Source organism: Streptomyces sp. NPDC101225, assembly GCF_044767585.1.
Classification (GTDB): domain Bacteria; phylum Actinomycetota; class Actinomycetes; order Streptomycetales; family Streptomycetaceae; genus Streptomyces.
In genome coordinates this window covers 1-56,539 of the sequence record NZ_JBIWOE010000018.1, presented here as the reverse complement: position 1 = coordinate 56,539, position 56,539 = coordinate 1, and the positions used below count along the sequence as shown (strand labels likewise).

Genomic DNA, 56,539 nt, shown 5'->3' with positions numbered 1-56,539 from the left:
ACCGGCACCGTGGAAGGTGGTGCGGGTGTACCGGGTGCGCGCGTCCCCTGCGTAGCCGTTCCAGGTGGCGTGGGCCGCCCGCGCCTCGGCCATCGGGGTGCGGGGGGCCCGGTCCCACTCGGTGAGGCGGACGGTGACGCCGCCGTCGGTCCCGTCGTACTCGACGAGACGGGGAGGGTCGGCGGCGTCCCCCTCCCGGGCGGACTCCCGGTACCGGCTCGGGAGGAAGAGCACGGCGTCCATCGCGGCCTCGCGGTGGGCTCTCCAGTCGGCGGGCGCGGCGGTGGGCGTCGGGGTCGCCTCGCGGGCCGGGGCCTCGGTGAGGGTGGCGGTGCGCTCCGTGGCGCCGTCGTCGCCGGGCGCGGTGGCGGAGGAGGCGGCGATCCAGGTGCCGCCGACGAGCAGCGCGGCGAGGGCCGCGAACAGGACGGGACGCCGAAGGCGGCGGGAGCGTTCCGGCGCGGGTGCGGGGAGGGCCGTGGTGGGGGACTGGGCCAGCGGGCCGGGGGGCGCGGCGGGGGCGCCGGGGGCGCCGGGGGCGCAGACACCGGCGGATCCGGGGAACGGGTCAGGAGCTCCGGCGGACGCGGACTCGGGGAACGGGTCACGGGCTCCGGCGGATTCGGATCCGGGGAGCGGGTCAGGGGCTCCGGCGGACGCGGACCCGGGGAACGGGTCAGGGGCTCCGGCGGACGCGGACCCGGGGAACGGGTCAGAGGCTCCGGCGGACGCGGACCCGGGGAACGGGTCAGAGGCTCCGGCGGAGCCGGACTCGTCGAACGCGTCCGGACGCCCGGCGGCGGACGCGGATCCGGGGAACGGGTCAGGAGCTCCGGCGGACGCGGACTCGCTTAACTCTCCGGGATCCTGAGGCTCCGGCACACCGGCCCCGACCGCCGGGACCGGCCACCCCTCGGCCACCGCCTCCAGCACGGCCGCCGTCTCCTGCGCGCCGGGCCGGCGCTCCGGGTCCCTCACCAGCAGGCGGGATATCAACGGGCCCAGCGGCCCCGCCCGTTTCGGCTCCGGCGGATCGGCGGCGATGACCGCGGCGAGCGTGGACTCCACCGTCGTACGCCGGAAGGGCGAGGTGCCCTCCACGGACGCGTACAGCAGGACGCCCAGGGACCACAGGTCGGAGGCGGGCCCCGCGCCCCGCCCCGACATCCGCTCGGGCGCGACGAACTCCAGCGAACCGACGAACTCCCCGGTCATGGTGAGGGATTCCTCGCCCTGGACATGGGCGATGCCGAAGTCGGTGAGGACGACGCGGCCGTGCTCGCCGAGCAGCACGTTGGCGGGCTTCACGTCCCGGTGCACGATGCCGACGGAGTGCGCGGCGCGCAGGGCGCCCAGGACGGCGAGACCGATACGGGCGGCCTCCGCGGCCTCGACCGTGCCGCGCCGCAGCACCTCGTGCAGCGACTCTCCGCGGACCAGCTCCATGACGATCCACGGCAGTCCGCCCTCCTCCACCACGTCGTGGATGGAGACGGCGGCGGGATGGTCGACGCGGGCGGCGGTGCGGGCCTCGCGGTAGAGGCGGTGGGCGGCCCGCCGGTGCTGCTCGTCGTCCGGATCGCCCGGCAGCCGCGGCTGTTTGACGGCGACCTCGCGCTGCACGCGTTCGTCGTACGCCCGCCAGACCGTGCCCATGCCGCCGGAGCCGATGCGCTCGGTCAGCCGGTAGCGCCCGCCGACCTGCCGGCCGCCGCGCGCACGTTCGCCGCCTTCGCTCATGCCTCATGAGTACCGTGCGGAACGGAGCCTTGTCGACGCGGGTCCGGCCGGCTCCCGCGGCCCCCGGCGGCTACGGCTTGTCGATCGTGATGTTGGCCAGCACCGTCTTCGCCACCTCACGCCCGCGGGCCGTGAAGTCGCCCTTGCCCGGGTAGCTGACGGTCACCTTGTACATGTCGCCGGACTTGGTCCGGTAGTACCAGATCTGCAGTTCGCGCGGGCGCGGGTTCTGGCTGTCGTCGGTGGTGTAGGCGACGGTGTTCTCGGCCGCGGGCCTGCCGTCGTGCGTGATGTTGCCGTTCGTCCTCGTCCTCGCGCCGGAGGGCATGTCGAGGTCGTACTCGCCGTCGCTCCTGAAGTGCTCGTTGTCGGCGTACATCTGGGCGGCGGCGGAGTTCTTGATGTCGCCCGCACGGTCGTCGCTCTTCCTCGCCAGGTTCACGCCGATCCACAGGGCGCCGCTCCGGTCGGTGTAGGTGACCCAGTTCTTGTCGGAGTCGTCCTTGCCCGGACGGCCCACCTCGTAGTCCGCGGGCACTCCGACGGTCACGCCCAGCGTGGGGTTCGCCTGCTTCTTCCAGCCGTCGGGCAGCGGTCCCGCGAACGGGTCCGCGAGCACCAGGTACGCCGCCAGCGCCGCCACGACGACGCCCGCGCCGATGCCGAGCAGCGTCTTGCGCCCGGGCCGGATCCCCCGGCCGGCGGTCCGCACCGGTTGCAGGGGCGCGGTGGGCGCGGTGGGCGCGGGCTGCGGCGGGTTCGCGGCCCGCGTCAGCAGGGCCCTGACCTGGGCGGCGCCCGGCCGGCTCGCCGGGTCCTTCCGGAGCAGGCCCGTGATCGCCTCGGCCAGCGGCCCGGACGCCGAAGCGGGCGGCGCCGGCGTGGCGTTGAGGACCGACTGGAGCGTGGCCGGCGTGTTGCTGCGGCGGAACGGCGACACGCCCTCGGTGGCCGCGTAGAGCACCACGCCCAGCGACCAGAGGTCGGCGGCCGGGCCGGGGCGCTGGCCCAGCACCCGCTCGGGGGCGATGTACTCGGGCGAGCCGACGAAGCCGCCGGTGTCCGTCAGATTCGTCTCGCCCTCGATCTGCGCGATGCCGAAGTCGGTGAGGACGACGCGGTCGTAGCGGCCGAGGAGGACGTTGTCGGGCTTGACGTCGCGGTGCAGGATGCCCGCCTCGTGCGCGGCCTCCAGCGCGCCGAGCACCTCCAGGCCGATCCTGGCGGCCTCGCGCGCGTCGAGCGTGCCCTCCTGCAGGGCGCTGCCGAGCGAGCGGCCCCGCACCAGTTCCATGACGATCCACGGCCGGCCGTCCACGACCGCCACGTCATGGACGTCGACGACGGCGGGGTGGTCCAGGCGGGCCGCGGCACGCGCCTCGCGGCGCATCCGCTCGAAGGCGTTGGCGCGTTCACGGTCGGGAAGGTGATCAGGAACACGGGGCTCCTTGACCGCCACCTCGCGGTCGACCGTCTCGTCCTTGGCACGCCACACCGTGCCCATGCCGCCGTGGCCGAGCTTGGCCAGCAGCCGGTAGCGGCCCGCGATGAGGCGGCCGGTGCCCGGGTCGGGCGGCGATGCCACCTGGGTGGGCACCGCGTACGGGTTCGGCTCCTGCGGCGGTTGCAGAACAAAACTCGTCGTCGCGTCGGACTCCCGGCCCGCGCCCCCGTTGCTGCTCATGGAACCATCCATATCGCGTCAGGCGCCCCCGTAGCCACCGGGAACGTCCTCCGGTCACAGACCCGTGACGCGCCCTGCCGCATATCTCCCTTTCAGCACGCATTCAGGAACGCATTCAGGAACGCATTCAGGAACGCACTCGGGAACGTATTCAGGTACGTACGAACGTGTCGATCGCGACGTCGAAGTACTCCTTGGCCTCCCGCACCTTGCCGACGGGCGCCGACACCCACACGTCGTACATCCGCCCGCCCTCCTCCCAGCACAGGTCGTAGGTGTGCCGGGCACCCTCCGCCGTGCTGAAACCGTTCCAGGTGAACTCCCAGAGGGCGGCCGGATGTCCGCGGTGCGTGGTCGCGGTGACCCGGCCGTCGTGGTAGCCGGGGTTGGTGTCCGGGCCCCGGGCGGCGGAGCGCCGCATCACCGCGAGCGGACCGCCGGGGTCGGGTTCGGCGGGCTTGATGCCGAGGCGAAACGTCTCTCCCGGCGACATGTAGAAGACACGCTCCCCCTGCGGCTCGCGCGTGAAGCCCTCCGGTACGGCGAGGGAGAAACCGGCCGGGTCGTCGGCGACGCGGTAGCCGGACGGGGCGGAGGGATGGCGGCTCACGGTCGTACGGGCCGAGGGGGTCGCGCCCGGGGCGCCGGAGGACGGTGTTCCGCCCGAGCCGCCGGCCGAGGGGGATGTGGGACGGCCGGGAGAGGCCGACGCGCTGACCGACGTACCGGGGCCCGAACTCGCCGGTGTACCGCCCCCCGCACCGCCGCGGTGCATCAGCAGCGCCGCCGCCGACACCCCCGCCCCGGCCATCGCGGCGACGAGCAGCGCGGCCACGAGCATGCCGCGCGTGGAGTGCCGGGACTGCTCCGCCGTGGCCGCCGGCGGCACCGGTGCCTGTGCCGGTGCCGCCGGCCGCGGGCGGGGCACGTCCCGCTGGGTCGGGGCGTGGTCGGGCGCCGGGACGCGGCCCGTGGAGCGGTACGCGCGCAGCATCCGTTCCGCCTGGTCCGCGTCCAGCCGCCGGTCCGGATCGCGCTCCAGCAGGCCCCGTACGACGGGCAGGAGCGGCGTCGCCTGCGGCGGTGGCCGTATCTCGTCGAACACCACCGCGTGCAGGATGCCGCCCAGCGAGTCGCGCCTGAACGGCGATTCGCCGCTCAGCACGGTGCACAGCAGCGCGCCGACCGACCAGAGGTCGGACTCCGGGCCGGTGCGCGCCCCGGACATCCGTTCCGGCGCGGTGTACTCGGGCGAGCCGACGAAGGAGCCCGTCTCGGTGAGCGTGGTGGCCCCCGCGACCTGCGCGATGCCGAAGTCGGTGAGGACGACGCGCCGGGAGCCGGACTCCAGCAGGACGTTGGCGGGTTTGATGTCGCGGTGCAGGACACCGGCCGCGTGCGCCGTGCGCAGCGCGCTCAGCAGGCCGATGCCGATCCGGGCGGCCTCGGCGGCGTCGACCGGTCCGTGCGCGGAGACCCGGTCGGCCAGCGTGCCGCCGTCGATCAACTCCATGACCAGGTAAGGCCGTTCGTCGTGCACCACGACGTCGTGCACCACGATGATGTGCGGATGGCGCAGCTGGGCCACCGCGCGGGCCTCGCGCAGCGTGCGCTCGCGCTGCCGCCGGCTCTCCTCGGCGGAGAGTGTCTCGTCGAGGTCGAGCGGGATCTCCTTGACCGCCACCTGCCGGCCGAGCAGCTCGTCGGTCGCCCGCCACACCACGCCCATGCCGCCGCGCCCGAGTCTCGCCTCGAGCCGGTAGCGGCCCGCGATGACACGGACGTTCTCCCCCTCGGTCCCCATACGCCCCATCATGCCCCACCGGACGGATCGGCTCCGGGGCGGTGACCGGCCAACTCCGGCTACCGCGAGGTCTTTTCCTGCCAGCCCTGCAGGATGGCGGCGAACTGCTCGCTCGTCTTGGCCCAGTCCTTCGCCGGCGTGCTCATGTAGATCGCGTACTCGGTGTTGTCGCGCGAGAAGTACGTCTCTTCGATGGCCCGCCGCGGCCCGTAGCCGTTGGGCGAGTCCTTCCGCAGCGCCGTCCAGGTGTACTCCCACACCGAGCCGTCACGGTCGCGGTAGATGTTCTTCTGCAGCTGGAGACGGGTGAAGTTGACCAGGCGGCCGTCGAGCTGCTGGTCCAGGTCGAGCTGGTGCGAGTAGGCGTCCTTGAAGTCCGGCGAGGTGTCGAGGGCGATCCGGACGAAGTGCCTGCCGTCGTCGGGCGAGTAGTCGACCTGGCGCAGGTCGCCCTGGACGCCCACGACCGAGCGCTTCCAGCCCTTGGGCAGCCAGATGCTGAAGCCCCAGGGGTCGTCGTACTGCTGCCAGGAGGCGGGCACCCCGCCGACCGGTCCGTCGTCGGCGCTCTTCGACGGGGCCGGGCTCCGCGACGCGGAGGGGGTGCCGACGGTCTGCCGCCCGTCCTCCCACTTCTGCCAGGCGACGGCCACGCCGCCGCCGACGATCGCGGCGAGCGCGACCGTGAGCAGGATGGTGCGCAGCCGGCGGCGCTTCGGCCGGGCAGCGGCGCCCGCCTGCGGGCCGCTCGCCCCGAGCATCGTGGGCACCGTCGAGAGCGGATACGGCGTCGGGGAGCCCGGCTGCACACCAGTGTCGGCCGCCGTCTCGTGGCGAGGGCCCACCTGCTGCGTCGGCACGTACGCCTGGGCCGCGTTCGCGCGCCGGCCCTCCGCCACCTCGGCGAGCATCTGCTCGGCCTCGACCGCACCCGGCCGGGCCGCCGGGTCCTTGTGCAGCAGCGCGGCCATGACGGGCCCGAGCGGGCCGGCGAACTGCGGCGCGGCGGCGTCCTCCTCGACGACCGCCTGCATCGTGGACAGCGGCGAGGTGCGCCGGAACGGCGACCTGCCCTCCACCGCCGTGTAGAGCGTCGCGCCGAGCGCCCACAGATCGGAGGCGGGGCCCGGGTCGTGGCCGCGGACGCGCTCGGGGGCGAGGTAGTCGACCGAGCCGACGACCTCGCCGGTGCGCGTGATGGTGGAGTCGCCCTCTATCTGGGCGATGCCGAAGTCGGTGAGCAGGACGCGGCCGTCGTGCCCGATGAGGACGTTGCCGGGCTTCACGTCGCGGTGCAGCACCCCGGCGGAGTGCGCGGCGCGCAGCGCCCGCAGCACCCACATCCCGATCCGCGCGGCCTCCGCGGGCTCGATCCGCCCGCGCTCCTTGACCGCGTCGGCCAGCGAGTACCCCTCGACCAGCTCCATCACGATCCACGGCCGGCCGTCGTGCTCCAGCACGTCGTGCACGGTGACCACGGCCGAGTGGTTGATGCGCGCGGCGGCGCGCGCCTCCGCCCGCGTACGCGCGAGCAGCCGCTCCTGATCGCTCTCGGAGACGTAGAGCGCGGCGGTCAACTCCTTGATCGCGACGGCCCGGTGCAGCACCTCGTCGTGCGCGCGCCACACGCGGCCCATACCACCGCTGCCGATCGAGTCGGCGAGCCGGTAGCGGCCCGCGACAAGCTGGCCCTGCATCTGATTCACGTTGCCCCGCAATGCTCTTGACAGGGTCAGACTAAGGACCGGGTCGCCCGCACGGAACCAGGGGGGTGCCAAGGAGACCGCACTGTGACGGTTGTCGCTTCTGCGCGTATGACGCAACCATCCGGGCTCTTCACAGAGCCTTCACGGATGAGTTCAGCCAGTCACCTGGTACGTGGTCGACGCCTGCTCGTACAGCTTCGTCACCTCGTCCCGCTGGGACTCGGGCCCGCGTACCTGCACGATGTGGTACCGCCCGTCGATGAGCATCGCGAGGTTGCGCACATACAGCTCGTGTCCGCCGTCGGTCCAGGTGAACTGCCCCTCGGCCATGGTCCGCGTGCCCACGGTGACGGTGCGCAGCCCGGTGGCGGTGGCCCAGCTGGAGCTGCGGTACGGCTGCAACTCGTGCTCGGTGTCCCGCTGGTAGGCCATCGGGTCCTTGCCGTAGGTGACGGCGCCGTCCCGCCCCTTGACCACGATGAGCTCGAAGTCGCCGTGTGCGTAGACGACTTGGTTCCACGCGTTCTTCGGGGTCCGCGACCAGCCCTTGGCCACCGCGATACGGAAGCCCTCCGGGTCCGTGCGCAGGGTGAAGCCACCCGGAAGGTCGGGACCCGTGGTCCGGCTCTCCGTCGCACCGGCCGACCCGGAGCCGCCGGGGCTCTCCTCGGCCGAGGGCGAGGTCTGGTCGGGCCGCGGCTGACTGCTCGCGCCCTGCTCGGACCGGGTGGGAGCGGGGCCGACGTCCCCGGCGCTGCCGGTGCGGTCGCCGGCCGCGCCGTTCTCACCGGCCTTCGGCATGAAGAGCACGGCGTACGCGATCGCCGCGGCCAGCAGGAGCAGGATCAGCACGAGCAGCGTGCGGCCCAGTCTGCGCGGTGACTTGACGTCCTGCTTGGCGCGCTTGTGCCGGCCGTGCGGACTGGTCGCGGGGAGCCCGGCGCGCCGCCTGCGCACCAGCTCGCCCCGCCGCCGCACGACGGGCAGCCGGCTGGTGTCGGTCGGCGGCGCCGCTATGACGTGTACGCCGGCGTCGGGTTCGGGCGCGGACCGCACGAGCGAGCGCAGCCAGCCGCGCAGCTCCTCGAAGTCCAGCCGTTCGGTGGGGTCCTGGCGCAGCAGCGACTCGACGACCGGCCTGAGCGGCCCGCACTCCTCGGCGAAGGCGGGCGGCTCGGCACACACCATCTGCACCAGTTCGGCCGTCGACTCCTCGGGGTACGGCGCATGTCCCTGTACGGCCCTGAAGAGCAGCGCGCCCAGCGCCCACAGGTCGGTCGCGGGTCCGACGGGCGGCGTCAGCTGCCAGTTCTCGTGCACCGGCCCGGCCTGCTCGGGTGCCCAGCGCTCGGTGACCGGTCCGACGACGGCCATCCGCGCCTGCCGCGCCCGCTCGGCGGCGAGCGGGGTGGCGGGACCGCGGGAGGTGGGGCTGCCGGCCACCAGGTCGTCCCACCGGCTCGGGGGCGCCGTGCCGGGCGGCAACGGGGCCGGGGCCGCCCCGGGCGGAGCGGACGGGTCGGGGCCGGCGGGACCCGGAACTCCCGCCGGGGGCGCGGTGTCCAGACCGGGCGCGGGGGCTCCGGGCGCGGTGGCGCCGTAGGCGCCGCCGGCCTGGGTGGCACCGGCCTGGGTGGCACCGTCGTCGAGGGGCGCGCCACCGAACTCCGCGCCACCGGACGCCGCGCCGCCGGTCTCCGTGCCACCGGGCGGAAGTGCCGTACGCCCGCCCTGGCCGCTCGTGAGGCCGGCCGCTCCGTTGGCGCCGGGGCGCGGGGCGGCGCCGTGCCAGGGGGCGCCGCCCACGCCGTAGGGGTCGGCTATCTGGCCCGGAGGCGCGGATGCCGCCTCGCCCGAAGTGTGTGTCTGTGCCGAGCCGTTGGCCTGCGGGGCGGGGCCGCCCTCCGGTGCGGAACGGGCCCCCGGCAGCGCCGCCCGCCGGCCCTGCTGCGCCTGCTGCACCCGGGCGGCGGCCCGGGCGCCCGCCCGGTACGCGGCGATCGCGCCCGCCCGCGCGGCCCGGACGTCACCGCCGCTTTCGAGGGCCTTGGGCGCGAAGGCGCCGCTCGTCCCGGCCTCTTGAGCCGCGTCCGCACCGGCCGGGGCCAGTCCCCCGGCCGCCCGTGCCGCGATCGCCGCCCGGCGAGCGGCCTCGGGATCACCGCCGGAACCGCCCTGAGCACTCGGCGGGACCCTGCCGCCCGGCAGTTCCAGGCCGCCGCGCGCAGGGGTCCCGGCGGGACCGGCGGAGGGTCCGGGACCCGCACCGAATCCGTCGTTCCCGTCACTCTCCGGAGCCGGCACCGGGTCGTACCCGCACAGTGCCTCCTCCGCCGCGCCGACCGCGAGCCCGGTCAGCATCACCCGGCCGTCGTCGCAGACGAGCACCGTCCTGGCCGTGATGTTCCGGTGCACCCAGCCGTGGGCGTGCAGCACGCGCAGCGCCATGAGGACGTCGGAGGCCACCTCGGCCGCGCGATACGGCGTCAGCGGCTTCTCGGCGAGCAGCGCCGCCAGCGGACGGGCCTCCACCAGCTCGCTGACGATCCACAGCGAACCGCCCTCGGCGAACACGTCGAAGACCTGGTCGAGGCGTGGATGGTCGGGAATCGAGGCCGCCGCCTGGGCGGCCTCCACCGCGCGCCGCACGGTCGGATCGGTGGGCCGCCGCGTCCCGGCACGCGCCGCGGACCGGGCGCCTCGCTCCCGCGGGCCGCGGGCCGTGAACCCGTCGGGCAGGCCGTCGGCGTCGATCACCTCGGCCTCGACGACCTCCGGCAGCGGAATCTGCCTGACCAGGACTTCCTGTCCGCTGTAGGTGTCGAAGGCGCGGGTGTCGGTCAGTTCGTACTCGTCGGCGGGCGGCAGCGGCAGGCGGTAGCGGTCGGCGAGCACCCGACCCGCATAGTCGTCCACGTTGCCTCCCCCGGCAGCCCGGTCGGTCAATTCCGTTCGCCTTGCGCGCCGTTCCGGACCGATACCCGGATGCGTACGGTCCGCAAGCACTCACGATACGTGCCGGAGGCAAGCCGCAAAGAGGGGATGCCAGATCTCACGGCGCAAACGCGGGGCCGGTCACATCACGACTTCGGTTCGAACGTCTTCGCGAGCGTCTGCCACGTGTCCTTACGCAGCCCGCTGTCCCAATTGGCGGCTTTCGCCGTGTACATCAGGGCATATCCGAGATGGCCGTCGACGACGAATCCCCGGTCTATGGTCCGGTACTTCGTCCCGCCGTCCACGTAGGTGAATTCCCAGTCGGCCGTGTTCCAGCCGCGGTAGTCCACCTTCTGTATGCGGATCCTCTGGTACTGCGAGCGCACCATGTAGCGCTCCTGGTTCTTCCAGTCGGCGACCGGGTCGCTCTTGGGCGTGGAGGTCCAGGCGATGAGCAGCTTCTGCCCGTCGGGGCCGGTGAACCGGTCCCCGGCGGCGCCGTTGGACTGGTACTTCCAGCCCTTGGGCAGCCCGATCGAGTACCCCTGGCTCCCCTTGTGCGTCGACTTCACCGCGCCGTCGCCGCCGGACGCCCCGTCAGCCGCGCCGCCGCCGGTCGCGGTCGGGTCGTCACCCGGCGTGCCCGCCGACGAGGAGGCCGTGTCGGACTGCGCGGCGTCGCCGCCCTTGTCCGTACGGGTCCCGCCGCTCACGTCCTCCTTGGTGCTGGCACCGGCGGACGCGCTCGCCGCCGGCTTGCCGCCACCGCTCTTCGCGCCGTTGGTGTCCTTGCCGTCGTCCCCGCCGAGCGTGAGCGCCAGCACGGTGCCGAGCACGGCCAGCACGACCACCACCGCGATGATCACCAGCGTGCGCTTCGGTACCACGTCGCTGAGCGGCGCCCTGGGCACGGGCCGCGGCGGCAGATCCGGCGGCGGCATCACCGGCCACCCCGAACTGCGCCCGCCGGACGGCGTGTCGGCCCCCCGCGTCGTGCTCTGCCCGCCCGCGGAGTCCGCGCCGCGCGCCGCCGACGCGCCCGAGGTCCCGGCGGTCCCGGAAGAGGCCGCGGAACCCGTGGTCCTGTCCGGCGCCGACGACGGCGCGGAGGCCGACGCGGACGCGGGAGGAGGCACCGGCGGCAACGGAGCGGTGGGAGCCGCGGAGGCGGTGGCCCCGGCCGCTCCCGCGGACGCGGTGCCGGAGCCCGGACCGGCCTCGGCGCCGCCGGACCTGCCACGCGCCGCGGCCGCCGAACCGGCCGCCGCCCCCGCCGCCGTCGCGGCCTTGCGCACGGAGCGCAGCGCCCCGCGCAGCTTCTCCGCCGCCTCCTCGGCCCGCTTTCCGCCGGAGCCGCCCGAACTCCGCCTGCCCTCGGACCCGTCGGGCTGCGTCGGCAGCGGTACGACCTTGGTCGCGTCGGCCGGCGGCTCGGGCTCGTCCTTGCGCTCGGGCGCGTGGATCACGGCGTTGAGCATGGTCCGCGCACCCGCGTCGTCGAGCCGCTGGGCCGGGTCCTTGGTCAGCAGACCGTAGATGACGTCCTTCAGCGGCCCCGCGTTCTTCGGCTCCTCCAGCGGCTCCGTCATCACCGCGGTCAGCGTCGCTATGGCCGAGCCCTTGTCGTACGGCGGCAGGCCCTCGACCGCGGCGTACAGCAGTCCGCCGAGCGACCACAGGTCGGCCGCAGGGCCCGGCTTGTGCCCGCGGGCCCGCTCGGGGGAGATGTAGGAGGGCGCTCCGACGAGCATGCCGGTCGAGGTGATGGACGGGTCGCCCTCGACCTGGGCGATGCCGAAGTCGGTGAGCACGACCCGGCCGGTGTCGGACTCCAGCAGGACGTTGGACGGCTTCACGTCGCGGTGCAGGATGCCCTCGCGGTGCGCCGACCGCAGCACGTCGAGAACCGCCAGGCCGACCTCGGCGGCCCGCTTCGGCTCCAGCAGGCCGTCCTCCCGGATGACCTCGGCGAGCGACTTGCCCTCGACGAGCTCCATCACGATCCACGGCCGGTCGTCCTCGTCGACCACGTCGAAGACCGTCACCGCGCTGTTGTTGCGGATCCGCGCGATCGCCTTGGCCTCGCGCAGCGTCCGCGTGATCAGCCGCCGCTTCTCGTCCTCGTCGATGTTCGACGGGAACCGCAGCTCCTTGACGGCGACCGTCCGGCCCAGGGTCTCGTCCTCGGCCCGCCACACCGTGCCCATGCCGCCGCGGCCGAGCACCCGACCCAGCCGGTAGCGCCCGGCGAGTAGACGATCACGGTTGTCCTGACGAGTGTCCTGACGAGATGACCCCGCCCGCTCCGCCTCCGACATGCGTCCCCTCATGCAACCCGCCCTGACAGAGCCTCCATTGTCCCTCACCCGACAAGTGCCCAGTGCCCAGGGTGCCCGTGGTGCCGTACGGGGGATTTGCGCCCCGAAGACCCCGCTGAACCGCGTATTCCGCCAGCCTGCATGATGGGCCGTGACAAGGGAGGAGGCGTGATGGTGCCGCTGCGGACACTACTGGCCGTACCTGTGTCCCTGGCCCTGCTCACCCTCGCCCCGAGCGGCCCGCCGACTCCCCGGTCCCCCGCCACCGACGCGATCCTCCCGCTGCTGGTCACGCAGGGGGGAGCGCCCGCCGCGGCCCTTCTGGCCCAGGAGGAGTCCGGCACCCGCTACGCCGCGGCGGGCCGCGGCATCGCCCGCGCCGACCACTTCCGCGCCGGCAGCATCACCAAGACCTTCGTCGCCACGGTCGTCCTGCAACTCGCCGCGCAGCACCGGCTCTCCCTGTCCGACACCGTCGAGCAGCACCTGCCCGGACTGGTGCGCGGAGCGGGCAACGACGGCCGGGCACTGACCCTGCGGGCCCTGCTCACCCACACCAGCGGCCTGTACGACTACACCCGGGACACCCGGGGCGTCACCCCCGTCAGCGCCACTCAGGCCGTACACATCGCGCTCACCCACCCTCCGGCCCACCGCGGCCGCTTCGCGTACTCGAACACCAACTACGTCCTGCTCGGCCTTGTCGTCCACCAGGTCACCGGCCGCTCCTACGCCACCGAGGCCGAGCGGCGCATCATCGCCCCGCTGGGTCTGACGGGCACCTCCTTCCCCGGCTCGCGCACCTCGCTGCCCTCCCCGCACGGCCGCGCCTACACCGCCGACGGAGCCGACGTCACCGAACTCGACCCGCGGGTGGCCGGGGCCGCGGGCGAGCTGGTGACCACGCTCGCCGACCTGGACCGCTTCTACGCGGCCCTGCTCGACGGCGAACTGCTGCCCCCGCGCCGGCTGCGCGAGATGCTCGACACCCGCACCGCACACGGCTCGTACGGCATGGGCCTGTTTCCCGTGAAGCTGCCGTGCGGGACCACGGTGTGGGGACACGACGGACGCATCCTCGGCAGCTACGTGCGCACCGCAGCCACCGCCGACGGCCGTCGTGTCCTCACCTTCCGTGTGAACACGGCGGGGATCGCGGATCCCGGTCTCGAACCACGGCTGCTCGATGCCGAGTTCTGCCCCCGCACTCCGTAGAACGAGCGGGTTCCGAACGAAGATCCCGGTTCCTGACACTCGTTCGGGTGACACCTTGAGTGACGCCTCGGGCGATACCAGGTCAGGACCCGGATCGGGGACGGCTGTTACAGCGGCACGATGTCCGGCGCGCCCAGCCGCGCCGCGTCCGCCGTGAGGTCGTCGGGCTGGCGCTGCGACTCCCGCTCGGCCTCCACCCGCTTCTCGTAGTGCTCCACCTCGCGCTCGATCTGGTCCTTGTCCCAGCCGAGCACCGGTGCCATGAGCTCGGCCGCCTCCCGCGCGCTGCGCGTGCCCCGGTCGAAGGTCTCGATGGAGATGCGGGTGCGCCGGGTGAGCACGTCGTCCAGGTGCCGGGCGCCCTCGTGGGAGGCGGCGTAGACGACTTCGGCGCGCAGATAGTCGTCGGCGGCCTGGAGGGGATCGCCGAGGGACGAGTCGGCGGCGATGAGGTCGAGGACCTCCTCCGCCATCGCGCCGTACCGATTCAGCAGATGCTCCACGCGCACCACGTGCAGCCCGGTCCGGGCCGCGATCCGCGCCCGGGCGTTCCACAGCGCCCGGTAGCCCTCGGCGCCCAGCAGCGGCACGTCCTCCGTCACGCACTCGGCGACGCGCATGTCGAGGCCGTGCACCGCCTCGTCCACGGCGTCCTTGGCCATCACCCGGTACGTCGTGTACTTGCCGCCCGCCACCACGACCAGGCCGGGCGCCGGATGCGCCACGGTGTGCTCGCGCGAGAGCTTGCTGGTGGCGTCCGACTCACCGGCCAGCAGCGGGCGCAGGCCCGCGTACACCCCCTGCACGTCGTCCCGGGTCAGCGGCACCGCGAGGACCGAGTTCACATGGTCCAGCAGGTAGTCGATGTCCGCGCTGGAGGCGGCGGGATGCGCCTTGTCGAGGTCCCAGTCGGTGTCCGTCGTGCCGACGATCCAGTGCCGGCCCCAGGGGATGACGAACAGCACGGACTTCTCCGTGCGCAGGATCAGGCCGGACGAGGAGCTGATGCGGTCCTTCGGCACGACCAGGTGGATGCCCTTGGACGCGCGGACGTGGAACTGCCCGCGCTCCCCCACCATCCCCTGGGTGTCGTCCGTCCACACACCCGTCGCGTTGACGACCTGCTTGGCGTGGATCTCGTACTCCCCGCCCGCCTCGACGTCCTGCACGCGCGCGCCGACCACCCGCTCACCCTCGCGGAGGAAACCCGTCACGCGCGCGCGGTTGGCCACCCTCGCGCCGTAGGACGCCGCCGTGCGCACCAGCGTGGCCACGTAGCGCGCGTCGTCCATCTGGGCGTCGTAGTACTGCAGGGCCCCGACCAGCGCGTCCTTCTTCAAGGCCGGAGCCACGCGCAGGGCGTGACGGCGGGTCAGGTGACGGTGCAGGGGCAGGCCGCGCCCGTGTCCGCGGGCCATCGACATGGCGTCGTAGAGCGCGACGCCCGAGCCCGCGTACAACCGCTCCCAGCCCTGGTGCTGCAGCGGGTAGAGGAACGGCACCGGCTTCACCAGGTGCGGGGCCAGCCGCTCCAGCAGCAGGCCGCGCTCCTTCAGCGCCTCCCGTACGAGGGCGAAGTCGAGCATCTCCAGATAGCGCAGCCCGCCGTGGACCAGCTTGCTGGACCTGCTGGAGGTGCCGGATGCCCAGTCACGCGCCTCGACCAGGCCCGTGGAAAGGCCGCGCGTCACGGCGTCGAGAGCGGTTCCCGCACCGACCACGCCACCGCCCACGACCAGCACGTCCAGCTCGCGCTCGGCCATTGCTGCCAGTGACTCGGCGCGCTGCGCCGGCCCCAGTGTCGCTGTCCTCACTGCTGCCTCCCGCTATCGATAGCGCCGGCCGCACCCGTCGGGCGAAGCCCGTGTCCTATCCCCCCTGCCCAAAATTCTGACCGGCTTGCCCGACTTCAGCCACCACTCGCCCCCAGCCTGTGGACAACATTCCCGGGACCTGCGGAAAACACGGTCGACCAATACCGCAAGACGGTCATATTTACTCCTAGTGTGACATTGCGCTTCACCTGTCCTGTCCACAGGGCTTGCGCACCTGTCCCGCTTCGGCTACTGGGAAGGACGGCCCACGCCATGCCCGCAGATCTCGCCGTCATCGGACTCGGCCCGTTCGGCCTGCCCCTGGCCCAGGCCGCCGTCGCCGCCGGCATCTCCACGCTCGGCTACCGGACCGGTCCCGAACCGGGTTCCCTCAGCCCCGCCGAACTGCGCCGCATGCTCTCGGGGGGCTTCAAGCACGCCACCGCCCCCGCCGAGCTCGGCCGGGTCCGCACCGCGGTGATCTGCGCGCCGACCCCGCGCGGCGCGGACGGCGGCCTCGACCTCGGCCAGGTGGAGGCCGCCGCGCGCACGCTGGCCGCGCACATGCGCCCGCACACCACGGTGATCCTGGAGTCGCCGGTGCCCCCCGGGACGACCGAGGAGCTGCTGCGCCCGGTCCTGGAGCAGGGCTCCGGGCTGCGCGCGGGCCGCGACTTCCACCTCGCCTACTCCCCCAGTCGGGTGGATCCCGGCAACCGCGACTTCACCCCGGCCAACATCCCCAAGGTGATCGGCGGCCTCACGCCCGCGTGCACCGAGTCCGCCGCCGCCTTCTACGGGCGCCTCACGGACAAGGTGGTACGCGCGCGTGGGCTGCGCGAGGCGGAGACCGTGCAGCTCCTGGAGACCAACTTCCGGCACGTCAACATCGCTCTCGTCAACGAGATGGCCGTCCTCTGCCACGGCCTGGGCGTCGACCTGTGGGACGTCATCCGCTGCGCGGAGACCAAGCCGTTCGGCTTCGAGGCCTTCCGGCCCGGCCCCGGTGTCGGCGGCCACGCCGTCCCCCAGGACCTCACCGGGCACGCGGGCCGCACCCTGCGCATGGTCGAACTGGCCCAGCAGGTCAACAGCCAGATGCCCCGTTACGTCGTCCGGCGCGCGGCCACGCTCCTCAACGAGCACGGCAAGTCGGCCCGCGGCGCGCGGGTGCTGCTGCTCGGCGTCACCTACAAGCCCGACCTCGCCGACCAACAGGGCACCCCCGCCCAGGAGATCGCCGTCCGCCTCATGGAACTCGGCGCCTCCGTCAGCTATCACGACCCGCACGTCCCGTCCTGGAACGTCCTCGACCGCCCGGTCCCCCGCGCCGACTCCCTCTACGAGGCCGCGGCCGACGCCGACCTGACGATCCTGCTCCAGCAGCACCGGACGTACGACCTGCAGGGACTGTCGGTGAAGGCACAGCTGCTGCTGGACACGAGGGGCGCCGCGCCCACCGGGGTGGCGCATCGGTTGTGAGAGGGGGGCGCGGGTGCCTTACGGAGAGAGGCGGAGCACACCGCAGCGGTCACTGCAGCGGGCTCCAGGATGGTTCACGGAGTGTCCGCCCCCAGGTTGTGTGGGGGCGGCCGCTCACCATCCGGAAACCCGCAAGGTCCACCTCCTTGGGACGCCGACACGGCGCACAGCCCCCGGACACGCGAAGGGGGCCGGTCACGTCCGGTGACCGGCCCCCTTCGCGCCGTACGCGCTACCGCTTGTGCTGTGAGTCGGCCACCGTGACCTCGACCCGCTGGAACTCCTTGAGCTCGCTGTAGCCGGTCGTGGCCATGGCCCGGCGCAGGGCGCCGAAGAAGTTCATGGAGCCGTCGGGGGTGTGCGAGGGGCCCGCCAGGACCTCCTCGATCGTGCCGACCGTGCCCAGGTCGACCTTCTGGCCGCGCGGCAGCTCCTCATTGACGGCCTCCATGCCCCAGTGGTGGCCACGCCCCGGCGCGTCCGTCGCACGGGCCAGCGGGGAGCCCATCATCACCGAGTCGGCGCCGCAGGCGATCGCCTTCGGCAGGTCGCCGGACCAGCCGACACCGCCGTCGGCGATCACGTGCACGTACCGGCCGCCGGACTCGTCCATGTAGTCGCGGCGGGCCGCGGCCACGTCCGCGACCGCCGTCGCCATCGGGACCTGGATGCCCAGGACGTTGCGCGTGGTGTGCGCCGCGCCGCCGCCGAAGCCGACGAGCACGCCCGCCGCACCCGTGCGCATCAGGTGCAGGGCCGCGGTGTAGGTGGCGCAGCCGCCGACGATCACCGGGACGTCGAGCTCGTAGATGAACTGCTTCAGGTTCAGCGGCTCGTGCGAGCCGGAGACGTGCTCCGCCGAGACCGTCGTGCCGCGGATGACGAAGATGTCCACGCCCGCGTCCACGACCGCCTTGGAGAACTGCGCCGTGCGCTGCGGGGAGAGCGCGGCCGCCGTGACCACGCCGGAGTCGCGCACCTCCTTGATGCGCCGGCCGATCAGCTCCTCCTTGATGGGAGCGGTGTAGATCTCCTGGAGGCGGCGGGTCGCGGTGCCGGCGGGCAGCTCGGCGATCTCGTCGAGCAGCGGCTGCGGGTCCTCGTACCGGGTCCACAGGCCCTCGAGGTTGAGCACGCCGAGACCGCCGAGCTCGCCGATGCGGATCGCGGTGGCGGGCGAGACGACCGAGTCCATGGGAGCGGCCAGGAACGGCAGCTCGAAGCGGTAGGCGTCGATCTGCCAGGCGATCGAGACCTCCTTCGGGTCCCGCGTACGGCGGCTGGGGACGACGGCGATGTCGTCGAAGGCGTACGCCCGGCGGCCGCGCTTGCCGCGCCCGATCTCGATCTCAGTCACGTCTGTGGCCTTTCCCTGATGCGTTGCAGCGTCTTCCAGTATCGCCGACGGGCACGACGAGGGCGGCCCCGGAGGTACCGGGGCCGCCCTCGTGCGTCGGTCACGCGCGCGTGCGCGTCACTGCCTGCTGTAGTTCGGCGCCTCGACCGTCATCTGGATGTCGTGCGGGTGGCTCTCCTTGAGCCCCGCCGAAGTGATCCGGACGAAGCGGCCCTTGGACTCCATCTCCTCGATGGTGGCCGCGCCCACGTAGCCCATGGTCTGGCGCAGACCGCCGACGAGCTGGTGCAGGACGTTGGCCAGCGGGCCGCGGTAGGGCACCTGGCCCTCGACGCCCTCGGGCACGAGCTTGTCGTCGGAGGCGACCTCGGCCTGGAAGTAGCGGTCCTTCGAGAACGACTTCGCCTGGCCGCGGGACTGCATCGCGCCGAGCGAGCCCATGCCGCGGTAGGACTTGAACTGCTTGCCGTTGATGAAGAGCAGCTCGCCGGGCGACTCCTCGCAGCCCGCCAGCAGGCTGCCCAGCATGACGGTGTCGGCACCGGCGGCGAGCGCCTTGCCGATGTCGCCGGAGTACTGCAGGCCGCCGTCGCCGATCAGCGGGATGCCCGCGGGCCGGGCGGCGAGGGAGGCCTCGTAGATGGCGGTGACCTGCGGGACGCCGATGCCGGCGACCACGCGCGTGGTGCAGATCGAACCGGGGCCCACGCCCACCTTGATGCCGTCGACGCCGGCGTCGATCAGCGCCTGCGCGCCGTCACGCGTCGCGACGTTGCCGCCGATCACGTCGACCGGGACGCTCGACTTGATCTTCGCCATCCAGCTCAGGGCGTTGCTGTTGTGGCCGTGGGAGGTGTCGACGACCAGGAAGTCCACGCCCGCCCCGGCCAGCGCCTGGGCCCGCTCCAGGGCCTCGGGGCTGGCGCCCACGGCGGCACCGACGAGCAGCCGGCCCTCGGCGTCCTTGGCGGCGTTCGGGTACTTCTCGGCCTTGACGAAGTCCTTGACGGTGATCAGGCCCTTGAGGACGCCCTCGCCGTCCACCAGCGGCAGCTTCTCGATCTTGTGCTTGCGCAGCAGCTGCATGGCGTCGACACCGGAGATGCCGACCTTTCCGGTGACCAGCGGCATCGGCGTCATGACGTCGCGCACCTGACGGCTGCGGTCGGTCTCGAAGGCCATGTCGCGGTTGGTGACGATGCCGAGCAGCTTGCCGGCCGGGTCGGTCACGGGCACGCCGCTGATCCGGAACTTCGCACACAGGGCGTCCGCCTCCGCGAGCGTCGCCTCGGGGTGCACGGTGATGGGGTCGGTGACCATGCCGGACTCGGACCGCTTGACCAGGTCGACCTGGTTGACCTGGTCCTCGACCGACAGATTGCGGTGCAGCACGCCGACACCGCCCAGACGGGCCATGGCGATCGCCATCCGGGACTCGGTCACCTTGTCCATCGCCGCCGAGAGCAGCGGGATGTTGACCCGGACGTTGCGGGAGATGCGGGACGAGGTGTCGACCGCGTTGGGCAGCACCTCGGATGCGCCCGGCAGCAGCAGCACGTCGTCGTAGGTCAGCCCGAGTGTCGCGAATTTTCCGGGCACTCCGTCGACGTTCGCAGTCATGACACCTTCCCCAAATGGCCTTGATCGGTGCGGATGTCCATGCTAACGGGAAGTGCACTGCTCCCATTCCACGGTCCCGCACGACCTCGGGCTTCGTATGTTCCTACGGGATCGTTGCGTCGCCTGTTCAAAGAAGGCGCTCGCCACAAGGGCGTCACTGCTCCGCGAGCGCCCTGAGCCGGCTCAGCGCCCGGTGCTGGGCGACCCGCACGGCCCCGGGTGACATTCCCAACATCTGGCCCGTCTCCTCGGCCGTGAGGCCCACCGCGATGCGCAGCAGCAGCAGTTCGCGCTGGTTCTCGGGGAGGTTGGCCAGGAGTTTCTTGGCCCACTCGGCGTCGCTGCTGAGCAGCGCCCGCTCCTCGGGGCCGAGGGAGTCGTCGGGCCGCTCCGGCATCTCGTCGGACGGCACCGCCGTCGACCCCGGGTGCCGCATCGCCGCCCGCTGGAGGTCCGCGACCTTGTGCGCGGCGATGGCGAAGACGAACGCCTCGAAGGGGCGGCCGGTGTCCTTGTAGCGCGGCAGCGCGAGCAGGACGGCGACGCAGACCTCCTGCGCGAGGTCCTCCACGAAGTGCCGGGCATCGCCCGGCAGACGGGACAGACGGGTGCGGCAGTAGCGCAGCGCGAGGGGGTGGACGTGGGCGAGCAGGTCGTGTGTCGCCTGTTCGTCCCCGTCGACGGCGCGATGGACGAGTGCACCGATCGCCCCTGCGGCATCGGCCGCCTCGTCGTCGCGCATCGGTCCATGGTGCCCTGCGGCCGCACGGTCCGCGGCACCGCGCCCGATGTTGTGCACCGAAGCGTTATGAGCAGGTGCGCCGGAACTCATCCCTTGCGCCCTCCCCTTCCGCTCGACCGACTCGTCCCCGAGAGACTCCACACCTCAAGGATGCGGCATCCGCGCCGAAACGAGCAGCGGGCACCCGGCGGGTCGTTTTGCCACCCCCGCCCACCGTGCGGTAGGCGGGGATTTCCCGAACCCCCGCTCTGACACACGCAAGGCCCTAACGGACCAGGCCCCAGCGGAAACCGAGCGCCACCGCGTGCGCCCGGTCCGAGGCGCCGAGCTTCTTGAACAGCCGCCGGGCGTGCGTCTTGACGGTGTCCTCGGAGAGGAACAGCTCGCGGCCGATCTCCGCGTTGGACCGGCCGTGGCTCATGCCCTCGAGCACCTGGATCTCACGCGCGGTGAGCGTGGGCGCGGCGCCCATCTCGGCGGAGCGCAGCCGGCGCGGGGCCAGTCGCCAGGTCGGGTCGGCGAGCGCCTGCGTGACGGTCGCGCGCAGCTCCGCGCGCGAGGCGTCCTTGTGCAGATAGCCGCGGGCACCCGCGGCGACCGCGAGGGCCACGCCGTCCAGGTCCTCGGCGACGGTCAGCATGATGATGCGCGCACCGGGGTCGGCGGACAGCAGCCGCCGCACGGTCTCGACGCCGCCCAGGCCGGGCATGCGCACATCCATCAGAATCAGGTCCGAGCGGTCCGCGCCCCAGCGGCGGAGGACTTCCTCGCCGTTGGCCGCGGTCGTCACGCGCTCGACGCCGGGCACGGTTGCGACCGCGCGGCGGAGCGCCTCTCGGGCAAGCGGGGAGTCGTCGCAGACGAGGACGGATGTCATGGCCGCCCTCCGCAGCTGATGCGCGTCACCTTGAGCCTCCAGGCTGGTACGAAATCGTCACCTGTGCGGTCGACCGTCTCGGACGCCTGCCCGAGCGCTTGTTGTTTCAACCGCCTCCGCCCTCTCAACGATGGTCACTCGAAAGAGTTACGGGGCCGTGTGCCATCTTCGGCACTCTACGTGAGGGCCCGGACACGGTGGAGTCACGCGGCGCGGACCCTCAATGTTTCATCACAACCCATGCCCCATTTAGACCCCTTTTCTTCCCACCTAGTGGTGTCTGAGGCTAGATTCGCAATGAGTCATATTTTCATCTCCTTAGATCGTAGTTGTACGGTCGTTGGCACCGTATCCGCTCAGAACGGCTACAAGGGGTCACGTAATGGCAGATTTCTCCCGCCTTCCCGGACCGAACGCGGACCTTTGGGACTGGCAGCTTCTGGCTGCCTGTCGCGGGGTGGACAGCTCCCTCTTTTTTCACCCGGAGGGTGAGCGCGGTGCGGCCCGGAGCGCTCGCGAGAACTCGGCCAAGGAGGTCTGCATGAGGTGCCCCGTGCGCGCGCAGTGCGCGGCGCACGCGCTGGCGGTGCGCGAGCCGTACGGCGTGTGGGGCGGCCTGACCGAGGACGAGCGCGAAGAACTCATGGGACGCGCGCGAAACCGGCTGGTGGTAGCGGCTGGTGGGGACAGCGCATCGAACACCTGAAGGAACGTTTCTTCCACTGGATGATGGGCACGCACCGCGTGCCCATCACTTTTGCTGGCGGGCGGCCGCGCTCCCGAGGTGCTCCAGGGTCGCCGCGACCGCCGGCACCTGGGCCAGGTCGGGCAGGGTCAGCGCCACGATCTCGCGGCGCACCGCCGGCCGCAGCTCCAGCACGCGCGCGTGCCGCGGCCGTACGGACTCGATGGCGAGCTGCGGCAGTACCGCGACTCCGAGACCCGCGCCTACCAGGCCGACCACCGCCGGGTAGTCGTCGGTGGCGAAGTCGATGCGCGGGGTGAAACCGGCGCTCTCGCACACCTCCACCAACTGTCCGCGGCAGCGCGGGCATCCCGCGATCCACGGCTCGCACGCGAGGTCGCCGATGGCCACCGAACCGGCCCCCGCGAGCCGGTGGCGCTCCGGCACGAGCCCCACGAGGCGGTCGCTCAGCAGCGGCCGTACGACGAGGTCGTCCCATTCCTCCGCGCCCGCGGCGCCCTCGTAGCGAAAGGCCAGCGCCACGTCGCAGTCGCCCTCGCGCAGCAGCTCGACGGAGGCGGGGGGCTCCGCCTCCTCGAGCGAGACCCGGGTGCCGGGGTGCGCGGCGCGCAGGGCGGCCAGGGCGGTGGGGACGAGCGTGGAGCTGCCGCTGGGGAAGGAGACGAGCCGGACGCGCCCCGCGCGCAGCCCGGCGATGGCCGCGACCTCCTCCTCGGCGGCGGTGAGCCCGGCGAGGATGCCGTTGGCGTGCCGGACGAGGGCCTCGCCGGCCTGGGTCAGCCGCATCTCGCGCCCGCTGCGCACCAGCAGCGGGGTGCCCACGGACGACTCCAGGGCCTTCATCTGCTGGCTCACGGCGGGCTGGGTGCAGCCGAGTTCGCGCCCGGCCGCCGAGAACGAGCCGGTGGCGGCGACGGCACGCAGGACACGCAGATGGCGGGCTTCGATCACAGGACCAAGGATAAGAGATCCTTTGATCCGGCACCCGATAATGCGTCGACGCTTTGGTGTCCGGTGGCCTAACGTTCCGGGCATGAAGCTTCTGTCGGTGAACCTCGGCCGCGCCCTGCCCGTGCCGTACACGGACCAGCCGCAGGGTCTGACCGGCATCGGCAAGCAGCCGGTGGACGGACCGGTGCGGGTGGCGGCGCCGGGCCCGAAGGGGGTCGGGGCGAGCGGGCTCGGCGGGGACGCGGTCTGCGACACCCGCCACCACGGCGGGGACGAGCAGGCGGTGTACGCCTACGCGCGCGAGGACCTCGACGACTGGGCGCGCGAACTGGGCCGGCCGCTGGCCAACGGCTGTTTCGGCGAGAACCTCACGACCGACGGCCTGGACGTGAGGAACGCGCTGATCGGCGAGCGCTGGCGGATCGGCTCGCGGGTGGTCCTGGAGGTGACCTCGGGGCGGATCCCGTGCCGTACGTTCCAGGGCCATATGGACGAGCGGGGCTGGGTGAGGAGATTCACCCGTAAGGGCGTGACCGGCGCCTATCTCAGGGTCGTCGAAGCGGGTGAGATCCGGGCCGGCGATCCGGTCGAGATCGTGCACCGGCCGGACCACGGGGTGACGGCGGCGCTGCAGTTCCGCGCGGTCACCACGGAGCGCGAGCTGCTGCCGCGCCTGCTCGCGGCCGGACCCGCGCTGCACTCCGAGGCGCTGGCGCTGGCCCGCAAGTACGTGGCGCGGACGGGCGGCTGAGAGACCGTCGGAACGGCGCCGGCGGGCAGCGCCCCACGCGGCGGAGGCTGTCGGTCCTGGTCACTACCCTTGGGCCATGACAACGGCTCTGATTACGGGATCGACCGCGGGCATCGGTGCCGCGTTCGCACGTCGGCTGGCGGCCGACGGGCACAACCTGGTTCTCGTCGCGCGTGACACCAAGCGGCTCCAGGAGCAGGCGACCGAACTGCACGACCGGCACGGCATCGAGGCGGAGGTCCTCACGGCGGACCTCGCCACGGACGACGGCATCGAGGCCGTGGCCACACGCGTGTCCGACCGCAGAGACCCGGTCGACCTGCTGATCAACAACGCCGGCTTCGGCAACAAGGGCCGTTTCCTCGAGGTGTCGATGGCCGACGAGCTGACCATGCTCAAGGTCCACTGCGAGGCGGTGCTCCGGCTCACGGCGGCGGCGACCGGGGCGATGCGGGAGCGCGGCCGCGGCGGTGTCGTCAACGTCGCGTCGGTGGCCGCCTTCGTGCCGCGCGGCACCTACGGCGCCTCCAAGGCGTGGGTCGTGCAGTTCACCCAGGGCGCCGCACGCGATCTGGCGGGCAGCGGCGTGCGGTTGATGGCGCTGTGCCCGGGGTTCGTGCGCACCGAGTTCCACCAGCGGGCCGGCATGGGGACGGACAACATCCCCGGCTGGATGTGGCTGGACGCGGACAAGCTGGTGGCGGCGGCGCTCGCGGACCTGGCCCGGGGCAAGTCGCTGTCGATCCCGGACCCGCGGTACAAGGCGCTGATGGGGCTCGTGAAGGTGACGCCGCGTGGGCTGCTGGGCGGCATCACCTCGCGCACCGGGCGGAAGTACGGGCCGCAGTAGTCCCGTGCGGAGGCGCGAGGGCGCCCCGGTGGGAAAATGGTGCTGTTCAACCGGACCCCGAGGGACCGGAGGCAACCATGACCTTCGTTCAGATCATCGACTGCAGGACGAGCCGGTTCGACGACGTCAACCGGCTGATGGACACATGGGTCGAGCAGACCAGGGGCAAGCGGACGGCGACGCACGCGGTGGTCGGGAGGGACCACTCGGACGCGTCGCACTTCATCGAGATCGTGGAGTTCCCGTCGTACGAGGAGGCGATGCGGAACTCCGGCCTGCCGGAGACCGACAAGATCTTCCGGGAGATGGTCGCCCTGTGCGACGAGATGCCCACCTTCACGGATCTCGACGTCGTACGGGACGAGCAGCTGTTCGCGGCCACCGCGCGGCGGTTCTTCGAGACGATGTCCGCCAGGGGCGAGCTGCCGCCGCTCGACGACCTGTTCGCCGAGAACTACCACGACCACGACCCCGCCAACGAGCAGGACACCATCGGCATGGACGCCATGCGGCGCGAGGCCGAGATGTGGCGGGGCGGCTTCGACCTCGACTTCACGGTCGAGGACCAGATCTGCGACGGCGACCGCGTGTGCACGCGCTGGACCGGGGACGCCGTGCACAAGGGCGAGTTCATGGGGCTCGCGCCCACCGGACGGAAGGTGTCCATGACCGGCACGACCGTCTTCCGGTTCGGCGACCACGGGAAGATCGTCGAGGGCTGGTGGCAGTACGACCGGCTCGGGCTGATGGCGCAGCTGGGGGCGCTGGAAGGGCTGGAGCAGTAGGAAAGGCCGAAGGCCCGGCACCTCACAGGTGCCGGGCCTTCCTGCTGACCGGTGTCAGTGGGCGTGGCCGTGGCCGTGGCCCGCGGCGGCCGGCTCCTCCTCTTCCTTCTTCTCGACGACCAGGGTCTCGGTCGTGAGCAGGAGGGAGGCGATGGAGGCGGCGTTCTCCAGGGCGGAGCGGGTGACCTTGACCGGGTCGATGACGCCGGCCTTGACCAGGTCGCCGTACTCGCCGGTGGCGGCGTTGAAGCCCTGGCCCTTCTCGAGCTCGGCGACCTTGGAGGTGATGACGTAGCCCTCCAGGCCGGCGTTCTCGGCGATCCAGCGCAGCGGCTCGGCGGCGGCGCGGCGGACGACCGCGACACCGGTGGCCTCGTCGCCGGACTTGCCGAGGTTGTCCTCGAGCACCTTCACGGCGTGGACCAGAGCGGAGCCACCACCGGAGACGATGCCCTCCTCGACCGCGGCGCGGGTCGCGGAGATGGCGTCCTCCAGACGGTGCTTCTTCTCCTTGAGCTCCACCTCGGTGGCGGCGCCGACCTTGATCACGCACACGCCGCCGGCCAGCTTCGCGAGGCGCTCCTGGAGCTTCTCGCGGTCCCAGTCGGAGTCCGTGTTCTCGATCTCGGCCTTGATCTGGGCGATGCGGCCCTGGACGTCGGCGGAGTCGCCGGCGCCGTCCACGATGGTCGTGTCGTCCTTGGTGACCGTGATCCGGCGGGCGGAGCCCAGCACGTCCAGGCCGACCTGGTCGAGCTTGAGGCCGACCTCCTCGGAGATGACGGTGGCACCGGTGAGGGTGGCCATGTCCTGCAGCATCGCCTTGCGGCGGTCGCCGAAGCCGGGGGCCTTCACCGCGACGGCGTTGAAGGTGCCGCGGATCTTGTTGACCACCAGGGTCGACAGGGCCTCGCCCTCGACGTCCTCGGCAATGATCAGCAGCGGCTTGGAGGAGCCGGCCTGGATGACCTTCTCCAGCAGCGGCAGCAGGTCGGCGATGGAGGAGATCTTGCCCTGGTTGATGAGGACGTAGGGGTCCTCCAGGACGGCCTCCATGCGCTCCTGGTCCGTCACGAAGTACGGCGACAGGTAGCCCTTGTCGAAGGCCATGCCCTCGGTGAAGTCCAGCTCCAGACCGAAGGTGTTGGACTCCTCGACGGTGATGACGCCGTCCTTGCCGACCTTGTCCATCGCCTCGGCGATGAGCTCGCCGACCTGCTGGTCCTGGGCGGACAGCGCGGCCACGGCGGCGATGTCGGACTTCTCGTCGATCGGGCGGGCCGACGCGAGGAGGTCCTCGGACACGGCGGCCACGGCCGCGTCGATGCCCTTCTTCAGCAGCGCCGGGGACGCACCCGCGGCGACGTTGCGCAGGCCCTCGCGCACCAGCGCCTGGGCGAGCACGGTGGCGGTGGTGGTGCCGTCGCCCGCGATGTCGTTGGTCTTGGTCGCCACCTCCTTCACCAGCTGCGCGCCGAGGTTCTCGTACGGGTCCTCGACCTCGACCTCACGGGCGATGGTGACGCCGTCGTTGGTGATGGTGGGGGCGCCGAACTTCTTGTCGATGACGACGTTGCGGCCCTTGGGGCCGATCGTCACCTTGACCGTGTCGGCCAGCTTGTTGACGCCGCGCTCGAGGGCGCGACGGGCGTCCTCGTCGAACTTCAGGATCTTCGCCATGACAGCGGGAGCCCTCTCGGATTTCAGGGGTGGGAAATGCACTGCGCCCCGGGCGCCCGGTTTGTCAAAGGTCGCGGGGGCCAGGGGCGCAGCTCAAAGCAATGTGTGCGAGATGAATTACTTCTCGACGATCGCGAGCACGTCGCGAGCCGAGAGGACGAGGTACTCCTCGCCGTTGTACTTCACCTCGGTGCCGCCGTACTTGCTGTACAGCACGATGTCGCCGGTCTTGACGTCGAGCGGAAGACGCTCGCCGTTCTCGAAACGGCCCGGGCCCACGGCCAGGACGACGCCCTCCTGGGGCTTCTCCTTGGCGGTGTCCGGAATGACCAGGCCAGAGGCCGTGGTCTGCTCGGCGTCCAGCGGCTGGACCACGATGCGGTCCTCGAGCGGCTTGATGGCAACCTTGGAGCTGGCGGTCGTCACGATCCGACCTCCCCCTTCGGAGATCTCACGGGGTTAACTGTCTGAGGTGGCGACCAGGTCGATCCGTCGTCGCGGGTGCCGGACCTGCCCGTCGCGTATTTGGCACTCTCCCGGGGGGAGTGCCAGAGCCGAGACTATGACCGGGATTAGCACTCGGTCAAGCGGAGTGCCAATGCCCGCGGCGCGTCGGCCGGGATGGCCGGCCCGATGGGCCTCGTCCTGGAACGCCGGACGGGCTCGAACGCGGCGGACCGGCGCTCGAAACGTCAGACGTAGTCCTCGAGGCGGCCCACCGTCAGGCCCTGCTCCTGCACGCGGCGCAGCAGGCGCAGGGTTCGCCGGCGCAGGGGCAGCCCCGCGCTCTCGTCCGGGTCCACCGCCACGATGTCGCCGGCGCGCAGGTGGTCGCCGCCTTGCGCGTACGTCAGCTCGCCGGTGCCCGTCATGGACGCGCGCCACAGGACCAGGGCGGAGATGCCGCAGTCGGCGGCCGCCCGGCGGGTGGTGGTGTCGTAGGCGCCGTAGGGCGGGCGGAAGAGGCGGGGGCGGGCGCCGAGACGGGCGCGGAGCCTGTCCTGCTGGCCGCAGATCTCGGCGCGCTGGCCGGCGTAGGGCAGGCCGCGCAGGGACGGGTGGTCGAGGGTGTGGTTCTGGATGCCCGCGCCGGCCGACCGGAGCCGGGCGAAGTGGCCGTAGCCCGGTCCCACGACGCTGTCGGTGAGGAACACGCTGACGGGCAGGCGCAGTTCGCGGACCATGTCGACGAACCGCGGATCCTTCTCGGCCCCGTCGTCGTAGGTCAGGAAGACGACCTTGTCGCGGGTGCGGACACGGTGCACGACCGGGGGCAGGCCGCGGCCCGCCGCCTTGGCCGGTGAGGCGCGGGACGGCTTCGGGGCGGGCGCCAGCGGAGCCGTGAGGCCCCAGCGGAGGTACGCCGCCCGCTCCGCCGGGACGGCCGCCTCGTGCGGCCGCACCCGCTGGGCGGCCTTCTCGCTCAGCCGCTCGATGGGGTCGACGGACTGGGCGCAGCCGGTGAGCAGGGCGAGGGCCAGCCCGCCGGCCGCCAGGCCGCCCGGCCTCACAGGTAGTCCTCCAGGCGGGCCACCGCGTACCCCTCGGCCGTGACCTTGTTCAGGAAGCGGCGCATGTCGTCGATCATGGTGCCCTTGCCGCCCCAGTCGGCGCGGCCGCGGAAGTGGGTGAGCACGATGTCGCCGGGGTGCAGGTCCTGGTCGTCCTCGCGGTACTCCCAGTGGTCGACGAAGACCTCCTCGTCCCAGATGGGCGCGTACTTGATGCCGCAGGACCTGGCGGCGCGCAGGGTGTCCTGGTTGTAGTTGCCGAACGGCGGGCGAAGGACGGTCGGCGCCCTGCCGAACTGCTTCTTCATGACGGCCTGCATGCCGCAGATCTCGCGCTTCTGCTCCTCGTAGGACAGACCGGGCAGGTAGGGGTGGGTGAGGGTGTGGTTGTTCAGGGTGTGGCCCTCGCCCTGCATCGTGCGGAAGTACCCGTAGTCGTCCTTGATCTCCTTGTCGGTGAGGAAGGCGGTGTACGGGATCTTCAGATCGCTCATCATGCGCAGGAACTCCGGGTCCTTCTCGGACCCGTCGTCGATCGTCAGGAAGACGACCTTCTGCCGGGTGGGGATCGTGGTGAAGACGGGCGGCAGGTCCAGTTCCTCCTGGTCCTGCACCTCGAAGCCCTTGCGGGCGGTGATCCTCGGCTTGTGGACGGGCGGCGGCGGAGCCGTGAGGGGGACCCTGGCCAGGTTCCAGCGCCTCGCCGCGGCGACGCGGGCGGCGTGGGCCGCGCGCAGCTTCGCGGCGTAGGAGTCGAGAGCGCGGGCGGCGGGCGCCTGGAGCTGCTGCGGTCCGGCGGCCGGGCGCGCCTCGTGGCCGCCGGGCGAGGCGCAGCCCGAGACGGCGGCCGCGAGGGCGAGGACGGCGATGCCGCCGCGGACCCACAGGCCACGCGGGGCCAGATTTTTTTCATTTTGTCCTACTTCTCGCATGGCGCCGGATCCTCGCAGGCCGGAGCGCCGAAACGGGTCCGACACCGCTGCGCGCGGCGGACCGTCCACCGACTGGCCCACAATGACCCGGTGAACGACCTCGCCCCTCTCCTGACCCCCGAAGGCCGCGCCCTCCTCGACGAGGTGCGCGGCACGGCCCCCGCCGACGAACTCGCCGTCGCCACCCGGCTGCGCCGCGCGCACCCCGCCGAACTGGTGTCGGCGGCGATCGGGCAGGCCCGGCTGCGGCAGCGGGCGGCGGCCAAGTTCGGCGCCGAGGACGCGCAGCGGATGTTCTTCACGCCGAACGGGGTGGAGCAGTCCACGCGGGCGAGTGTCGCCGCCCACCGGGCGCAGCGGCTGCGGGCGCTGGGGGTGACGTCCGTGGCCGACCTGTGCTGCGGGATCGGCGGGGACGCGATCGCGCTCGCCCGGGCGGGCATCCGCGTCCTCGCCGTGGACCGGGACCCGGCGACGGCGGCCACCGTCCGGGCGAACGCCGAGGCGCTGGGGCTGGACGAGCTGATCGAGGTGCGGGAGGACGACGTCACCCAGGTGCGTACGGACGGCTGGGACGCCGTGTTCGTGGACCCGGCCAGACGGGGCGGACGGGGACGGATCTTCGACCCCGAGGCCTACTCGCCGCCCCTGTCGTGGGCCGTCGAGGCCGCCCGCAGGGCCCCGCACGCGGCACTGAAGGTGGCACCCGGCATCCCGCACGAGGCCGTGCCCGGGGACGCCGAGGCCGAGTGGATCTCGGACGGCGGGGACGTGAAGGAGGCGGTGCTGTGGTTCGGGACCCGGCCGGGCGCCGTGCGCGCCACGCTGCTGCCCGGACCGCGCACGCTGCTGGGCCGGGGGCTGCCCGACCCCCGGGTCCGGCCCGTCGGACGGTACCTGTACGAGCCCGACGGCGCCGTCATCCGCGCCCACCTGGTCGCCGAGGCCGCCGAGGAGCTGAACGGCGGGCTGATCGACGCGACCATCGCGTACGTCACCTCGGACGAACGGCACGCGAGCCGGTACGCCTCCGCCTACGAGATCACCGACCAACTCCCCTTCAACGTGAAGAAGTTGAAGGCGCTGCTGCGCGAGCGCGAGGTCGGTGTGCTGACCGTCAAGAAGCGCGGGTCGGCCGTCGAACCGGAGGAGCTGCGCCGCAAGGCCCTCCCGAAGGCGCAGGGCCCGAGGGCGGCCACCGTGTTCCTGACCCGGGTCGCCGGGGCGCCGACCATGCTGATCGGCGCCCCGGTCACCCCCTAGGCACCGAGTGAGCGGAGCCTGCCGCGCAGCAGCTCCCGTTCACGTTCGTTGCGGGCGAGTTCCACGGCTCGCGCGAACTCCGCGCGGGCCTCGGTCGTGCGGCCGAGGCGGGCCAGCAGGTCGCCGCGCACGCTGGGCAGCAAGTGGTAGTCGCGCAGGGCGGGTTCGGCGGCGAGGGCGTCGGCGATCGCGAGGCCCTCGGCCGGGCCCCGCGCCATCGACACGGCGACGGCGCGGTTGAGTTCGACGACCGGGGAGGGCGCGCGGGCGGCGAGCAGGCCGTAGAGCGTCGCGATGCTCGCCCAGTCGGTCTCCTCGTAGGTGTAGGCGTGCGCGTGGCAGGCGGCGATGGCGGCCTGGAGGGCGTAGGGGCCCGGAGCGCCGGTGGCCGTGGCGTCGGCGAGGTGGAGGGCGGTGATGCCGCGGGCCACGAGCATGCGGTTCCAGCGGCGCCGGTTCTGGTCCTTCAGGAGCACGGGCTCGCCGTCCGGTCCGGTGCGGGCGGCCGTGCGCGACGCCTGGAACTCCAGCAGGGAGGCCAGCGCGTGCACCTCGGGCTCCTTGGGCATCAGGCCCGACAGCACGCGGGCCAGCCGCAACGCGTCCTCGCACAGGGCGGGACGCAGCCAGTCGTCGCCGGCCGTGGCGGCGTACCCCTCGTTGAAGATCAGGTAGATGACGTCGAGGACGGAGCCGAGGCGGGCCTCGCGCTCGGGGCCGTCGGGCACCTCGAAGGCGATGTTCCTGGTGGCGAGGGTCTTCTTCGCGCGGACGATGCGCTGGGCGACCGTCGGCTCGGGGACCAGGAACGCGCGGGCGATCTCGGCCGTCGTCAGACCGCCGAGCAGGCGCAGCGTCAGCGCGATGCGGGCCTCGGCCGACAGGACCGGGTGGCAGGCGGTGAAGACCAGGCGGAGCAGGTCGTCGTCGATGTCCTCGGGATCGGCGGGTTCCTCGGGCGGGGCCGCCGTCTCCAGGCTGCGGCCGATCTCCGCCAGCTTGCGGGCGTAGTTCTCCCGGCGCCGGACCAGGTCGACGGCGCGGTGCCGCGCGGTGGACATGAGCCAGGCGCCCGGGTTGTCCGGCACGCCGTCCCGCGGCCACTGCTCCAGGGCGGCGACCAGGGCGTCCTGCGCGAGTTCCTCGGCGATGCCGACGTCGCGCACGACGCGCGTGACGCCGGCGATGATGCGGGGCGACTCGATGCGGAAGACGGTCTCGATGGCGTGCCGGGGGTCGGCGCCGGCGGAGGGCTGTATGCTCACAGCCCTCCATTCGACACCGCTCCCGGCGCACGGCCAAGGAAGGGCGCCCCTAGCCCTCCGCGATCTCCCGGACCTCGCACGTCACGGTCCAGTGCTCCTCGTGGACCTTCAGGAACTTCTTCGTCCACTCCAGCGCCTCGGCCATGTCCTTGCACTGCATGATCGCGTAGCCGCCGACGACCTCCTTGGCCTCGGTGAAGGGCCCGTCGGTGACGGAGATCCGCCCGCCCTCCCAGTGCACCCGGGTGCCCTGCGCGGACGGCGTCAGCCCGGCGGTGTCGAGCATGACCCCCGCCTTGGTGACCTCCTCGATCAGCTCGCCCATGCGCTGCATCAGCTCCGGGCTCGGGCCCTCGGCGGGCGCGGTGGACTCGTCGATCTGCACGAGCGACAGGTAACGCGGCATGACTGCCTCCTCGGTCGGCGGGGGCCGGTCCTTCCCGGCCTCTCGCCTGTGCGTCGATCGGGACCCGGCCGGATCGACACACGCACCGGATTTCTTCGAAGAATTTTCCGGGGCGTACGTCCTTGCAGGTCACAGACGCCCGCCACGGACGACCGGGTCAGCGCAGCGACTTCCACAGCTCGCTCGCCGCCGGTTCCTTCGCCACCACGCGGTTGTGGTCCGAGGGGGCCGGCACCACCGGCATCATCACCGTCCTCACGTCGGCGGCGGACAGGCCCTTCAGGCTCCGGCCGAGGTCGACGAGTTCGCTCAGCGAGTCGAGGCCGGTGTCGGTGGTCAGGCTGCTGGTCACCGCCTCGGCGACCGTGTAGAGCCTGGCGGGGTCGGTGAACAGGTCGGTCGAGGAGATCTGTTCCAGCAGGGCTTTGACCAGCTTCTGCTGCAGCCCTATGCGGCCCAGGTCGCTGCCGTCGCCTATGCCGTGCCGGGTGCGGGCGAGGGCCAGGGCCTGGGTGCCGTCGAGTCTGCGGGTGCCCGCCTTGATGTGCAGGTGGCTGTCGTCGTCGTCGATGTCCTGGTCGAGCGTCACGGTGACGCCGCCCAGCGCGTCCACCAGCCGCGCGAACCCGGAGAAGTCGATCTCGACGTAGTGGTCCATGCGTACGTCCGTGATCGACTCGACGGTCTTGACCGCGCACACCGCCCCGCCCACCGAGTAGGCGCTGTTGAACATCGAGCCGTACGCCACCGCCGTCGACCCGCCGGACTTCAGCGGGCAGGACGGGCGCGTGACCAGGGTGTCGCGCGGGATGCTGACGACGGTGGCCTTCCTGCGGCCCGCGTCGATGTGCACCACCATCGCCGTGTCGGACCGGGCACCGGAGCTGTCGCCCCCGCCCAGCGCCTTGTTCTCCTTGCCGCTGCGCGAGTCCGAGCCCAGGACCAGGATGTTCAGCGAGCCGGTCGGGAGCGGGGAGGCGGAGGCGGACGCACCGGCGGACGGGCTCGTCACCGGCTTCGCCGGGCGGTCGTCGCCGAGTGCGTTGTTGATGTCCACGCTCTTGATGTTGCCGTTGAGGTGCCAGTACGCCCAGCCCGCCGCACCCGCGCCCAGCACCAGCAGGCCCGCCATGGTGAGGCCGGCGGCCTTCAGCACCGTCGACCGTCGGCCCCTGTATCTGCCCGCGTCGCCGTTCTCGTCGTGTCCCGTCACGGGCAGGAACGTAAGTCCGAATTATTAGGGGATTGTTAGGGACGGCAACGGGAAACGGAATTCTTCGGAGAATCTCACGTTTCTCATCCCCGGATCAGCTCCGGGATCAACTCCCGGAGCAACTCGGCGTCCCGGCGAGGGCGCCTCCGAAAGTTTCGGCCGTAGAACCGATTGACTTCGGGGCGGTGTGGGGCGTCCCGTCACAGCCGTCGGCACGGCCCCACAGCCCTCGCCACGGCCGCCCTAACGCACCGGCGGCGCCCCCGTGCTGCTGCGCACCACCAGGCTCGTGGCCAGCTCCACCCGGGTCGCCACCGGCGGCTGGTCCTGCCGCCCCAGGTCGAGCACCAGCTTGGCGGCCGCCTCCGCCATCTCGGTCAGCGGCTGCCGCACGGTCGTCAGCGGCGGTCCCACCCAGCGGGCGACCGGCAGGTCGTCGAAGCCGACCACGCTCAGGTCCTCCGGGATGCGCAGGCCCAGTTCGCGTGCGGCCTCGTAAAGGCCCAGCGCCTGAAGGTCGTTGAGGGCGAAGACCGCGGTGGGCCGGTCCGGGCGGCGCAGCAGCTCCAGCCCCTGCCGGTAGCCGGCCTCGTGATGGAAGTCGCCGGTCGCGATCAGGTCCGGGTCGACCGGGAGGCCCGCGGTCTCCAGGGCGGCCCGGTAGCCGTCGACACGGGCGCGGCTGCACATCATGCGGGACGGTCCGGTGACGGCACCGATACGGGTGTGGCCGAGGTCGACGAGGTGCCGGGTGGCGGCGAGCCCGCCCTGCCAGTTGGTCGCGCCGATCGAGGGGACGTCGACGCCGGGATCGCCGGCCGGGTCCATCACCACGAACGGGATGGAACGGCTGGTCAGCAGCGCACGCTGGGACTCGTCGAGCCCGCTCAGCACGAGGATCACGCCGTGCGGCCGGCGGGCGGCGACCTGGTCGGCCCAGGTGCGCCCCGGTGTCAGCCGCCCGGCGCTCTCGCTCAGCACGACACTCAGCCCCGCGTCCCGGGCGACGTTCTCCACGCCCCGGATGACCTCCATCGCCCACGCGCTCTCCAGCTCGTGGAAGACCAGGTCGATCAGGGGCGAGCGGCTGGCCTCGGCGCGGCGGCGCCGGTAGCCGTACGCCCGCAGCAGCTCCTCGACGCGGCTGCGGGTGGCCGGGGCCACATCCGCACGGCCGTTGAGGACCTTCGAAACAGTCGGCGCGGACACGCCGGCCTCACGGGCGATCTCGGCGAGTGTCGCGGTCTGCGCGGAGCGGCCCGCCGCCGGGGTTGTCGTCCGCGTTTGAGCGGGGTCCGGTGGTGTCATGGCGGCGATCGTATCCCTGCACGACCTCTTGACGAACCCTCCGGCCCGCCCTAGGTTCCCGGAACATTCGAGGTTAGTATCGAAACATTCGTGAGAGGCCTCGCCCCAACTCGACTAGAGCAGGAGTTTCATGACCATCGCGCCCTGGCGTGACCCCGCCCTGCCCGCCGCCTCCCGCGTCGACGACCTCCTCTCCCGGATGACCCTGGAGGAGAAGACCGCCCAGCTCTACGGCGTCTGGGTGGGCGCCGCCACGGACGGCGACGGAGTCGCCCCCCTGCAGTCGGAGATGACGGCCGCGTACGACTGGGACGAGCTGATCACGCACGGCCTGGGCCAGCTCACCCGCTCCTACGGCACCGCGCCCGTGGACCCGGCGCTGGGCGCGCAGGCCCTGGCCCAGGCCCAGCGCCGTATCGTCGCGGCCGGCCGCTTCGGCATCCCGGCCGTCGCCCACGAGGAGTGCCTGGCCGGCTTCACGGCCTGGGGTGCCACCGCGTATCCGGTGCCGCTCGCCTGGGGTGCCTCCTTCGACCCGGCCCTCGTCGAGGACATGGCCCGCCGCATCGGGGCCGACCTCCGCTCCGCGGGTGTCCACCAGGGCCTCGCCCCGGTCCTGGACGTCGTACGCGATCCGCGCTGGGGGCGGGTCGAGGAGACCATCGGGGAGGACCCGTACCTGGTCGGCACGATCGGCGCGGCCTACGTCCGGGGGCTGGAGTCCGCCGGAATCGTCGCCACGCTCAAGCACTTCGCCGGGTACGCCTCCTCGGCGGGCGCCCGCAACCTCGCCCCCGTCCGGGCGGGCGTCCGCGAGCTCGCGGACGTGACGCTGCCGCCGTTCGAGATGGCGCTGCGCGAGGGCGGTCCCCGTTCGGTCATGGCCGCCTACAACGACACGGACGGCATCCCGGCCTCCGCGGACCCGGGCCTGCTGACCGAACTCCTGCGGGAGCAGTGGGGGTTCACCGGCACGGTGGTCGCCGACTACTTCGGCATCGGCTTCCTGCAGACCCTGCACCGGGTGGCGGGCTCCCCCGCCGAGGCCGCGCACGCGGCGCTGGCGGCCGGCATCGATGTCGAACTGCCGACCCTCAAGTGCTACGGCACACCGCTGCTGGAGGCGGTGCGGGCGGGCGCGGTGCCCGAGTCGCTGGTCGACCGCGCGGCCCGCCGGGTCCTGCTGCAGAAGTGCGAGCTGGGTCTGCTGGACGAGGACTGGGACCCCGGGCCCGCCTCCGCGATCGACCTCGACTCGGCCGCGAACCGGGCGCTGGCGCGCCGGCTGGCCGAGGAGTCGGTGGTGCTCCTGGACAACCCGGACGGCACGCTGCCGCTCCCGCCCGACACCCGTGTCGCGGTGGTCGGGCCGCGGGCGGCCGACGCGCTGGCGATGCTCGGCTGCTACTCCTTCCCGTCCCATGTCCTGCCGCACCATCCCGACGTGGAGACGGGCGTGGAGATCCCGACCGTCCTGGAGGCGCTGCGCACCGAACTCCCGGACGCCAAGGTGACGTTCGCTCAGGGCTGCGACACCTCGGACCCGGACACCTCGGGCTTCGAGGAGGCGGTGGCGCGGACCGCCGAGGCGGACGTGTGCGTGGCCGTCCTGGGCGACCGGGCGGGCCTGTTCGGGCGGGGCACCTCGGGCGAGGGCTGCGACGCGACGGACCTGCGGCTGCCCGGCGTGCAGGCGGATCTGCTGGACGCCCTGGTCGCCACCGGGGTGCCCGTGGTCCTGGTCCTGCTGACCGGCCGCCCGTACGCGCTGGGGCGCTGGCAGGGCCGGCTGGCCGCCGCGGTCCAGGCGTTCTTCCCCGGGGAGGAGGGCGGTCCCGCGGTCGCGGGCGTGCTGTCCGGCAGGGTCAACCCCTCCGGCCGCCTGCCGGTGAGCGTCCCGCGTGACCCGGGAGGCCAGCCGTGGACGTACCTCCAGCCGCCGCTGGGCCTCGCGGGCGAGGTCAGCAATCTCGACCCGACCCCGCGGTACGCCTTCGGCCACGGCCGCTCGTACACGCACTTCGCCTGGGAGTCGGAGCCGGCCGAGGCGGAGATCGGCACGGACGGCTCGTACGACGTGTCGGTCACCGTCCGCAACACCGGCGGCCGCGCGGGCGCGGAGGTGGTGCAGCTGTATCTGCACGACCCGGTGGCCTCGGTGACCCGTCCGGACGTCCGGCTGATCGGCTACCGGCGGCTGGAACTGGAGCCCGGCGAGGCGGCCGAGGTCACCTTCCGCTTCCACGCCGACCTGTCCGCCTTCACGGACCGTTCCGGCGCGCGGGTGGTCGAACCCGGCGCCCTGGAACTACGGTTGGCGGCATCCAGCGCGGACGTACGGCACACGGCACGCCTGCACCTCACGGGACCGGTGAGGGTCCTCGGCACCGACCGGCGGCTGCGCTGCGAGACGGAGGTGTCTGCGGTGGGGTGACCCCCCGCGCCGGAGCGACGGGGGTTGCGATGATCCGGTACGTGCGCCACGAACTGATGGCCGCCGTCGCCCTGTTGACCGCCGCCGTGGCCGGTGTCGCGGTGGGGGTCTCCGTCGAGGGCGGCGCGTCGGTGCGGGCGGGGACGGTGGCGTGGGTGACCGCCGCCGCGCTCGTGTTCCTCGCGGCCTCGGTGCGGCTGCGGTCCTCCCGGCTCAAGTGGCTCGGAGACCTGCGGGAGTTCGAGGCCGCCGACCCGTTGCCGCGCGGCGGAGCGGACCGGCCCGACCACACCCTGCGCAAGGCGCTGCGGTTCTCCCTGTTCCTGCTGCCGAGCGTGGCCATCGGCCTGCTGGGGCTGCCGTCGGTGCTGCTGGTCGCCCTGGCCATGTCCCTGGACTGGATCGCCAAGGCGGCGGTGGCCGCCCGCTGGGAGCGGCGGACCGGCCGGCGTCTGTGGCTGGGCCACGACCCGGCCGATCCGAACCGGCTGTCCTACTCCCCCGTCACTCCGCCCCCGTCGACTCGAACCGCCACCGATGCACCGTCCGGGTGACCAGGTCGCCGTCCGGCTCGGGCAGTTCGGGCAGTTCGGCGTCGTAGGCCGCGTCCCACCAGGTGATGACGAGGACGCGGTCCCGCGGGGCGCGGAAGGTCTCCCGGCGCAGCGGCGCGGCCGGCAGCTCCTGGCCGCGCGCCCAGGCCAGCAGCTCCTCGCCCCGGCCCTCGGCCGCCCGCGCCTCCCACATCAACGCGACCGTCACGAGTAGAGGTTCTCTTCGCCGGCCTCGTGCACGTGGTCGTGGGGGTGGCCGGGCACGTGCGGGTCGGTCACCGGCAGCGAGGAGTCCGCCGACAGGTCCCAGCTCGACGCCGCGCGGTTGCGGGCGACCATCTCCGCGCCGAGCGCCGCCACCATCGCGCCGTTGTCGGTGCACAGCTTCGGGCGCGGCACCCGCAGCCGGATCCCGGCGGCCTCGCAGCGCTCCTGCGCGAGCGCCCGCAGCCGGGAGTTGGCGGCCACGCCGCCCCCGATCATCAGGTGGTCCACGCCCTCGTCCTTGCAGGCCCGTACGGCCTTGCGGGTCAGCACGTCGACGACCGCCTCCTGGAAGGACGCCGCCACGTCACGCACCGGCACCTCCTCCCCCGCCGCCCGCCTGGCCTCGATCCAGCGGGCCACGGCCGTCTTCAGACCGGAGAAGGAGAAGTCGTACGCCGCATCGCGCGGGCCGGTCAGACCGCGCGGGAACGCGATCGACGCCGGGTCGCCCTCGCGCGCGTACCGGTCGATGACCGGGCCGCCGGGGAAGCCGAGGTCCAGTACGCGTGCGATCTTGTCGAACGCCTCGCCGGCCGCGTCGTCGATGGTCGACCCCAGGGGCCGCACGTCCGAGGTGATGTCGGCCGACAGCAGCAGGGAGCTGTGCCCGCCGGACACCAGCAGCGCCATCGTGGGCTCGGGCAGCGCGCCGTGCTCCAGCTGGTCCACACAGATGTGTGACGCCAGGTGGTTGACGCCGTAGAGCGGCTTGCCGAGCGCGTAGGCGTACGCCTTCGCCGCCGAGACGCCGACCAGCAGGGCGCCGGCGAGCCCGGGACCCGCGGTGACCGCGATCCCGTCCAGGTCGCGGGCGCTGACCCCCGCGTCCTTCAGCGCGCGCTCGATCGTCGGCACCATCGCCTCCAGGTGGGCGCGGGAGGCGACCTCCGGGACGACACCGCCGAAGCGGGCGTGCTCGTCGACGCTGGACGCGACGGCGTCGGCCAGCAGCGTGGTGCCGCGGACGATGCCGACGCCGGTCTCGTCGCAGGAGGTCTCGATGCCGAGGACGAGCGGCTCGTCGCGTTGGTCAGCCATTGATCTCGGTTCCTTGTACGGAGGTTGCGGGGTCGGTCAGTCGCATGACCAGGGCGTCCACGTTCCCGGGCTGGTAGTAGCCGCGCCGGAACCCGATGGCCTCGAAGCCGAAGCGCTCGTACAGCTTCTGGGCCCGGATGTTGTCGATCCGGCACTCCAGCATCACTTCGGCGCACTCGAAGGCGGTGGCGGCCTTCAGCAGCTCGGTCAGCAGCAGCCCGCCGAGCCCCGTGCCCCACTGGTCGCGGGCGACGGCGATGGTCTGGATGTCGGCGAGGTCGCCGGAGCAGGCGACGCCCGCGTACCCGACCATCCGGCCGTCGGCGTTCTCGGCGACGAGGTAGCGGCGGGTCGCCCCGGGCCCGCGCGCATGGGCGAGTTCGGACCAGAACATGCCACGGGACCAGGCGTCCTCGGGGAAGAGCTCCTTCTCCAGCCCGAGCACGCGGTCGATGTCCCACCAGCGCATCTCGCGCAGCCGAGCGGTCACGGGTTCGGTCACTTGGGGGTGACCACCTTGTAGTTCCTGGGGACCTGGGCGTCCGGCCGGCGCAGGTACAGCGGCCGCGGCGCGGGCAGTTCCTCGCCGCGCTCCAGCCGCTCGACGGCCAGGCTCGCCAGCGAGGCGGCCGAGACGTGCTCCGGTTCGTGCACCGAGGGGAAGGTGCCGGGGTACAGCAGGGCGCCCGCGCCGACGGCGGGCACGCCGGCGACCTGGTCGGCGATGTCCGCGGGCCGGTCGACGGCCGGGTCGGTCAGGCGCGTACGGGAGTCGGCGTAGCGCGCCCAGTAGACCTCCTTGCGCCGGGCGTCGGTCGCCACGACGAACGGGCCTTCGGCGATGTCGGCCGCGTAGGCCAGGCCGTCCAGCGTGCACACGCCGTGCACGGGGACGCCGAGCGCGAGCCCGAAGGTGTCCGCGGTCATCAGTCCGACGCGCAGCCCGGTGTAGGGGCCGGGACCGATGCCCACGACGATGGCGGTGACGGCGTCGAGCCTGCGGCCTGCCTCGGCGAGCACCCGGTCGACGGCCGGCAGCAGCAGCTCGCCGTGCCGGCGGGCGTCCACCTGGCCGGCGGAGGCGATGACGTCCGTGCCGTCGTGCAGGGCGACGGTCACGGCAGGGGTTGCGGTATCCAGAGCGAGCAAGAGCACGCAAACAGCCTACGGCTCCCGCGCCTCCGGTATCGCCGCCCCGGTCGGGCGGGCGAGGGCTGCTACGGTCGCCGCAAGTACGGCGTACGACGTGATGGGTCAGGTGGGCGACGGTGCCAAGCAGCAGCTCCGGTTTCGTGTTCGGGCTCACCGCGGCCGCCCTCGCGGCGGTCGGCCTCCTGGGCCACCAGGCGCAGGCGACCCTGCCGGCCGCCCTCGCCGGACCGCGGGCGAACAGCTCACCGGCGGGCATCGCCTCCACGGCGCCCCGCGGCAAGGTGAGCCCCGACGTCCCGCCGCCCGGTTCCGGCGTCGGAGAACGCGTCGTGTACTCCACGGGTGCCCACCGCGTCTGGCTGGTGGGCGGGCGCAACGAGGTCACGCGCAGCTACCCGGTCACCCCCGGCAGCGTCGACCCGGCGCCCGGCGTCTACCGGGTCACGTCCCGCTCGAACTCGGTCGTCGGCACCGACGGCATCCCGATCGAGCACGTCGTGCGCTTCGCCGACGTCGACGGCGTGGCCGTCGGCTTCAGCGCGGCGGTCGGCAAGTCCTCGGGTCAGGCCGACCCCGGCGTCCGCACGGGCGGCATCCGCGAGTCCCGCGAGGACGGTACCGCGCTGTGGGAGTTCGCCACGATCGGCGCGCAGGTCGCCGTGATCCCCTAGGTGTATCGCCCTGGGAGGTCGGGGACGCGGCGGGCGGGATGTCCGCCACAGCGTCTAGGCGGCTTCCGGGCGCCTGGCCGGTGGTGCGGCCGGTTCGGGGTCCGGCAGGCGCGGTGGCGTGGAGACCGCGGTCGCCGCGGCGCACGAGGCCAGCAGGTCGCGCATGGTGACGCCGGCGGCGACGGCGTGGGGCTTGTGCTGCTGCTCGCTGCTCTCGGTGGCCGGCACGGACGCCTCCTGAGGACCGGGGGCGGGCGTAGTTAGGTAGACCTAACTACGAGCTGGGTACCATGTGACCACGCACAAGACAATGAATGCAACAGCTTGCCGACGTCTTGTCGGAACGTGCACGGAAATGAGCGGCTGCGCGCGGCCGTCCGGCGGACCGGGCGGCTCAGGCGGACAGGACGCTCAGGTCCGTCGCGGACCAGCGCGCGCCGAGCCCGCTCACCGTCACGTGCCGGACCTCGTCCGTCGTGTCCCCCACGGCCCGGTGGATCACGACGTTCAGCCGGTCCTCGGTCAGCCCCTCGACCTTGCCCTCGCCCCACTCCACGACGATCACCGAGTCGGTCAGCGAGACGTCGAGATCGAGGTCCTCCATCTCGTCGAGCCCGCCGGACAGGCGGTACGCGTCGGCGTGCACGAGCGGCGGTCCGTCGCCCAGGGACGGATGCACCCGGGCGATCACGAACGTCGGCGAGGTCACCGCGCCGCGGACGCCGAGCCCCTCGCCCAGCCCGCGCGTGAGCGTCGTCTTGCCCGCACCGAGCTCGCCGTTGAGCATCACGAGATCGCCGGCGCGCAGCAGTTTCGCGAGGCGGCGGCCCAGGTCCCGCATCTGCTCGGGGGAGGTGACGGTCAGCTCGGTCTCAGCCGGGCTGTGCGGTGCTGCTGGTGCTTCCATAGCCACCCACGGTAGCCCCTGCGGGCACTGCACCCGCACGGGTGAGCAGGTCGGCCAGCCGGTCGGTGACCACTTCCGGGTGTTCCAGCATGACCAGATGCCCGGCGTCCGGCACCAGCACCAGTTCCGCGTCCGGCAGCAGGTCGGCGATGGCCTCGCTGTGCTCGCTGGGGGTGACCAGGTCGCCGATCCCGGCCAGCACCAGCAGCGGCAGGTCCGCGAAGTGCCCCAGCGCCTCGGTCTTGTCGTGGTCGGTGAAGGCCGGGTAGAACTCGGCGACCACGTCGATCGGCGTGCCCTCGATCATCCGCTCGGCGAACCGCGCGACCGCCGGATCGACGTCCCGCGAGGCGAACGAGTACCGCTTGATGACCCCGGCGAACAGGTCGGCGGTCGCCCGCCGCCCCTTCTCCACCAGCGCGGCCTGCGTCCCGAGCGCCTTCAGCACTCCGGGCAGGACACGGCGCACGGCGTTGACGCCGGCCACGGGCAGCCCGAAGTTGACCTCGCCGAGCCGCCCGGACGACGTCCCCACGAGCGCCACGGCGACGACCCGGTCGCGGACGAGCTCGGGGTACTGGTCGGCCAGTGCCATCACCGTCATGCCGCCCATGGAGTGCCCGACGAGCACGATCGGCCCCTCCGGCACGGCGGCGTCGATCACGGCCTTCAGATCGCGCCCCAGCTGGTCGATGCTGACCGGCACGCCGTCCCGCGCCTGCTGCACGCCCCGCTCGGAGCGGCCGTGGCTGCGCTGGTCCCAGTGCACGGTCCGTACGACGCCCCGCAGCGCCGCGCGCTGGAAGTGCCAGGAGTCCTGGTTGAGGCAGTAGCCGTGGCTGAAGACGACGGTGACGGGCGCGGGAGCCTTCCGGCCGAACAGCCGCCGGCGGCGCGGGCCGAGCGCGGGCACGGCGGTGGGGTCGACGTCGTCGACCTCGTAGTACAGCTCGGTGCCGTCGTCGGCCGTGGCCTTGCCCGGGGTGCCGCGCAGCGACCCGTACGGTCCCGTCGAGTCGAGGGCCAGCCGGGCCTTCCTGCGCATGCCGCGGCCGACGGTGAGCCGCTCGATGGCGACACCCGCCGCGGCGCCCGCCGCGACCACGCCTATCGCGGCGCCGGCGATGCCGGTGGCTCTGCGCCAGTTGCCGGCCGCCCCCGTCGCGGTGGCGAGGGCCGTGACGGCCTCGGCACTGCTCTCGCTCACGTACCGCTCCTTCTCGCCTGACTGCTGTTGCCGTTTGGGTCGGATGGTGCAGGTGGTGTTCGTGCGATCCCGCTGGTGGCGGGTGGTGCGGGCCGCGCGGCTGCCGCGCTTCTCCCGGACCGCGGGGTCACTGTGCGGCCTACCCGCTTTGTTCCTCGTTCACATGGACGCGGGGAACGCGCTTTCCGATCCGCGTCACGATTTCGTAGGCGATGGTGCCCGCCGCCTGGGCCCAGTCCTCGGCGGTCGGTTCGCCGCGGTCGCCGGGCCCGAAGAGGACCGCCTCGGTGCCGACCGCGGGCTCGTCCCCGCCGAGGTCGACGACGAACTGGTCCATCGCGACCCGCCCCGCGACGGTCCGCCACTTCCCCCCGATCAGCACCGGGCCCGAGCCGGAGGCGTGCCGCGGGACGCCGTCGGCGTATCCGACCGGCACGAGTCCGAGGGTGGTGTCGCCGGGGGTGACGTAATGATGCCCGTAACTGACGCCGTGACCCCCCGGGACGTGCTTCACGAGCGCGAGGGACGCCGACAGCGTCATCACCGGCCGCAGCCCGAAGTCCGCCGAGGTGCCGACCTCGGGGCTCGGGGAGATGCCGTAGAGCGCGATCCCGGTCCGGACGAGGTCGAAATGGGCCTCGGGAAGGGTGAGCGTGGCGGGTGAGTTGGCGATGTGCCGCACCTCGGGGCGCACGCCCTGCCCCTCGGCGTGCGCCAGCATCCCGCGGAAGGTGGTGAGCTGGCGGGCGATGGAGGGGTGACCGGGTTCGTCGGCGCAGGCGAAGTGCGACCAGAGCCCGGTCACCCGGATCAGTCCCTCGGCCTCGGCCCGCAGGGCCGCCGCGACCAGCTCGGCCCAGTCCCCGCCCGGCTGGCAGCCGCCCCGCCCCAGGCCGGTGTCGGCCTTGAGCTGCACGCGCGCGGGCAGGCCGGCGCGGCGGGCGGCGTCCGTGACCTCCGCCAGGGCCCACAGGGCGCTCACCGAGACGTCGAGGTCGGCCTCGACGGCCTCCTGCCAGGGCCCGCCGGGCGTCCACAGCCAGCACATGATGCGTCCGGGCAGCCCGGCGGCCCGCAGCGCGAGGGCCTCCTCGGGCGTGGCGGTGCCCAGCCACGTGGCCCCCGCCGCGACGGCCGCCCGCGCGCACGGCACGGCCCCGTGGCCGTACCCGTCGGACTTGACCACGGCCATGAGGGCGGCGCCCGGCGCCAGGGCGCGCAGCGCGCGCACGTTGGAGCGCAGCGCGCCCAGGTCGATCTCGGCGCGGGCGCGCAGCGGCGCGGTCGGGGCAGCGGCTGTCTCAGTCATGGCAGCCCCAGTGTCGCAGAGGGGTCGGACAGCCTTGCGGTGCCGGTCCCGTGAAACTGCCGTGAGCTGCGGCGACGCACCGCGCGAACCCGGTGCCCGGCGCCTCGTCAGCCCCTTACATCCCGTACATCCCGTACATCCCGTACGTCCCGCCAGGCCGCGGGGATGGCCGCCGCCACGTCATGGGCGCCCGCCGGTGCGCCGTCGGCCGCGTAACGCCCCGCCAGGCCGTGCAGATAGGCCGCCGCGCTGCCCGCGTCCCGCGCCGGCAGCCCGGACGCCAGGAGCGATCCGGCCAGGCCCGACAGCACGTCGCCGCTGCCGGCCGTGGCCAGCCAGGGCGTGCCCGTGGCGTTCACCCGGACGGCGCCGCCCCGCGCGTCGGCGACGAGGGTGGTCGAGCCCTTGAGCAGCACGGTCGCCCCGTACCGCGAGGCGAGTTCGCGCACCCAGGTCAGGCGCGCCTCCTCGACGGTCTCCCGGGAGACGCCCAGCAGGGCGGCGGCCTCCCCGGCGTGAGGGGTCATCAGGGTGGGTGCCGTACGGGCCCGTACGGCGTCGGCGTCGGCGAGCCGCAGGCCGTCCGCGTCGATGAGCACCGGCACGTCGGACGAGAGCACCTCCCCCACGGCGGACGCGTCGTCCCCGGCCCCGGGCCCCACGACCCACGCCTGCACCCGCCCGGCGTGCTTCGGCCCCTGGTCCGACACGAGGGTCTCGGGAAACCGGGAGATCACCGCGTCCCCGGCGGGCCCGACGTAGCGCACGGCGCCCGCGCCGCCCCGCAGCGCCCCGGACACGGCGAGCACGGCGGCGCCGGGGTACCGGGCGGACCCGGCGGCGATGCCCACCACCCCGCGCCGGTACTTGTCGCTCTCCGCGGCGGGCACCGGCAGCAGCCGGGCCACGTCCGCGTGCTGCAGCGCCTCCAGTTCGGGCCGCTCGGGCAGTTCGGCCCCGAGCCCGATGTCGACGAGCCGCACGGAACCGGCGTACTCGCGCGCGGGGTCGATCAGCAGCCCCGGCTTGTGCGTCCCGAACGTGACGGTGAGGTCGGCCCGTACGGCCTCGCCGCTCACCTCCCCGGTGTCGGCGTCCACCCCGCTCGGCAGGTCCACCGCGACCACGGCGGCACGGGACTCGGCGGCGCAGGCCGCCAACTGCGCGGCCCCGGGCCGCAGTCCGCCCTTGCCGCCGATCCCCACGATGCCGTCGACGACGAGATCGGCCCGCAGGATCGCCTCCTCCACCGCGCCGACACCCGCCGCGGCGGCGGCACCGGCGGACCGGCCCGCGTCCCCGTCCGGGCCCGGTCCCGCGCCGGCCACCCGCCCGCCGGCCCGCAGCAGCGCCGCAAGCCCCGCGGCATGGGCCCGTTCGGGCGCGAGCAGCACGGCGGCGACCCCCGCTCCGCGCCGGGCGAGCCGGGCTCCGGCGTACAGGGCGTCGCCGCCGTTGTCGCCGCTGCCGACGAGCAGCACGACCCGGCTGCCGTACACCCGCCCGAGCAACTCCGCGCAGGCGGCGGCGAGCCCGGCGGCGGCGCGCTGCATCAGCGCCCCCTCGGGAAGCCGCGCCATCAGCGCCCGTTCGGCCGTCCTTACCGTCTCCACGCCGTAGGCAGTACGCATACGGTCGAGTCTCCCCCGATCCCCGCCCCGGCCGCACCCCCGCCCGTCCCTCGCCGTCTCCCACCATGGCGATCAGCGCCCCGTGCCGCGGCCGGCCCGCACGGCGTCCGCCGGCCGGCCGGTGGTCAGTGTCTCGGCCGTCAGCAGATCGACCACCGGGTCGACGCCCTTCACCACGAGCGCGTCGAACCGCGTCCCGAGAGGTTCCCCGTCCTCGCGCCCGACCGCGCGGGCGGCGTCCTCGTCGTCTGGCGGTCGGTGTGTCGCTGACCGACTGCTTCCGTGACGCGCTCGCCGCCTTCGGCAGGAGGCTGCTGGAGGACGTGGCCGTGGGGGTGGTCCGCGTCCGGGGACTTCCCCGGCCCGCCCGGGCCGGGGACTCACCCCTCGGCGACGACCACGGCCGAGGCGACCCCGGCGTCATGGCTGAGCGACACGTGCCAGGTCTTCACCCCGAGCTCCGCCGCCCGGGCCGCCACCGTGCCCTTCACCCGCAGCCGCGGCCGCCCGCTGTCCTCGACGTACACCTCGGCATCCGTCCACAGCAGCCCGGCCGGCGCCCCGAGGGCCTTGGCCAGGGCCTCCTTCGCGGCGAAGCGGGCGGCGAGTGAGGCCACACCCCGGCGCTCACCGCCGGCCAGCAGCAACTCACGGTCCACGAAGAGCCGTTGCGCCATGCCGGGCGTCCGCTTCAACGACGCCTCGAACCGATCGATCTCCGCCACGTCGATCCCGACGCCGATGATGCTCATGGCGAGCACCTTACGAGGTGATCGCCACCGGCAACCTCACTCCACCGTGACCGACTTGGCCAGATTCCGCGGCTGGTCCACCTCGTTCCCCCGTGCCGTCGCCAGTTCGCAGGCGAAGACCTGGAGGGGCACCGTGGCCACGAGCGGCTGGAGCAGGGTCGGGGTGAGGGGGGTCCGGATCAGATGGTCGGCGTAGGGCACGACCGCCTCGTCGCCCTCCTCCGCGATGACGATGGTGCGCGCTCCGCGGGCCCGGATCTCCTGGATGTTGGAGACGATCTTGTCGTGGAGCACGGACCGCCCCCGGGGCGAGGGCACCACGACCACGACCGGCATGTCGGCCTCGATCAGCGCGATCGGCCCGTGCTTCAACTCCCCCGCCGCGAAGCCCTCGGCGTGCATGTACGCCAGCTCCTTGAGCTTGAGCGCGCCCTCCAGGGCGACCGGGTGGCCGACGTGCCGCCCGAGGAACAGCACGGTGTTCTTGGCGGCGAGGGACCGCGCCAGCGCCCGGACCGGCTCCATGGTCTCCAGCACCCGCTCGACCGCGCCCGAGATCCGCGACAGGTCGCGGATGACCGCGCCGATCTCGTCACCCCACTGGGTGCCCCGCACCTGCCCGAGGTAGAGGGCGACGAGATAGCAGGCGACCAGCTGGGTGAGGAACGCCTTGGTCGAGGCGACCGCGACCTCCGGCCCGGCGTGCGTGTAGAGGACCGCGTCCGACTCGCGCGGGATCGTCGAACCGTTGGTGTTGCAGATCGCCAGCACGTGGGAGCCCTGCTCGCGGGCGTGCCGCACCGCCATCAGCGTGTCCATGGTCTCGCCGGACTGCGAGATCGCGATCACCAGCGACCGCGGCCCCAGGATCGGGTCCCGGTACCGGAACTCGCTCGCCAGCTCCACCTCGCACGGGATCCGCGTCCAGTGCTCGATGGCGTACTTGGCGATCATCCCGGCGTGGAAGGCCGTACCGCACGCGACCACGACGACCTTGTCGACCTCCCGCAGCACCCCGGCGGGGATCCGCACCTCGTCCAGCCGCAGCGAGCCCTCCTCGTCGATGCGCCCCAGCAGGGTGTCGGCGACCGCCTTGGGCTGCTCGGCGATCTCCTTGAGCATGAAGTAGTCGTAGCCGCCCTTCTCCGCGGCCGAGGCGTCCCAGTCGACGTGGTACGGCCGGGCGGTGGCGGGCCGGCCGTCGAACCCGGTCACCGTCGCCCCGTCCCGCCGCAGCTCGACGACCTGGTCCTGCCCCAGTTCGAGGGCCGAGCGCGTGTGCGCGATGAACGCGGCGACGTCCGAGGCGAGAAAGGCCTCGCCCTCTCCGATCCCCACCACCAGCGGCGAGTTCCGCCGCGCCCCCACCACCACGTCCGGGTCGTCCGCGTGCACGGCGACCAGCGTGAACGCCCCCTCCAGCCGGCGGCACACCAGCCGCATCGCCTCCGCGAGATCGGCGGTCGCGGAGAACTCCTCGGCGAGCAGATGCGCCACGACCTCGGTGTCGGTCTCGGAGGCCAGACGGTGCCCGCGCCCGGCCAGTTCGGCCCGCAGCGCCGCGAAGTTCTCGATGATCCCGTTGTGCACGACGGCGACGCGCCCCGCGTTGTCGAGATGGGGATGCGCGTTCACGTCCGTGGGCGCGCCGTGCGTGGCCCACCGGGTGTGCCCGATCCCCGTGCCCCCGGCCGGCAAAGGCCGCTCCTGCAGCTCCTTCTCCAGGTTGACGAGCTTCCCGGCCCGCTTCGCGGCCGCCAGACCGCCGTCCGCGAGCACCGAGACGCCCGCCGAGTCGTACCCCCGGTACTCCAGCCGCTTCAGCCCGGCCATGACGACCTCGAGCGCAGCCTGCGGCCCCACATATCCCACGATTCCGCACATGCGCCGCAGCCTACGGTCCGCAGCGTGAGGAAAAGAGGCGCTGCGTGCCCGAAATCGGAAATTCCCACCGTCGTACGACAGCGTCCGGCCAACGTGACACAGCCCACCCGCCGAGGCGTTCAAACTCCGTTAACAATGGAATGTGATCTCTCCGGTCTCCCCGATGCCCCGGAGCGCCCACCGGTCCAGGCCGGAGGCGACTCCCTACGTCGACCTCACCCGAGCCGAGTGGAGCGCGCTGCGCGAGAAGACGCCGCTGCCGCTCACCGCGGAGGAGGTCGAGAAGCTGCGTGGCCTCGGCGACGTGATCGACCTCGACGAGGTACGGGACATCTACCTCCCGCTGTCCCGGCTGCTGAACCTCTACATCGGCGCCACGGACGGCCTCCGGGGCGCCCTGAACACCTTTCTCGGCGAGCAGGGCTCCCAGTCCGGCACCCCCTTCGTCATAGGGGTCGCCGGTTCGGTGGCCGTGGGCAAGTCCACCGTCGCCCGTCTCCTGCGCGCCCTGCTCTCCCGCTGGCCCGAGCACCCGCGCGTGGAGCTGGTGACCACGGACGGCTTCCTGCTGCCCACCAAGGAGCTCCGGGCCCGCGGCCTGATGTCACGCAAGGGCTTCCCCGAGTCCTACGACCGCCGCGCCCTCACCCGCTTCGTCGCCGACATCAAGGCCGGCAAGGACGAGGTGACCGCCCCCGTCTACTCGCACCTGATCTACGACATCGTCCCGGACCGCAAGCTCTCCGTCCGCCGCCCCGACATCCTCATCGTCGAGGGCCTGAACGTGCTGCAGCCCGCGCTCCCCGGCAAGGACGGCCGCACCCGCGTCGGCCTCGCCGACTACTTCGACTTCAGCGTCTACGTCGACGCCCGCGCCGAGGACATCGAGCGCTGGTACCTCAACCGCTTCCGCAAGCTGCGCGAGACGGCCTTCCAGAACCCGTCCTCGTACTTCCGCAAGTACACGCAGGTCTCCGAGGACGAGGCGCTCGACTACGCCCGCACGATGTGGCGCACCATCAACAAGCCCAATCTGGTGGAGAACATCGCGCCCACCCGCGGCCGCGCCACCCTGGTCCTGCGCAAGGGCCCGGACCACAAGGTCCAGCGGCTCAGCCTGCGCAAACTGTGACCGCTGGTGCTGTGGCCGCGAGCTTCCCGGTGAACCGTCCCGGTCACAGCACTAGCCTGCCCCCATGCTGCATCTGCGCCTGATCACGCCGTCCGGCACGACCGACGACGTGGTCCGTCTGCTGGAGCGGACGGTCGGCACCGCGCACCTGGTCGTCCTGCCCGGCGTCGCCCGGGATCCCGCGGGCGACCTTGTGCTGTGCGACGTCGCACGCGAGGCCGGTGACGAACTCATCAGCACGCTGCGGGGGTTGGGGCTGGACGAGACGGGTTCGATCACCGTCGAGGACATCGACCTGACCCTGTCCCGGCGGGCCGACCAGGCCGAGGAGAACGCGCCCGGCGAGGGGGTGGACGCGGTGCTGTGGGAGGGGCTGGCGGAGGCGACCCACGAGGAGTCGACGCTCTCGGTCACCTACGTCGCCTTCATCACGCTGGCCACGATGATCGCGTCCTGCGGTGTCGTACTGGACAACGCGATCCTGATCGTGGGCGCGATGGCGGTCGGACCGGAGTTCGGGCCGCTCGCCGGCATCTGCACCGCGATCGTGCAGCGCGCCCCGCGTCTGGCGCTGCGCTCGCTGATCGCACTGCTGGTGGGCTTCGCCGCGGCGATGGCGGTCACCGTGGGCTTCAGCCTCTTCATGGACGCCGTCGGCCTGTTCACCAAGGCCCAGTTGGAGGCGGGGCGTCCCAACACGGGATTCGTCTACGCCCCGGACTGGTTCTCGTTCGTCGTGGCGCTCCTCGCCGGAGCGGCGGGCACCCTCTCCCTGACGTCCGCCAAGTCGGGTGCCCTGGTGGGCGTCGCCATCTCCGTGACGACGGTCCCGGCCGCCGCGAACGCCGCTGTGGCCCTGATCTACAGCGACGCCAACCAGGCGGCCCGCTCAACGGAACAGCTCCTGCTGAACCTGCTGGGCATCGTCCTCGCGGGCACGCTCACCCTGCTCGCCCAGAAGTACTTCTGGAAGCGGGCACGGCAACACGTGTAGGGGCGCGGGGAACCGCGCGAGAAGACGCGGCGGACCCACGGCCCCGCCACGCGCGGATCCCCCCGCCCCGAACCCGGCCGGTGCCGTGGCCGGGGCCCTAGCCCAGCGCGGACTTCACCGCATCGGCAAGCCGCCCGGCGACGGACCGCGCCTGGTCGATGTCCGCCGCCTCCACCATGACGCGCACCAGCGGCTCGGTGCCCGACGGCCGCAGCAGCACCCGTCCCGTGGAGCCGAGTTCACGCTCCGCCTCGGTGACCGCCGCGGCCAGCTCCGCGGAGGTCCGCACCCGCGACTTGTCCACGTCCGGCACATTGATCAGCACCTGCGGCAGCCGCTCCATGACCCCCGCGAGATCCCGCAGCGTCCGGCCGGTCTCGGCGACCCGAGCCGCCAGCAGCAGCCCGGTCAGCGTGCCGTCCCCGGTGGTCGCGTGGTCGAGGATGATCACGTGCCCGGACTGCTCGCCGCCTAGCGCGAACCCGTGCTCCTTCATCTCCTCCAGGACGTACCGGTCGCCGACCGCCGTCTGGATCAGGTGCAGCCCCTCGCGCTCCAGCGCCAGCTTGAAGCCCAGGTTGGACATCACCGTGGCGACCACCGTGTCCGAGCGCAGCGCGGAACGCTCCCGCATGGCCAGCGCCAGGACGGCCAGGATCTGGTCGCCGTCGATCTCCGCACCGGTGTGGTCCACGGCCAGGCACCGGTCCGCGTCGCCGTCGTGCGCGACGCCGAGGTGCGCGCCGTGCTCGACGACGGCGGCCTTCAGCTTGTCCAGATGGGTCGAGCCGCAGCCGTCGTTGATGTTGAGCCCGTCCGGCTCGGCACCGATCGTGATCACCTCGGCGCCGGCCCGCGAGAACGCCTCCGGCGAGACCCGCGCGGCCGCGCCGTGCGCCTCGTCGAGGACGATCTTCAGCCCGTCAAGACGGTTCGGCAGCACGGCGATGAGGTGGGCGACGTACTGGTCGAACCCCTCGTCGTAGGAGCGCACCCGCCCCACGCCCGAACCCGTGGGCCGCTGCCAGGGCTCACCGTGCCGGTGCGACTCGTACACGGACTCGATGCGGTCCTCGAGCTCGTCGGCGAGCTTGTGGCCGCCCCGGGCGAAGAACTTGATGCCGTTGTCGGGCATGGCGTTGTGGCTCGCGGAGAGCATCACGCCGAGGTCCGCGCCGAGCGCGCCGGTGAGGTACGCCACCGCGGGCGTCGGCAGCACGCCCACCCGCAGGACGTCCACGCCCGCGCTGGCCAGGCCGGCGACCATGGCGGCCTCCAGGAACTCCCCGGACGCGCGCGGATCCCGTCCGACGACCGCCGTCGGCCGGTGGCCCTCGAAGGTGCCCGCCTCGGCGAGTACGTGCGCCGCCGCCACGGAGAGGCCGAGCGCCATCTCCGCCGTCAGGTCCGCATTGGCGACGCCGCGCACGCCGTCCGTGCCGAAGAGTCGTCCCACTGTGGTGTCCTCCGAATTGCTGAAGAGAGTGCGGCTCACTCCCAAGTACATCCCCTGAGACTGTCCGGGGACGGTAGGGGTTGTGTAAACGAACCGCCCCGGCGGCACAATCCGTGCGGCCGGGGCGATTGTTGCGGAACAGCGGACGCGATCAGCGCTTGCTGTACTGCGGGGCCTTGCGGGCCTTCTTGAGACCGGCCTTCTTGCGCTCGACCGCACGGTCGTCGCGCTTGAGGAAGCCGGCCTTCTTGAGCGGGCCGCGGTTGTTGTCGACGTCGGCCTCGTTCAGCGCGCGGGCGACACCGAGACGGAGCGCACCGGCCTGACCCGAGACGCCGCCACCCGCGATGCGGGCGATGACGTCGTAGCGGCCCTCGAGCTCGAGGACCTTGAAGGGCTCGTTGACTTCCTGCTGGTGCACCTTGTTGGGGAAGTAGTCCTCAAGGGTGCGACCGTTGATCTTCCACTTGCCGCTGCCCGGGACGATCCGGACGCGGGCGATGGCGTTCTTGCGACGGCCCAGGCCGGCGGCCGGCTGCGGGTCGCCGAAGCGGGACGCCATGGACTCCGACGTGTACTCGCCCTCGACGGGCACGTCGGACTCGGTGGTGTAGCTCTCGATGTCGACGATCTCTTCGCCCTCGACGGGCGTCTCGACGGTGGTCTCGGCCACGATGCTCCTCAGCTTCTCTTCAGTCTTAGGGGGTGGCCGGACTTACTGCGCGACCTGGGTGATCTCGAACGGCACCGGCTGCTGGGCAGCGTGCGGGTGCTGGTCGCCCGAGTAGACCTTCAGCTTGGTGAGCATCTGACGGCCCAGGGAGTTCTTGGGGAGCATGCCCTTGACGGCCTTCTCGATGGCCTTCTCGGGGTTCTTCTCGAGCAGCTCGTCGTAGCGGACGGAGCGCAGACCACCCGGGTAGCCGGAGTGGCGGTACGCCATCTTCTGGGTCCGCTTGTTGCCGGACAGGTGCACCTTGTCGGCGTTGACGATGATGACGAAGTCACCGGTGTCGACGTGAGGGGCGTAGATCGGCTTGTGCTTGCCCCGCAGGAGGGACGCGGCGGTGGTGGCGAGACGACCCAGGACAACGTCCTGAGCGTCGATGACATGCCACTGGCGCGTCACATCGCCGGGCTTGGGGCTGTACGTACGCACGGTTCGTAGCCTTCGCTTCGAGTGAATGGTCCTGAACAGGTCACCGAAACGATCACGACAGCCTGGACCGCACGGCGGCGACGCATACCGCGTAGTGGGGTCGCTGGTCATCGGCCCGGTGGACCGGTGTAAGGGCCCGTCCCGTGAGAATGAGCAAGCCAATACACAACGAAGAAGCAGGATACCGGTGTGCACCCGGAAGGGTCAAAACGAGCCCGGCCGAACCGGTCGGCACGCCGGTCCGGCCACAATGTACGGCAGTGCCGGAAAGGTCCCCGGGCAGCCCGCCGGAGGCACACCGGCACCTCCCACCCCCCGTCTAAGATGCGCCCCATGAGCTATGGGCAGCAGGGGGGACCCCCGTCCCAGTGGGACCCCTGGAAACCAAACTCCCAGCAGCCGTGGAACAGCGGCGGGGACAGCCACACTCCGGACTGGGCAGCGCTCGCGGAGGCGTCGGAGACGCGCAACCGGAGGCGCCGGCTGCTGTTCATCGGCGGTGGCGTGCTCGCCACCGTCGCGATAGGCACCGCCGTCGCCATGGCCGTGGTGTCGGCGAACGGCAGCAACAAGGCGTCCGGCCAACCGAGCAACGCACCGGCCGGCGGCACCATCCCGAGCAGCAGCGCGACGGCCCCGTCCTTCGCGCCGACCAGCGCCCCGCCCCCGCTGGACCCCAAGGAGTTCATCTCCAGCAAGACCAAGGACACCGCGCCGCTCGGCGTGGAGACCTTCTTCCCGGGCACGCAGCTGACCATGGGCTCGACCGTGTACAAGAAGGGCGCGACGGCCGACACCAAGAACTGCGCCTCGGCCGCCGAGGGAAGCCTTCCGAAGGTGCTCACGGCCGACGGGTGCACCCGCCTGCTGCGCGCGACCTACACCAAGGGCGGCGTCGCGGTGACCGTCGGCGTGGCCGTCTTCGACAGCGAGGCGCAGGCCACCAAGGCCAAGGGCCAGGCCGACGACAAGAGCCTCGTGCAGGCGCTCGCCGGCAAGGGCGTGAAGCCCTTCTGCAACGCCGCGACCTGCCGCACGACCACCAACTCCTACGGCCGCTACGCCTACTTCACCACGACCGGCTTCACCAGCGGCAAGGACGTCACCAAGGCGGACACCCAGGCGTTCACGGCCGGCGACGACCTGGCCGAGTTCGCCTTCCGCCAGATCCGCAGGCGTGGCGAGGCCCAGGCCTCGGCCGCGGCGGCCGGCTAGGGGGCCTCGCCAGAGTCCCCGGCGGATCAGCAGCAGCCGGCACCCGGCAGCGAGCGCTTGTTGCGCGCCTCCTTGTTGCGCGCGGCGAGCAGCTCGTCGGCCGGGTAGCCGACCTCCTCCAGCGTCAGCCCGTGCGGCCGTACGACATGAACGGCCGAATCCCGTACGCCGGCGGCGAGCACCTTGCCCGGCCAGTCCGGCGCGCGGTGCCCGTCCCCCACGAACAGCAGCGCGCCGATCAGCGAGCGCACCATGTTGTGGCAGAAGGCGTCGGCCCGCACGGTCGCGGTGACGATCCCGTCGTCCCCGCGCACCAGGCTCAGCCGCTGCAGCGTGCGGATGGTGGTCGCGCCCTCCCGCTTCTTGCAGTAGGCGGCGAAGTCGTGCTCCCCCAGCAGCCGTTCGGCAGCCTCGTTCATGGCGTCGACGTCGAGCGGCCAGTCGTGCCACAGGACGTGGTGGCGCAGCAGCGGATCGACCCCGCCGGGGTTGTCGGTGACGCGGTAGGCGTACCGCCGCCAGACCGCCGAGAACCGGGCGTTGAAACCGCCGGGCGCCTCCCGCAGGGCCCACACCCGCACATCCCTGGGCAGCCGCCCGGCAAGCCGCTTCAGCAGCTTCTCGTGATGCTCCCGCCACACCGCCTCCGGCAGGTCCACATGCGCGACCTGCCCCCGCGCGTGCACCCCCGCGTCGGTGCGCCCGGCGACCGTCAGCTCATAGGTCTCGCGCGACCGGGTCACGGTCCGCAGGGCGTCCTCGATCTCCCCCTGCACGGTCCGGCGCCCCCCGGCCTGCTTGGCCCACCCGGAGAACTCGCTCCCGTCGTAGGAGAGATCGAGACGGACGCGGACGTAACCGGGCTGCACTTCGTCACTCACCCGTAGATCCTCTCAGCGCTGTGTCCCGTTCAAAACGTGGAACGGGCCCGCCCCGGAGGGCGGACCCGTTCACTGCAAGGCAGAACGCTCAGGCGTCCTTGGACTCCTCGACGGCGTCCTCGACGACCTCGTCGGACGTGGCCTCGACGGCCTCGTCCTGCTTGAGGGCGTCTTCCTTGACCGCACGCTTGGTGGCGGCCTCGGCCTCGCCGGTGGCCTGCTGCGCGACCGTCAGCGCCTCGACCAGCTCGATGACGGCCATGGGCGCGTTGTCGCCACGGCGGTTACCGATCTTGGTGATGCGGGTGTAGCCACCCGGACGGTTCTCGTAGCGCGGGCCGATCTCGGTGAAGAGCGTGTGGACCACGCTCTTGTCCGTGATGACCTGCAGCACCTGGCGGCGGTTGTGAAGGTCGCCCTTCTTCGCCTTGGTGACCAGACGCTCGGCGTACGGGCGCAGGCGGCGGGCCTTCGCCTCGGTGGTGGTGATACGGCCGTGCTCGAAGAGCGCCTTCGCGAGGTTCGCGAGGAGGAGCTTCTCGTGCGCGGCGCTGCCGCCCAGACGGGCACCCTTGGTGGGCTTCGGCATTTCTTTCTCCTGTGTGTCTGCCCCGGCCGTGTCAGGTACCGGGGTCAGTATCCGAGCGGGCGGTTGCCCGTCGGAGATCCGGGGCCCACTGGCGCGGACCCCGGAAGCAGAAACTCAGTACTGCTCGGTCTCGACGAACCCGGCGTCCGCGTCGTCGTCGGCGCCGAAGGCGTCGGCGGCGGCGGTCGGGTCGAATCCGGGCGGGCTGTCCTTCAGGGCCAGACCCATGCCGGCCAGCTTCGCCTTGACCTCGTCGATCGACTTCGCACCGAAGTTGCGGATGTCGAGCAGGTCCGCCTCGGAGCGGGCGACGAGCTCACCCACGGAGTGGATGCCCTCGCGCTTGAGGCAGTTGTAGGAGCGGACCGTGAGCTCCAGCTCCTCGATCGG

The 56,539-nt window shown here is 72.6% G+C and carries 50 protein-coding genes (1 of these 50 cut by a window edge); 13 read left to right on the top strand and 37 right to left on the bottom strand.

The window, feature by feature from the left end; all coding sequences use genetic code 11:
- From ACIRPX_RS24360 to ACIRPX_RS24335, 6 genes are all read right to left on the bottom strand, one after another.
- Positions 1 to 1,740, bottom strand: partial view of a protein kinase gene (locus ACIRPX_RS24360; protein WP_404198251.1) — the 5' portion only. It extends 189 nt beyond the left edge of the window; only the first 1,740 of its 1,929 coding nucleotides appear in the window; its start codon is at positions 1,738 to 1,740; its stop codon lies off the left edge, out of view.
- A 70-nt stretch (positions 1,741 to 1,810) separates the two neighbouring features.
- The gene (locus tag ACIRPX_RS24355) at positions 1,811 to 3,424 is read right to left on the bottom strand and encodes a serine/threonine-protein kinase (RefSeq protein ID WP_404198248.1); all 1,614 of its coding nucleotides are present in this window, start codon (positions 3,422 to 3,424) and stop codon (positions 1,811 to 1,813) included.
- Between the two features lie 151 nt (positions 3,425 to 3,575).
- Positions 3,576 to 5,228 (bottom strand): serine/threonine-protein kinase, encoded by a 1,653-nt coding sequence (locus tag ACIRPX_RS24350; protein ID WP_404198246.1) that lies wholly within the window; start codon positions 5,226 to 5,228, stop codon positions 3,576 to 3,578.
- A gap of 59 nt (positions 5,229 to 5,287) precedes the next feature.
- The gene (locus ACIRPX_RS24345) at positions 5,288 to 6,925 is read right to left on the bottom strand and encodes a serine/threonine-protein kinase (protein ID WP_404198244.1); all 1,638 of its coding nucleotides are present in this window, start codon (positions 6,923 to 6,925) and stop codon (positions 5,288 to 5,290) included.
- Between the two features lie 162 nt (positions 6,926 to 7,087).
- Positions 7,088 to 9,850 carry a protein kinase gene (locus ACIRPX_RS24340; protein WP_404198241.1) on the bottom strand — a complete coding sequence of 921 codons (2,763 nt, stop codon included), beginning with the start codon at positions 9,848 to 9,850 and terminating at the stop codon, positions 7,088 to 7,090.
- Positions 9,851 to 10,014: 164 nt separating this feature from the next.
- Positions 10,015 to 12,189 carry a serine/threonine-protein kinase gene (locus ACIRPX_RS24335; RefSeq protein ID WP_404198533.1) on the bottom strand — a complete coding sequence of 725 codons (2,175 nt, stop codon included), beginning with the start codon at positions 12,187 to 12,189 and terminating at the stop codon, positions 10,015 to 10,017.
- Between the two features lie 171 nt (positions 12,190 to 12,360).
- On the opposite strand from ACIRPX_RS24335, the gene ACIRPX_RS24330 reads away from it, so the two are divergent.
- Positions 12,361 to 13,404 carry a serine hydrolase domain-containing protein gene (locus ACIRPX_RS24330; RefSeq protein ID WP_404198531.1) on the top strand — a complete coding sequence of 348 codons (1,044 nt, stop codon included), beginning with the start codon at positions 12,361 to 12,363 and terminating at the stop codon, positions 13,402 to 13,404.
- 107 nt (positions 13,405 to 13,511) lie between these two features.
- Here the strand turns inward: ACIRPX_RS24330 and ACIRPX_RS24325 are convergent, their stop codons facing one another.
- Positions 13,512 to 15,218 carry a glycerol-3-phosphate dehydrogenase/oxidase gene (locus ACIRPX_RS24325; RefSeq protein ID WP_404198239.1) on the bottom strand — a complete coding sequence of 569 codons (1,707 nt, stop codon included), beginning with the start codon at positions 15,216 to 15,218 and terminating at the stop codon, positions 13,512 to 13,514.
- Between the two features lie 273 nt (positions 15,219 to 15,491).
- Between ACIRPX_RS24325 and ACIRPX_RS24320 the strand changes: the two genes are divergently transcribed.
- A complete protein-coding gene (locus ACIRPX_RS24320; protein WP_404198236.1) occupies positions 15,492 to 16,700 on the top strand; it encodes a nucleotide sugar dehydrogenase in 1,209 nt (402 codons plus the stop codon).
- A gap of 232 nt (positions 16,701 to 16,932) precedes the next feature.
- On the opposite strand, the gene ACIRPX_RS24315 is transcribed toward ACIRPX_RS24320, so the two are convergent.
- The 4 genes from ACIRPX_RS24315 to ACIRPX_RS24300 form a co-directional block, all read right to left on the bottom strand.
- Entirely contained in the window at positions 16,933 to 18,057 is a 1,125-nt protein-coding gene (locus ACIRPX_RS24315) for a GuaB3 family IMP dehydrogenase-related protein (protein WP_404198234.1), read from the bottom strand.
- Between the two features lie 117 nt (positions 18,058 to 18,174).
- A complete protein-coding gene (gene guaB / locus ACIRPX_RS24310) occupies positions 18,175 to 19,677 on the bottom strand; it encodes an IMP dehydrogenase (protein ID WP_404198231.1) in 1,503 nt (500 codons plus the stop codon).
- Positions 19,678 to 19,831: 154 nt separating this feature from the next.
- Complete coding sequence (locus tag ACIRPX_RS24305; protein ID WP_404198228.1) at positions 19,832 to 20,419, bottom strand: sigma-70 family RNA polymerase sigma factor; 588 nt, start codon at positions 20,417 to 20,419, stop codon at positions 19,832 to 19,834.
- A 265-nt stretch (positions 20,420 to 20,684) separates the two neighbouring features.
- Entirely contained in the window at positions 20,685 to 21,296 is a 612-nt protein-coding gene (locus tag ACIRPX_RS24300; RefSeq protein WP_003948568.1) for a response regulator transcription factor, read from the bottom strand.
- Between the two features lie 382 nt (positions 21,297 to 21,678).
- Between ACIRPX_RS24300 and ACIRPX_RS24295 the strand changes: the two genes are divergently transcribed.
- The gene (locus ACIRPX_RS24295) at positions 21,679 to 22,002 is read left to right on the top strand and encodes a WhiB family transcriptional regulator (RefSeq protein WP_384252330.1); all 324 of its coding nucleotides are present in this window, start codon (positions 21,679 to 21,681) and stop codon (positions 22,000 to 22,002) included.
- Between the two features lie 45 nt (positions 22,003 to 22,047).
- On the opposite strand, the gene ACIRPX_RS24290 is transcribed toward ACIRPX_RS24295, so the two are convergent.
- Positions 22,048 to 22,953, bottom strand: coding sequence for a LysR family transcriptional regulator (locus ACIRPX_RS24290; protein ID WP_404198224.1), 906 nt, complete (start codon positions 22,951 to 22,953; stop codon positions 22,048 to 22,050).
- An 82-nt stretch (positions 22,954 to 23,035) separates the two neighbouring features.
- Here ACIRPX_RS24290 and ACIRPX_RS24285 point away from each other — a divergent pair, with 82 nt between their 5' ends.
- The 3 genes from ACIRPX_RS24285 to ACIRPX_RS24275 all read left to right on the top strand — a co-directional run bounded on the left by ACIRPX_RS24285 (position 23,036) and on the right by ACIRPX_RS24275 (position 25,339).
- Entirely contained in the window at positions 23,036 to 23,704 is a 669-nt protein-coding gene (locus ACIRPX_RS24285; protein WP_404198221.1) for an MOSC domain-containing protein, read from the top strand.
- Between the two features lie 76 nt (positions 23,705 to 23,780).
- Positions 23,781 to 24,554, top strand: a complete 774-nt coding sequence (locus ACIRPX_RS24280) for an SDR family NAD(P)-dependent oxidoreductase (protein ID WP_404198218.1) — start codon at positions 23,781 to 23,783, stop codon at positions 24,552 to 24,554.
- A gap of 77 nt (positions 24,555 to 24,631) precedes the next feature.
- Positions 24,632 to 25,339, top strand: coding sequence for an ester cyclase (locus tag ACIRPX_RS24275; RefSeq protein WP_404198215.1), 708 nt, complete (start codon positions 24,632 to 24,634; stop codon positions 25,337 to 25,339).
- Between the two features lie 54 nt (positions 25,340 to 25,393).
- Here ACIRPX_RS24275 and groL read toward each other — a convergent pair whose 3' ends face one another.
- The 4 genes from groL to ACIRPX_RS24255 form a co-directional block, all read right to left on the bottom strand.
- Positions 25,394 to 27,019 (bottom strand): chaperonin GroEL, encoded by a 1,626-nt coding sequence (gene groL / locus ACIRPX_RS24270; RefSeq protein ID WP_404198213.1) that lies wholly within the window; start codon positions 27,017 to 27,019, stop codon positions 25,394 to 25,396.
- A 117-nt stretch (positions 27,020 to 27,136) separates the two neighbouring features.
- A complete protein-coding gene (gene groES, locus ACIRPX_RS24265; protein ID WP_016434667.1) occupies positions 27,137 to 27,445 on the bottom strand; it encodes a co-chaperone GroES in 309 nt (102 codons plus the stop codon).
- 266 nt (positions 27,446 to 27,711) lie between these two features.
- Positions 27,712 to 28,530, bottom strand: coding sequence for a polysaccharide deacetylase family protein (locus ACIRPX_RS24260; RefSeq protein ID WP_404198210.1), 819 nt, complete (start codon positions 28,528 to 28,530; stop codon positions 27,712 to 27,714).
- The gene (locus ACIRPX_RS24255; protein ID WP_404198208.1) at positions 28,527 to 29,462 is read right to left on the bottom strand and encodes a polysaccharide deacetylase family protein; all 936 of its coding nucleotides are present in this window, start codon (positions 29,460 to 29,462) and stop codon (positions 28,527 to 28,529) included. Before ACIRPX_RS24255 ends, ACIRPX_RS24260 begins: the two co-directional genes overlap by 4 nt.
- A gap of 90 nt (positions 29,463 to 29,552) precedes the next feature.
- Here ACIRPX_RS24255 and ACIRPX_RS24250 point away from each other — a divergent pair, with 90 nt between their 5' ends.
- Positions 29,553 to 30,725 carry a methyltransferase domain-containing protein gene (locus ACIRPX_RS24250; protein ID WP_404198205.1) on the top strand — a complete coding sequence of 391 codons (1,173 nt, stop codon included), beginning with the start codon at positions 29,553 to 29,555 and terminating at the stop codon, positions 30,723 to 30,725.
- On the opposite strand, the gene ACIRPX_RS24245 is transcribed toward ACIRPX_RS24250, so the two are convergent.
- The 4 genes from ACIRPX_RS24245 to ACIRPX_RS24230 all read right to left on the bottom strand — a co-directional run bounded on the left by ACIRPX_RS24245 (position 30,722) and on the right by ACIRPX_RS24230 (position 34,917).
- A complete protein-coding gene (locus ACIRPX_RS24245; protein ID WP_404198203.1) occupies positions 30,722 to 31,990 on the bottom strand; it encodes an RNA polymerase sigma factor in 1,269 nt (422 codons plus the stop codon). The genes ACIRPX_RS24250 and ACIRPX_RS24245 overlap by 4 nt on opposite strands.
- 49 nt (positions 31,991 to 32,039) lie before the next feature.
- A complete protein-coding gene (locus ACIRPX_RS24240) occupies positions 32,040 to 32,396 on the bottom strand; it encodes a YciI family protein (RefSeq protein ID WP_404198201.1) in 357 nt (118 codons plus the stop codon).
- A gap of 157 nt (positions 32,397 to 32,553) precedes the next feature.
- A complete protein-coding gene (locus tag ACIRPX_RS24235) occupies positions 32,554 to 33,552 on the bottom strand; it encodes an LCP family protein (protein ID WP_404198528.1) in 999 nt (332 codons plus the stop codon).
- Between the two features lie 300 nt (positions 33,553 to 33,852).
- Positions 33,853 to 34,917, bottom strand: coding sequence for a LacI family DNA-binding transcriptional regulator (locus tag ACIRPX_RS24230; protein ID WP_404198198.1), 1,065 nt, complete (start codon positions 34,915 to 34,917; stop codon positions 33,853 to 33,855).
- Between the two features lie 130 nt (positions 34,918 to 35,047).
- Here ACIRPX_RS24230 and ACIRPX_RS24225 point away from each other — a divergent pair, with 130 nt between their 5' ends.
- Together ACIRPX_RS24225 and ACIRPX_RS24220 are read left to right on the top strand one after the other, a co-directional pair.
- The gene (locus ACIRPX_RS24225) at positions 35,048 to 37,351 is read left to right on the top strand and encodes a glycoside hydrolase family 3 N-terminal domain-containing protein (protein WP_404198195.1); all 2,304 of its coding nucleotides are present in this window, start codon (positions 35,048 to 35,050) and stop codon (positions 37,349 to 37,351) included.
- A 41-nt stretch (positions 37,352 to 37,392) separates the two neighbouring features.
- The gene (locus ACIRPX_RS24220; protein WP_404198192.1) at positions 37,393 to 37,905 is read left to right on the top strand and encodes a hypothetical protein; all 513 of its coding nucleotides are present in this window, start codon (positions 37,393 to 37,395) and stop codon (positions 37,903 to 37,905) included.
- On the opposite strand, the gene ACIRPX_RS24215 is transcribed toward ACIRPX_RS24220, so the two are convergent.
- From ACIRPX_RS24215 to tsaB, 4 genes are read right to left on the bottom strand one after another with little or no spacing between them, the layout of a single operon-like run.
- On the bottom strand, positions 37,856 to 38,113 hold the full coding sequence (locus tag ACIRPX_RS24215; RefSeq protein WP_404198189.1) for a hypothetical protein: 258 nt from the start codon (positions 38,111 to 38,113) through the stop codon (positions 37,856 to 37,858). The two genes, ACIRPX_RS24220 and ACIRPX_RS24215, sit on opposite strands and share 50 nt — an antisense overlap.
- Positions 38,110 to 39,210, bottom strand: a complete 1,101-nt coding sequence (tsaD, locus tag ACIRPX_RS24210; protein WP_404198186.1) for a tRNA (adenosine(37)-N6)-threonylcarbamoyltransferase complex transferase subunit TsaD — start codon at positions 39,208 to 39,210, stop codon at positions 38,110 to 38,112. Before tsaD ends, ACIRPX_RS24215 begins: the two co-directional genes overlap by 4 nt.
- Positions 39,203 to 39,712 (bottom strand): ribosomal protein S18-alanine N-acetyltransferase, encoded by a 510-nt coding sequence (rimI, locus tag ACIRPX_RS24205; RefSeq protein WP_404198183.1) that lies wholly within the window; start codon positions 39,710 to 39,712, stop codon positions 39,203 to 39,205. The genes tsaD and rimI overlap by 8 nt, the downstream gene beginning before the upstream one ends.
- Positions 39,709 to 40,365: a tRNA (adenosine(37)-N6)-threonylcarbamoyltransferase complex dimerization subunit type 1 TsaB gene (gene tsaB / locus ACIRPX_RS24200; RefSeq protein ID WP_404198180.1), complete on the bottom strand. Its 657-nt coding sequence runs from the start codon at positions 40,363 to 40,365 to the stop codon at positions 39,709 to 39,711. The genes rimI and tsaB overlap by 4 nt, the downstream gene beginning before the upstream one ends.
- A 113-nt stretch (positions 40,366 to 40,478) precedes the next feature.
- On the opposite strand from tsaB, the gene ACIRPX_RS24195 reads away from it, so the two are divergent.
- Positions 40,479 to 41,033, top strand: a complete 555-nt coding sequence (locus ACIRPX_RS24195; RefSeq protein WP_404198177.1) for a hypothetical protein — start codon at positions 40,479 to 40,481, stop codon at positions 41,031 to 41,033.
- 54 nt (positions 41,034 to 41,087) lie between these two features.
- Here ACIRPX_RS24195 and ACIRPX_RS24190 read toward each other — a convergent pair whose 3' ends face one another.
- The 7 genes from ACIRPX_RS24190 to glmS form a co-directional block, all read right to left on the bottom strand.
- Complete coding sequence (locus ACIRPX_RS24190; RefSeq protein WP_404198174.1) at positions 41,088 to 41,261, bottom strand: hypothetical protein; 174 nt, start codon at positions 41,259 to 41,261, stop codon at positions 41,088 to 41,090.
- A gap of 166 nt (positions 41,262 to 41,427) precedes the next feature.
- Positions 41,428 to 41,940, bottom strand: a complete 513-nt coding sequence (tsaE, locus tag ACIRPX_RS24185; RefSeq protein WP_404198172.1) for a tRNA (adenosine(37)-N6)-threonylcarbamoyltransferase complex ATPase subunit type 1 TsaE — start codon at positions 41,938 to 41,940, stop codon at positions 41,428 to 41,430.
- On the bottom strand, positions 41,906 to 43,147 hold the full coding sequence (locus ACIRPX_RS24180; RefSeq protein ID WP_404198170.1) for an alpha/beta fold hydrolase: 1,242 nt from the start codon (positions 43,145 to 43,147) through the stop codon (positions 41,906 to 41,908). Before ACIRPX_RS24180 ends, tsaE begins: the two co-directional genes overlap by 35 nt.
- Positions 43,148 to 43,286: 139 nt before the next feature.
- A complete protein-coding gene (gene alr / locus ACIRPX_RS24175; RefSeq protein WP_404198167.1) occupies positions 43,287 to 44,456 on the bottom strand; it encodes an alanine racemase in 1,170 nt (389 codons plus the stop codon).
- 107 nt (positions 44,457 to 44,563) lie between these two features.
- Positions 44,564 to 46,087 carry an NAD(P)H-hydrate dehydratase gene (locus tag ACIRPX_RS24170; protein WP_404198164.1) on the bottom strand — a complete coding sequence of 508 codons (1,524 nt, stop codon included), beginning with the start codon at positions 46,085 to 46,087 and terminating at the stop codon, positions 44,564 to 44,566.
- Between the two features lie 380 nt (positions 46,088 to 46,467).
- Positions 46,468 to 46,839, bottom strand: a complete 372-nt coding sequence (locus ACIRPX_RS24165; protein ID WP_404198162.1) for a holo-ACP synthase — start codon at positions 46,837 to 46,839, stop codon at positions 46,468 to 46,470.
- A 36-nt stretch (positions 46,840 to 46,875) separates the two neighbouring features.
- Positions 46,876 to 48,723 (bottom strand): glutamine--fructose-6-phosphate transaminase (isomerizing), encoded by a 1,848-nt coding sequence (glmS, locus tag ACIRPX_RS24160; RefSeq protein WP_404198159.1) that lies wholly within the window; start codon positions 48,721 to 48,723, stop codon positions 46,876 to 46,878.
- 163 nt (positions 48,724 to 48,886) lie between these two features.
- Between glmS and coaA the strand changes: the two genes are divergently transcribed.
- Complete coding sequence (gene coaA, locus ACIRPX_RS24155) at positions 48,887 to 49,855, top strand: type I pantothenate kinase (protein ID WP_404198157.1); 969 nt, start codon at positions 48,887 to 48,889, stop codon at positions 49,853 to 49,855.
- Between the two features lie 64 nt (positions 49,856 to 49,919).
- Entirely contained in the window at positions 49,920 to 50,849 is a 930-nt protein-coding gene (locus ACIRPX_RS24150) for a DUF389 domain-containing protein (protein ID WP_404198156.1), read from the top strand.
- Between the two features lie 97 nt (positions 50,850 to 50,946).
- Here ACIRPX_RS24150 and glmM read toward each other — a convergent pair whose 3' ends face one another.
- The 3 genes from glmM to rplM all read right to left on the bottom strand — a co-directional run bounded on the left by glmM (position 50,947) and on the right by rplM (position 53,464).
- Positions 50,947 to 52,305, bottom strand: a complete 1,359-nt coding sequence (glmM, locus tag ACIRPX_RS24145; RefSeq protein ID WP_404198153.1) for a phosphoglucosamine mutase — start codon at positions 52,303 to 52,305, stop codon at positions 50,947 to 50,949.
- A 151-nt stretch (positions 52,306 to 52,456) separates the two neighbouring features.
- The gene (gene rpsI, locus ACIRPX_RS24140) at positions 52,457 to 52,978 is read right to left on the bottom strand and encodes a 30S ribosomal protein S9 (RefSeq protein WP_393864162.1); all 522 of its coding nucleotides are present in this window, start codon (positions 52,976 to 52,978) and stop codon (positions 52,457 to 52,459) included.
- A gap of 42 nt (positions 52,979 to 53,020) precedes the next feature.
- Positions 53,021 to 53,464: a 50S ribosomal protein L13 gene (gene rplM, locus ACIRPX_RS24135; protein WP_404198151.1), complete on the bottom strand. Its 444-nt coding sequence runs from the start codon at positions 53,462 to 53,464 to the stop codon at positions 53,021 to 53,023.
- Between the two features lie 333 nt (positions 53,465 to 53,797).
- Between rplM and ACIRPX_RS24130 the strand changes: the two genes are divergently transcribed.
- Positions 53,798 to 54,679, top strand: coding sequence for a hypothetical protein (locus tag ACIRPX_RS24130; RefSeq protein WP_404198148.1), 882 nt, complete (start codon positions 53,798 to 53,800; stop codon positions 54,677 to 54,679).
- Between the two features lie 26 nt (positions 54,680 to 54,705).
- Here the strand turns inward: ACIRPX_RS24130 and truA are convergent, their stop codons facing one another.
- The 3 genes from truA to ACIRPX_RS24115 all read right to left on the bottom strand — a co-directional run.
- Positions 54,706 to 55,560 carry a tRNA pseudouridine(38-40) synthase TruA gene (gene truA, locus ACIRPX_RS24125; protein ID WP_404198146.1) on the bottom strand — a complete coding sequence of 285 codons (855 nt, stop codon included), beginning with the start codon at positions 55,558 to 55,560 and terminating at the stop codon, positions 54,706 to 54,708.
- 88 nt (positions 55,561 to 55,648) lie between these two features.
- On the bottom strand, positions 55,649 to 56,149 hold the full coding sequence (gene rplQ / locus ACIRPX_RS24120; protein WP_404198143.1) for a 50S ribosomal protein L17: 501 nt from the start codon (positions 56,147 to 56,149) through the stop codon (positions 55,649 to 55,651).
- A gap of 114 nt (positions 56,150 to 56,263) precedes the next feature.
- Positions 56,264 to 56,539, bottom strand: a 276-nt coding sequence (locus ACIRPX_RS24115; RefSeq protein WP_404198140.1) for a DNA-directed RNA polymerase subunit alpha C-terminal domain-containing protein, incomplete at its 5' end; no start/stop codon positions are given.

Bases quoted from the DNA above. Each gene is read 5' to 3' on its own strand.
- ACIRPX_RS24280 (WP_404198218.1), top strand. From the start codon at position 23,781: ATGACAACGGCTCTGATTACGGGATCGACCGCGGGCATCGGTGCCGCG.
- ACIRPX_RS24230 (WP_404198198.1), bottom strand. From the start codon at position 34,917: ATGACACCACCGGACCCCGCTCAAACGCGGACGACAACCCCGGCGGCG.
- coaA (WP_404198157.1), top strand. From the start codon at position 48,887: ATGCCCCGGAGCGCCCACCGGTCCAGGCCGGAGGCGACTCCCTACGTC.
- ACIRPX_RS24345 (WP_404198244.1), bottom strand. From the start codon at position 6,925: ATGCAGGGCCAGCTTGTCGCGGGCCGCTACCGGCTCGCCGACTCGATC.
- ACIRPX_RS24255 (WP_404198208.1), bottom strand. From the start codon at position 29,462: ATGCGAGAAGTAGGACAAAATGAAAAAAATCTGGCCCCGCGTGGCCTG.
- ACIRPX_RS24350 (WP_404198246.1), bottom strand. From the start codon at position 5,228: ATGGGGACCGAGGGGGAGAACGTCCGTGTCATCGCGGGCCGCTACCGG.
- ACIRPX_RS24320 (WP_404198236.1), top strand. From the start codon at position 15,492: ATGCCCGCAGATCTCGCCGTCATCGGACTCGGCCCGTTCGGCCTGCCC.
- glmS (WP_404198159.1), bottom strand. From the start codon at position 48,723: ATGTGCGGAATCGTGGGATATGTGGGGCCGCAGGCTGCGCTCGAGGTC.
- ACIRPX_RS24130 (WP_404198148.1), top strand. From the start codon at position 53,798: ATGAGCTATGGGCAGCAGGGGGGACCCCCGTCCCAGTGGGACCCCTGG.
- rplQ (WP_404198143.1), bottom strand. From the start codon at position 56,149: ATGCCGAAGCCCACCAAGGGTGCCCGTCTGGGCGGCAGCGCCGCGCAC.
- alr (WP_404198167.1), bottom strand. From the start codon at position 44,456: ATGACTGAGACAGCCGCTGCCCCGACCGCGCCGCTGCGCGCCCGCGCC.
- ACIRPX_RS24225 (WP_404198195.1), top strand. From the start codon at position 35,048: ATGACCATCGCGCCCTGGCGTGACCCCGCCCTGCCCGCCGCCTCCCGC.
- groL (WP_404198213.1), bottom strand. From the start codon at position 27,019: ATGGCGAAGATCCTGAAGTTCGACGAGGACGCCCGTCGCGCCCTCGAG.
- ACIRPX_RS24300 (WP_003948568.1), bottom strand. From the start codon at position 21,296: ATGACATCCGTCCTCGTCTGCGACGACTCCCCGCTTGCCCGAGAGGCG.
- ACIRPX_RS24355 (WP_404198248.1), bottom strand. From the start codon at position 3,424: ATGAGCAGCAACGGGGGCGCGGGCCGGGAGTCCGACGCGACGACGAGT.
- ACIRPX_RS24150 (WP_404198156.1), top strand. From the start codon at position 49,920: ATGCTGCATCTGCGCCTGATCACGCCGTCCGGCACGACCGACGACGTG.
- guaB (WP_404198231.1), bottom strand. From the start codon at position 19,677: ATGACTGCGAACGTCGACGGAGTGCCCGGAAAATTCGCGACACTCGGG.
- ACIRPX_RS24170 (WP_404198164.1), bottom strand. From the start codon at position 46,087: ATGCGTACTGCCTACGGCGTGGAGACGGTAAGGACGGCCGAACGGGCG.
- ACIRPX_RS24275 (WP_404198215.1), top strand. From the start codon at position 24,632: ATGACCTTCGTTCAGATCATCGACTGCAGGACGAGCCGGTTCGACGAC.
- tsaE (WP_404198172.1), bottom strand. From the start codon at position 41,940: ATGGAAGCACCAGCAGCACCGCACAGCCCGGCTGAGACCGAGCTGACC.
- ACIRPX_RS24285 (WP_404198221.1), top strand. From the start codon at position 23,036: ATGAAGCTTCTGTCGGTGAACCTCGGCCGCGCCCTGCCCGTGCCGTAC.
- tsaD (WP_404198186.1), bottom strand. From the start codon at position 39,210: ATGGCTGACCAACGCGACGAGCCGCTCGTCCTCGGCATCGAGACCTCC.
- ACIRPX_RS24305 (WP_404198228.1), bottom strand. From the start codon at position 20,419: ATGCGCGACGACGAGGCGGCCGATGCCGCAGGGGCGATCGGTGCACTC.
- ACIRPX_RS24330 (WP_404198531.1), top strand. From the start codon at position 12,361: ATGGTGCCGCTGCGGACACTACTGGCCGTACCTGTGTCCCTGGCCCTG.
- ACIRPX_RS24165 (WP_404198162.1), bottom strand. From the start codon at position 46,839: ATGAGCATCATCGGCGTCGGGATCGACGTGGCGGAGATCGATCGGTTC.
- ACIRPX_RS24295 (WP_384252330.1), top strand. From the start codon at position 21,679: ATGGCAGATTTCTCCCGCCTTCCCGGACCGAACGCGGACCTTTGGGAC.
- ACIRPX_RS24240 (WP_404198201.1), bottom strand. From the start codon at position 32,396: ATGCCGCGTTACCTGTCGCTCGTGCAGATCGACGAGTCCACCGCGCCC.
- ACIRPX_RS24335 (WP_404198533.1), bottom strand. From the start codon at position 12,189: ATGTCGGAGGCGGAGCGGGCGGGGTCATCTCGTCAGGACACTCGTCAG.